We start from the raw sequence: 55,476 nt of genomic DNA, 5'->3' as shown, positions 1-55,476 counted from the left end.
GATGCTTTTTAGGGGGATGAGCGGAAATTCGCTCATTCATCTTTCAGGAACATGTCCCTGGCCAACCCATGGCGCTGCATCTTTTCGTTGAAGGTGCGCCGTGGCAGCTGCAACTCCGCCAGCACCGCCTTGATATCACCTTTATGCCGGGTCAATGCGGCCTTCAGGCAATGGGCCTCGAACGCCTCCTGCTGCGCGGCCAGCGATTGCCCGGCTTCGATGCCTTCCGGTTCCGGTTCGCCAAGGCCCAGCACCTGGCGTTCGGCGACGTTGGCCAGTTCGCGCACATTGCCCGGCCAGTCATGGCTGAGCAGGCGCCCCAGTTGCGCGCCGCTCAGCGGTTCCACGCTGCGACCCAGGCGCTCGGCGGCGCTTTGGGCAAAGTGATCGAACAGCAGCGGGATGTCTTCGCGGCGCTCGCGCAGAGGCGGCAGGCGCAGTTGTGCAACGTTCAGCCGATAGGCCAGGTCTTCGCGAAAGCGCCCGGCGCGGGCTTCTTCCAGCAGGTCCGGCTTGGTGGCGGCAATGATGCGTAAATCCACATGAATGCTTTGATTGGAGCCCAGGCGTTCCAGCTTCTGATCCTGCAATACCCGTAACAGCTTCACTTGCTGGGCCAGGGGCATGCTTTCGATTTCATCGAGGAACAGCGTACCGCCATGGGCGTACTCCAGTTTGCCGATGCGCTTGCCCTGGGCACCGGTGAAGGCGCCGCTTTCGTGGCCGAACAGTTCGGCCTCGAACAGTTGCTCGGGAATCGCCGCGCAATTGAGCGCCACAAACGGTTTTTTCGCGCGTGGGCCGAAGTCATGCAGGCAGCGGGCGACCAGCTCCTTGCCGCTGCCGGTCTCGCCACGGATCAGCACGTTGACCGGCAAGGTCGCCAGGTCGAGTACCTGCCGACGCAGGTTCTGCAAGCCCCGGGACACGCCGAGCAGGCTCGACTCCAACTGTGCCCGATGATCGGCCTGTTGGTGCAGGCGGCGGTTTTCCAGGATCAGCCCGCGCTTGTCCAACGCGCGGCGCAGGCTGTTGAGCAAGGCATCGGGGCTGAAGGGTTTTTCCAGAAAGTCGTAGGCGCCGTCGCGCATGGCTTCGACGGCCATCGGTACATCGCCATGCCCGGTCAGCAGGATGACGGGCAGGTCGGCGTCACGGCGTTGCACTTCGGCCAGCAGCTCCAGGCCGCTGAGCCCGGGCATGCGCACGTCGCTCAGGATCACCCCGGGAAAGTCCTTGGGCAGTTGCGCCAGGCAGGCTTCGGCGCGGCTGAACAACTGCACCTCGAACCCCGACAAGCTCAGCCATTGCTCGACGGCCGTACGAATGCTGGCTTCGTCATCGACCACAATCACCGCGTTCAACATAAGTCGGGTGTCTCCAGCGCGATAGGCAAGGTCAGGGTAAATACCGCGCCGTCGCCACGGTTACTGGCGCTCAGGCGTCCGCCCAATTCGTGCACGATAGCGTAGGAAACCGCCAGGCCCAAGCCGAGCCCGTCGCCCACCGGCTTGGTGGTGAAGAACGGGTCGAACACGCTGTTGAGGTGCTCTTCGGCAATCCCGCCGCCGCTGTCGCTGACCGTGAGTTGCCACAGTTGCTGATCGGCGTGCAGGCGGATTTCCAGGCGCTTGCGGGGTTTGTCGGCCATGGCGTCGAGGGCGTTGCGCAGCAGGTTGATCAGCACCTGTTCGAGGCGGATCGCATCGCCGCGTACCCAGGCGGGGCGGGTCAGGTCGAGCACGGTGCCGATGGCTTCATCACGCAGGCGCGCGTCGAGCAGGTGCAGGGACTGGTCGACCACGGTGGCCAGGTCGAGGCGTTCGCGCAGGCCGCTGGGGCTTTTGCGCGCAAAGGTCTTGAGATGGCCTGTGAGGGCGGCCATGCGTGTGAGCATATCGTCCAGCGGGGTCAGGGCCTTGTAGGCGTCGTCCACCCGACCGTGGTCCAGCAGCAACCGCAGGGTCGCCAACTGCATGCGCTGGGCGGTCAGCGGCTGATTGATCTCATGGGCGAGGGCGGCGGACATCTGCCCCAGCGCCGCTAACTTCGCCGATTGCACCAGGCCATCCTGGGCAGTGCGCAGGGCCTGGGTGCGCTCTTCCACAAGCTGTTCGAGTTCTTCGCGGCTGCGCTGGCGCAAACGGGCCAGGCGCCAGCGTTGGCTGAGGAACAGCACCAGGAACACCAGCGCCAGCCAGGAGCCGGCGGCGGCAAGGCCGGCGTTGCGCTGGTCCTCAAAGGCGAACTGGGGTTTGCGCAACAGGTGCAGGGTCCAGCCCTCGGCTTTCAGCGGCAGGGACTCCCAGATGTAATTGGCGTTGCCTTCGGGGCCGTTGACGCGCATCAGGTGGCTGTTTTCGTCGAAGCGTTGCAACGTCTGGGTGTCCAGCGGCTGCAGTTGTTTCTTGTCGTATTGGCGGGTGGCCTTGAGTTCGACCAGGTCGCTGGCCGACAACGGGTGCAGGTTGCGATAACGCCAGCCCGGTTGGTTGGCGATAAACACGATGCCGCGCGCGTCGCTGACCAGCAACAGGTCATCACCCTGGGCCCATTCGCGCTCCAGCTCAGGGAATTCCAGTTTCACCACCATGGCGCCAAGGAACTGCTCGTGTTCATCCAGCACGGCGCTGGAGAGGAAATACCCCGGGATCCCGGTGGTCACGCCGACTGCGTAAAAGCGCCCGGTGCCCTGGCTCTTGGTCTGGCTGAAATACGGCCGAAACCCGTAGTTGTGCCCGACATAACTGCTCGGCAAGTTCCAGTTGCTGGCGGCCACGGCCAGGCCTGTGCGGTCCATCAGTTCCAGGGTGGAGGACTGCGCCGCACCGTTGATGCGTTCGAGCTTGCGGTTGAGCAGGTCCTGGGTGCCGGCGTCCAACGGGCCTTTGAGCGCGTTGATCATCTCCGAGTCCAGCGCCAGCACGGCGGGCAGGGCGCGGTAGCGTTCGATCAGGGTGTGCAGGGAATTGGCGTACAGCGCCAGTTGCTGGTTGGCGCGTGCCGCATCGTCCACCAACGCCTGGCGTTCGGCATGGCGTGTGGCCAAGGCAGCGGCCAGCAACGCACCGGCGATGATCAGCAGGGAATAGCAGGTCAGGCGCAGGGGACGAGGGATCACGATCATACGGTGATGGGCAGGCACGGTAAGGGGAGTGCACCATAGCATGAGCGGCTTGGGTCTTGTGGTGAGGGGCTGTCGTGGCTGAAGGGGAGAGTGGGTTTATTGTGGTGAGCGGGGCAAGCCCGCTCACCACAATAAACCCGCTTGCCATAGGTGAATCAGCAGGCAATAAAAAAGCGACCGGGCCATGGGCCGCAGTCGCCTTTATCCTTGCGGGAAAGTGCTTACTGCACTTCTACCGCCAGGCTTTCACTGATCTTTTTCTGCCAGATGGCCGGACCGGTGATGTGGACGGATTCGCCCTTGCTGTCCACCGCAACGGTGACCGGCATGTCTTTCACGTCGAACTCGTAGATCGCTTCCATACCCAGTTCGGCGAAGGCCACCACACGCGACTTCTTGATGGCCTGCGCCACCAGATAAGCAGCGCCGCCCACGGCCATCAGGTACACGGCCTTGTGGTCCTTGATCGCTTCGATCGCGGTAGGGCCACGCTCGGATTTGCCGATCATGCCCAGCAGGCCGGTTTGCTCGAGGATCTGACGGGTGAACTTGTCCATCCGCGTCGCGGTGGTCGGGCCAGCCGGGCCAACCACTTCTTCGCGCACCGGATCAACCGGGCCGACGTAGTAGATAAAGCGACCCTTGAGGTCCACCGGCAGGTTTTCGCCCTTGTTCAGCATCTCGACCATGCGCTTGTGCGCGGCGTCGCGACCGGTGAGCATCTTGCCGTTGAGCAGCACGGTTTCGCCCGGCTTCCAGCTCTGCACTTCTTCCGGGGTCAGGGTGTCGAGGTTGACGCGACGGGCCGATGGACCGGCTTCCCAGACGATTTCCGGGTAGGCGTCCAGCGGTGGCGCTTCCAGCGACGCCGGGCCCGAACCGTCGAGCACGAAGTGCGCGTGACGGGTGGCGGCGCAGTTGGGGATCATGCACACCGGCAGCGAAGCGGCGTGGGTCGGGTAGTCCATGATCTTCACGTCGAGCACGGTGGTCAGGCCACCCAGGCCCTGGGCGCCGATGCCCAGTTGGTTGACCTTCTCGAACAGCTCCAGGCGCATCTCTTCGATACGGTTCTGCGGGCCGCGCTTTTTCAGCTCGTGGATGTCGATGGATTCCATCAACACTTCCTTGGCCATCACCGCGGCTTTTTCGGCGGTGCCGCCGATGCCGATGCCGAGCATGCCCGGTGGGCACCAGCCGGCGCCCATGGTCGGAACGGTCTTGAGCACCCAGTCGACGATCGAGTCGGACGGGTTGAGCATGGCCATTTTCGACTTGTTCTCGGAACCGCCGCCCTTGGCCGCCACATCCACTTCCACGGTGTTACCCGGGACGATGGAGTAGTGGATCACGGCCGGGGTGTTGTCCTTGGTGTTCTTGCGTGCGCCGGCCGGGTCGGCCAGGATCGATGCGCGCAGGACGTTTTCCGGCAGGTTGTAGGCGCGACGCACGCCTTCGTTGATCATGTCGTCCAGGCCCATGGTGGCGCCATCCCAACGTACGTCCATGCCCACGCGCACGAACACGGTGACGATACCGGTGTCCTGGCAGATCGGGCGATGGCCGGTGGCGCACATGCGCGAGTTGATCAGGATCTGCGCGATGGAGTCACGGGCTGCCGGCGATTCTTCGCGCAGGTAGGCCTCGTGCATCGCCTGGATGAAATCAACGGGGTGGTAGTAGGAAATGAATTGCAGGGCGTCGGCAACGCTCTGAATCAGGTCGTCTTGCTTGATCACGGTCATGAGTCGCGCTCCTCTATAAGGGAACATTCAATAAAGGTGGGCTCAGTGGGGTGCATCGGTCGGCTGAGTCCACCTTTCCAAGGCACGCCAAGTGGTGCAGGCGCGACGCTAAAAAGGCGCGGCAGTATAACCCGGCACGGTGGCCGATACACCCGACTATGGTCAAACTGTCGCAGGCATGATTCCCTGTGCGCACCCCTTGTGATTGAGTCCTTCCATGCCTGAACTGTACGTCGGCGAACGCCATTGGTCGGTAGCCACCGGCAGCAACCTGCTGGATGCCTTGAACCAGGCGGGTGTGGCCGTGCCCTACAGTTGCCGTGCCGGCAGTTGCCATGCGTGCCTGGTGCGGTGCCAGGGCGAGGTCGAGGACCGTCAGCCCGCTGCCTTGAGCCCGGCACAACGCCAGGAGGGCTGGCGCCTGGCGTGCCAGTGCCAGGTGATCGGCGATCTGCAGGTCGAGGCGTTCGACCCGCTGCGGGACGGCCTGCCGGCCCAGGTGGTGGGGGCCGATTGGTTGAATGCCTCGGTGCTGCGCCTGCGGCTGCAACCGGAGCGTGGACTGCGGTATCGCGCCGGGCAGCACCTGGTGTTGTGGGCCGGGCAGGTGGCACGGCCTTATTCCCTGGCCAGCCTGCCTCAGGAGGATGCATTCCTGGAGTTTCATATCGATTGCCGCCAGCCCGGCGCATTCAGCGATGCCGCGCGAGCCTTGTCGGTGGGTGATCGCCTGCGCCTGGGAGAATTGCGTGGCGGCGCGCTGCAATACGATCCCGACTGGCAATCCCGGCCGCTGTGGCTGCTGGCTTCCGGTACCGGCCTGGGGCCGCTGTGGGGTGTGCTGCGCGAGGCGTTGCGCCAGGATCACCAGGGCGCCATCCGTATGATTCACCTGGCCCATGATGCCGACGGTCATTACCTGGCCGGACCCCTGGCCGAACTGGCTGCGCATCATCCGAACCTGACGTTGGAGCTGTGGACTGCGGCCGAGTCGGCCCAGGCATTGGCGCAACTGCGGCTTGTTTCCCGGCAAACCCTGGCCTTACTCTGCGGGCATCCTGTCAGCGTCGAGGCCTTCTCCAAGCGCCTGTTCCTGGCGGGACTGCCGCGCAATCAACTGCTGGCCGATGTGTTCCTGCCCCGTGGTTGAGTGCTGAATTCCACTGCCGTGAGACTCGCCATGACCGACGCCATCCTGCTGCAACGCGAGCGCGGGCTGCTGACTCTGCAGCTCAATCGCCCGGACAAGAAAAACGCCCTGACCCGAGCCATGTACAGCCAATTGGCCGAGGCGTTGGAGCAGGCCGATGCGGACCCGCAGGTCAATGCCGTGCTGATCCAGGGCAGCAGCGAGTGTTTTACTGCCGGCAACGATATAGGCGATTTTCTCGAGCAACCGCCCGGTGACCTCGACAGCCCACCATTTCACTTTATGAAAAGCCTGCTCAACTGCCGCAAGCCGGTGATCGCAGCCGTAGCGGGTGCGGCGGTGGGGATCGGCACGACCCTGCTGCTGCATTGCGACCTGGTGTACATCAGCCGCGATGCCCGGTTGCGCATGCCGTTCGTCAATTTGGGGCTGTGTCCGGAGTTTGGGTCGAGCCTGATCCTCCCGCGTTTACTGGGGCACGCGAAGGCGGCTGAACTGCTGTTGCTGGGTGAGGGCTTCAGCGGCGAACAAGCGGCCGCGTGGGGGATTGCCACCGAAGCGTTGGGCAGTGGCGAAGCGGCATTGGCCAAGGCGCGGGAAATGGCCGAGCGCTTTGAAACCCTGGCGCCGGGAGCGGTGCAGGTCTGCAAGCAGTTGATGAAGAGCGTGGACCGTGAGCAGTTGCGGCAAGTGATCGAGGAAGAGGGGGCGTTGTTTGTGCAGCGCTTGAAGTCGCCGGAAGCGATTGCGGCGTTGTCGGGGTTTATGGACAGGCGCTAACCCCATGTGGGTGCGACGATTCGACATGCTCCCTGCCACACGGAAAGCAAAAAGCCCCGCCATTCACATGGCAGGGCTTTTGTTTTTCAGCCTGTCACTCAGACCATTGGGTCGCCAACGTGCAGGATCTTCATGCCGTTGGTGCCGCCGATGGTGTGGTAGCTGTCGCCTTTGGTCAGGATGACCCAGTCGCCTTTCTCCACTACGCCGCGCTTGATCAGCTCGTCGATGGCCGCCTGGCTGACTTCATGGGGCGGCAACGACGCCGGGTCGAACGGTACGGTGTACACGCCACGGAACAGGGCCGCACGGGCCTGGGTTTCGCGGTGCGGGGAGAACGCGTAGATCGGCACCGAAGAACGGATACGCGACATGATCAATGGCGTATAGCCACTTTCGGTCAAGGCAATGATCGCTTTCACGCCCGGGAAGTGGTTGGCGGTGTACATGGCGGCCAGGGCAATGCTCTGGTCGCAGCTTTCGAACACTTTGCCGATGCGGTGGCTGGAGGTCTTGCTGGTCGGGTGCTTTTCGGCACCGACGCAGATACGCGCCATGGCCTGCACGGCTTCCAGTGGGTACGGGCCGGCGGCACTTTCGGCCGAGAGCATCACGGCGTCGGTGTAGTCGAGCACGGCGTTGGCCACGTCGGACACTTCGGCGCGGGTCGGCATCGGGTTCTGGATCATCGACTCCATCATCTGGGTCGCGACGATCACCGCTTTGTTGTGGCGGCGTGCGTGCAGGATGATCTTCTTCTGGATACCGATCAGTTCGGCGTCACCGATTTCCACACCCAGGTCGCCACGGGCAACCATCACCGCGTCGGACGCCTTGATCAGGCCGTCGAGGGTTTCATCATCGGCCACGGCTTCGGCGCGCTCGATCTTCGCCACCAGCCAGGCGGTACCGCCGGCTTCGTCGCGCAGTTTACGGGCGTATTCCATGTCGGCAGCGTCGCGCGGGAAGGATACGGCGAGGTAGTCCACTTCCATTTCAGCGGCGAGCTTGATGTCGGCCTTGTCTTTTTCAGTCAGGGCTGGGGCGGTCAAGCCACCGCCGCGACGGTTGATGCCTTTGTGATCGGACAGCGGACCGCCGATGATCACGGTGCAATTCAGTTCGGTCGGGGTCGCGGTGTCAACGCGCATCACCACGCGACCGTCGTCCAGCAGCAGCTCGTCACCGACGCCGCAATCCTTGACCAGGTCCGGGTAGTCGATACCCACGACGTCCTGGGTGCCTTCGGTCAGCGGGTGGCTGGTGGAGAAGGTGAATTTGTCACCGATCTTCAGCTCGATACGCTTGTTGGCGAATTTGGCGATACGGATTTTCGGGCCTTGCAGGTCACCCAGCAGTGCGACGAAGCGGCCATGTTTGGCGGCCAGGTCACGCACCAGCTTGGCGCGAGCCTTGTGCTCGTCCGGGGTGCCGTGGGAGAAGTTCAGACGGGCAACGTCCAAACCAGCCAGAATCAGCTGTTCGAGGACTTCCGGCGAGTTGCTTGCCGGGCCAAGGGTGGCGACGATTTTGGTACGACGGACGGACATGCACAGACTCCTGAGTTCAAGCGCTGAGGAAGGCTACTATGCTCTTTGGTTGTAGTCATTGTTCGTTTGCACTACTTATCGACGATTCGCTTGTTTTCGCGCCGGTTGAATAGATGAACATCCTTGAAGATTTTTGACGAGGGGTCGATACACTGCACAAGACAGGAGAACCTTCATGCGAATTTTGCTCATTGCTGCCCTTGCCGTCAGTGTTGTCGGCTGCACCCGTTGGTCGATGGACCACCATTTGAACAATGCCTACCGTGCATACAAGGTCGGGGATTGCGAGCGCGTCACCTTGGAGCTATCCCAGGTCGACCGCGAGAGCCGTACACGGCGTTATGTACAACCGGAAGTTTCGATGTTGCGCGGGCAATGCCTGGAACGCCAGAAACTGTTCGTCGACGCCGTGCAAACCTATCAATTCATCATTAACCAGTACCCGTCGAGCGAGTACGCCTACCGTGCCCGCGCGAGGCTGGATACCTTGCAGCAACTGGGCCATTACCCCGGTGCGAGCGTGACACAGCCGCGCCCCGCCTCTTTGTAATGGCATTCGTCATTTAATAACTGGCCCGTTGCCAGTCTTGGGCTATTCTTTCAACGTTCGTTTGTACAAGTTTCTATTCGAACGGATGCAGGGCCCGGATTCGGCAGCTGTCGAGTGACAAAATGTTGTCCGTTGTCACACCGAGATCCAGGGAGAGCGAGCAATTGCGCTCGTTCCGAATCACTGGCACGGCCAGAGTCATGGCCACTGGATGGCGATCTCACCATGTTTACCGACCGACGGATCGAGCGGCATCAACTACCGTATTTCCTGCAAGTGTTTAACCGTGTCACCGACAAACCCATAGGTTTTTTGGGTAACGTCTCTGACGACGGGCTGATGTTGGTCAGCCAGTTACCCATGATGGTCGATGTGGACTTCGAGTTGCGCTTGAAGATACCCGGGGCTGACGACACGTTCCATGTCATTGACATCACCGCGACCTGCCTGTGGAGCCATGAAGATATCAACCCGCAGCACTATGATTCCGGGTTCAGCGTGCTTGAAGCCCCCGAGGAATATGGGCAACTGATCAACGTGCTGTTGCAGTACTTCAGTTTTGATTCCTTGGAGGCTTCGGCCTAGAAGCGGCGCGCTGTCGACGCGGCCGGGGTGCTGCTGTCCCTGCCGCAGTCGTGCGCTTTTTTAGAATACTCCGGCTTTCTTCCAACCCAGGTAGCGTGTCACCAGGGCCGCGCCCATTTCTGATGGCAACGTATCCAACGCCGACAGGCCGTGGGCGTTCATGCGGTCATGCAATTCATCCCGAGTATTGAGGTAGTCGACAGTGCCGCTGTAGGCCAGGGCTTCGGGCAAGGTTTGTACGGGGGATTGGCGCAGTCGATCGAGTACTTCCTCACGCATACTCGCCACCAGCACCCGATGTTGACGACTGATGCGCTTGACGGCGGAGAGTAGGGCTTCGTCGTCCTCATCCCGCAGGTTGCTGACAATAATGACCAATGCCCGACGTTTCTGCCGGGCCAGCAGTTGGCTGGCCGCTGCCTGGTAGTCGGCGGTTCGGCGGCTGGTGTCCAGGTCATAGACCGTATTGAGCAACAGATTCAATTGGCTGCTGCCCTTGACCGGTGCCAGGTAGCGTGGCTGGTCAGTGGCAAAGGTGCACAACCCCACCGCATCGCCCTGGCGCAGGGCCACATAACTGAGCAGCAGGCAGGCATTGAGGGCGTGGTCGAAATGGGACAGCTCGTCATCCTGGCTGCGCATGCGTCGGCCGCAATCGAGCATGAACACGATCTGCTGGTCGCGCTCGTCCTGATACTCCCGGGCGATGGGGGTACGTTGCCGAGCGGTCGCTTTCCAATCGATTTGTCGCAGGCTGTCGCCCTCACGAAACTCGCGCAGCTGATGAAACTCCAGTCCCAATCCTCGTCGTTGCCGTTGACGTACCCCCAGTTGGCTCAGCCAGTTATCCACACCCAGCAGTTGTGCCCCGTACAGGCGGGCGAAGTCCGGATAGACGCGGGTGGCATCCTCGGTTTCGATAAAGCGCCGTGCAGACCAGAGCCCCAAGGGACTGGGCAGGTGGATTTCGCAGCGACTGAACGCGAAATGCCCACGCCGCAAGGGGCGCAGACGATAACCCAGCTCACTGCGTTCACCAGGGTGCAGTTCGATGGACTGGGGCAGGTTTTCCACGCCCAGCCCGTCGGGGACGTGATCGAACACCTGCACTGTCAGCGCCTGTGGGTAGTCATGTTCCAGGGACAGGCGGACTTCGCCCCAGCGCCCCAGCGCCAGGCTGCCGGGCATCTGCCGGTGCACGCGTGGTGAGGGTCGGCGGCGCAGTCGCAGTGCGTCGAGCATGGCCAGCAGCAACAGCGCCAGGAGCAAGCCCCATGTTATTGAGTGCAAGGTCTCGGGTACCTTGAACTGCAAGGCGGCCGCAGCGCCCAGCAGGATACTCAAGCCCAGCAGTACGCTGAGCCAGGCTAATAACAGACGGGTCGGTTTCATGGACGGGTCATTGCCGGGGGGCCGGAATCTGGTCCAGCAGCTGCTTGAGCACCTGGTCGACCTCCAGCCCGTCTATATCCAGTTCTGGCGCAAGGCGTACCCGATGACGCAGTACCGCCAGGGCACAGTCCTTGATGTCATCCGGTGTGACGAACTCGCCTGCGCGTAACAAGGCCCGTGCGCGGGCGCCGCGTACCAGGGCGATGGAGGCTCGCGGGCCGGCGCCTATGGCCAGTCCCGGCCAACTGCGGGTTGCTCGCGCCAGGCGCACGGCATAGTCGAGCACGTGTTCATCCAGGGGCAGTTCACTGGCGATCCGTTGCAGCTGCAGCACGTCCTCGGCCTCCAGCACGGTGCGCAACGGTTGCACGTCCAGCATGTCGGCCCGTGATGAGCGTGTCACTTCGCGCACCATATCCAGTTCCTGCTGCGCATCGGGGTAGTCCATGCGTACCTTGAGCATGAAACGGTCCAGTTCGGCTTCCGGCAGGGGGTAGGTGCCTTCCTGTTCGATGGGATTTTGCGTGGCAAGTACCATGAACGGCTGGCCAATGGGCAGCGCCTCGCCTTCGAGGGTGACTTGCCGTTCCTGCATGGCTTCGAGCAGGGCTGCCTGGGTCTTGGCCGGAGCGCGGTTGATTTCGTCGGCCAGCAACAAGTGGGTGAATACGGGCCCCTTGCGCAGCTTGAACTGTTCGGTGTGCAGGTCGTACACCGCGTGGCCGGTGACATCGCTCGGCATCAGGTCCGGTGTGAACTGGATCCGCGCGAATTCGCCGTCAAAGCAACGGGCCAGGGCACGTACCAGCAAGGTCTTGCCCAGCCCGGGGACACCCTCGAGCAATACGTGGCCGCCGGCGATCAGCGCGGTGAGTACATCATCGATTACCTGATCCTGCCCGATCACCGCCTTGCGCAGTTCAATGCGCAGGGCCTGGGCCTGCTGGCTGGCGCGTTGCAGAGAGTCGCCGGGCAGGGTGTTAGCGCTGGGAAATTCGCTCATAGGGCATTCCTGAGGGTTTGCAGGCACGCCACCTGCCGGCTGAAATCGGCACTGGAAAGCCGTTTCGTCGGGAGTGGGCCGAGGGCCTGGCTGATGACGTGGGAGGGTTGGCGCGTCAGGTGGGCAAGTACTCGCCCCTGTTCCGTATTGTCGAGATGTTCAAAGCCAGGATGACGCCGCCGTGCGGCGCGCAGGATGTCGCGCTGCAAGGCCTGCAACAGTGTGCCTTGGCCGCTGCGACGCAGCAGGAAGTCGGCGCTGGCTTTCAGATGCTCCTGCAATTGCCGGCGTGCCTTGGGGGCGGGCGCCTGGATTGGGCCCTGGCGCATACCTGCCTGCCAGAGTGCCAGGGCAATCAGGGCAATGAGCGCCACCAACGCCTGGGGGAAATAACGCAGCAGCAGGGTGAACAGGTCATCTACGTCGCCGTTGAACAACAAGGTTACGGCAGTGCCCTGGGTCAGATGCCACAGCAGCCAGGCATTGTCGTGTTTGCCAATGTCCGGCGTTTTCCACAGCTCGCTGTCGGTGATCACCGTTACGCGGCCTTGCCCGAGGTCGAGTTGCATCAAGTGGCTCGACCGCGCGCTATTGGCTGAAAATTGTGCCAGGTGCTTGGGGTCGATGAGATTGAAGTCGGTGTCGAAACTGAAATAGACCGGGGCTGTGTCGTTGTCGACATACAGTTTGGTCAGGTCCGGTGCTTTATTTTTGCGGGTCGGGGCCGGGGCGGGGGCGTCGGGTTCATCGCTGAGGACTTGGTGGATAGGCAGGCGATCGAGCAGCAGGTCGCCGCTCTTGCCGGTTTCGTCGTCCCACAGGGCCTCGGCGACTACCAGTAGATGGCCGCCGGACCTGGCCCAGTCCAGGAGTTGCCCTGCCTGGCGTGGCGACATGTTGCCGCGTTCGCCCAGCAACAGCAGGCTGTTGCCCTTGGCGGGCAGGCTCGCCAGGCGTTCCAGGCCATTGGCGCGCTCCATGGCCAAGCCTTGCAGGCGCAGAAAGTGTTCGGCTGCCAGGTAAGGATTGGCCTGGGCTTCCGGGGAGGGGCCGCGGTCCACCACTTCTTCATAGGGGATCGCTTTGCTCCATGCGTAAAAACCGCCCGCTCCAAGCAGGCACGCCAACAGCAGCCCCACCCACAGTAATGGCCGGTTCATCGGACGCCTCCCGCACTGAACAGGGCACGCCAATCGTTGCACAATGTCTGCTGGACTGAGACCGGGGGCAGGTGATGGCCATAGGCGAGGTTTTGCCAGTGCCGCGTCAATTCATCACTGAAGGCCAGCAACTGCGGATGCTGCAATTGGTGAACCCGTTGCAGGATCTGGCCTTCGGTGTCAGCACTTTTAAGGGGCAGGTTGAAGTCATGCAGCAACCTGCTCAGCAGGCCACGATACAAAAGGCCGAGGGCCTCCCGTGGCTGGGTAGACCAGAGTTGCTCGGCGGCGCTGGCGATATCCTCGGGCAGGGTCTCGGCGCCCAGTTCCAGGCCGAACAATTGCGCGGGTGGTGGTTTCGCTGCTTTGGGTGTACGTGCCCCGCGCAGGCTGACAAAGGTGTGCAACCAGTCCCGATAACGCCAGGCCAGCAGGGCCACACCACCGATCAGCAGGCTCCATAACAGCACTTCCAGGCCTTGGGCGACAGGCTTGAACGTGTTGCTGTTGAGGTTGTCCAGCAGCGCTTGCAGCCACGCCGGAAGTTTGCCGTCACTGTGTGCCTTGTTTTTAACGACGGGCTTTTCTTCGCCAAAGCGATAGCGGGTGACGGTTTCCGGATTTTTGAAGGGCGGCTTGTCCAGCAGCGACTTGATGGACTGGCTTGCGCTTTGGGGAGGTAGTGGCTTGGCGTCATCCGCCATGGCGGGCAGGTTGAATGGCAGCAAGGTCAGCCCGATCACCAGCACTAACAGTGGCGCCACACTGCTCAGACGCTGGCGCAGGCGGCGGAATACCAGCTCCAGGTCCCACGCCTCCAGCAGGGTGCGGCGATTGAGATAAAGGCTGAAACCACAGGCAACATAGATGGGCTCCCAAAACACCAGGATCAAGGCGTAGAAGGCGTTGCTCAAGTGTTCCAGCCAGACCCCCTCGGAGCCCGTCGCCAGCGCCAGCCGTTGCCAATCCCAATCCAGTTCAAGCTGTTGCGGAATGAATAGATAGAACAGCGCCATGCAGCCGAACAACAGGCCGATTTCCAGGTGCACCCCAACGGTGGTCAACCAGCGCGCGGCTCCTGCATTGCGCTGCAGCAGCACGCCCAGGCGTTTCTGGCGCGCCTGGCCGTCCAGGCCTTCGAGCTGGCTGACCGGCATTACAAAACTGCGGCTGAGGCTAAGTCGGCGCCAGGTCAGGCTGGCCAGCAGTTGGTGGTTAAGCAGTCTTGGCCATTCGCGCACGGCCTGCTTAAGGCTGGGTGTTTCGCCGAACAGGGCTTTGGAGAGGATATATAAAGGCAAGCGGTCGAACGCCGGTTTGAGCCACCAGAACAGGAACATGGCTGTGGACGGGTATTTCCATAGCAACGCGGTAAGCAGGGCAAAAACCGGCAGGGTCACCAGCGCCCAACTGCTCATCAATAGCAGGCGATGTTCCCGGGCCATTAATACCCCAAGGTCCATGGCCTCCCATGCGGTACGCGGGCGAATCGCCACGCTGGCATTACTCAGGCGCATGGCGAGTCCGTCCGGCAAGGGTCAGGTAAGCCGCCACCAGCAGCCAGAGTGCAGCACCCACCAGGTATTTGATCCAAGGGGCGATCTGGGTGGTGGAAGACCAGTAGGCCTCGATAAATGCTGCGATCAGCAGGAACACCATGACACCGCACAGCAATTGCACACTCTTGCGCGCTGCGAGCCGCAGGGATTCGCCACGGGTCAGTTGCCCCGGGGCGATCAACGCCCAGCCCAGTTGCAAGCCTGCGGCACCGGCGAGTGCTATGGCCGTCAACTCAAAGGCCCCATGGCCGATGACAAATGACCAGAAGGTCTGCCCATAGCCGATTTCGGTCAGGTGCCCGGAAACCGCGCCGATGATCAGCCCGTTGAATATCAGGAAAAACACACTGCCCAGGCCGAACAGCAAGCCGGCGGCAAATGTCTGAAAGGCGATACCGATGTTGTGCATGACGTAGTAGCCAAACATCATCCAGTCTTCGCTCGACGCACGTTCGGCGGCGCGCCCCAGCCGGCTGGCCTCGGGGTCATACATGCCCTGCATCTCTGCCACCTGCTGGGGGCTGACAATGCTGTAGATCAGGTCGGGGAACAGGTAGACCAGCAGGGCAATGCCCAGCAGGCTGCCAAAGAACAGCAGGCTGGCAATCAACACGAAACGCCACTGTTCTCGCACCAGACGCGGAAAATCGGCCAGGACGAAACTCAGCACGTTCGCGGCCAATTGGCTGCGGTGGCGATACAGTTGTTGATGGCCGCGCAATGCCAGTTGTTGCAGGGGATCCACCAGGTAACTGCTGTAGCCGCGCTCCTGGGCGAGGGCCAGGAGCTGACATAGACGCCGGTATTGATGAGGGAAATCGGCCATATCACTGGCCTTGGCCTTGCCGTGTTCCAACTGCTTCAGTTGTTCGGCAAAAGCTTGCCATTGGTGTTGGTAACGGCTTTCGAAAAGACTCTGCTTCATGTCGGCCCCAGCAGGCCGCGGGCCACACCGTTGAGTTGCTCCACGGCGCGGGCCGGGGACACCTGCAGCGGCGTCGCGAGGATCGAGGCGAGTTCGTGTACCCGTTCAGGGGACAGTTCGCCCTGGCGTTCGGCGAAGCCAAGAATCGCTCGCTGTTCACTCAGGTCCAGGGCAAACGACAAGCGCAGGGCTGCAGCTTGGGGCACCTGGGGACGTGCCAGAGGCTGTTCGCGGTAGACCACCAAGGTGCCAGCGGCCAGGTCGCCAAGGCGTTTGAAATGAGGATGTTGCAGGCAACTGATTGCGCCGAGAAAGTAGCCGAAAGGCAGCATGTCGACAAACCGCAGGAGGTTGCGGATCAGCGACGCCGACCAGCCTATGGGGGTACCGTCGTCCTGCACGACCCGCAAGCCCATGACCTGTTTGCCCGGTGAGCAGCCCTGGTTGAGTACCTCGAACAGCACCATGTACCACCAACTGACCAGGAACAGCAGAAGCGACCCCAGGCCAACACCTATATTGCCGAGCAACGCCAATGGCACCAGCAGCACGCCCATGATCACTGCACGTGCGCCGAGGTCGAAGGCAAATGCCAGCGCCCGTGGCACCAGGCCGGCTGGGCGCAGCGGCAGGTCGATGCCCTCCGGGGTCTCGATCTGGTAGAGGGTGTCCAATGGGGCTGATGGCATCGCGATCCTTGGCAGTGCAGAGCGGCTGGAGACACGGATGCTAACAGTGTCGGTGATGGAAGCAACTACTCAAGGTTTTGCTGGATGTTTGTACAGTAGAATTGGTGCTGGCCCCGAACACGGCTGAACGCCTAGACTTCGTCGATCTTCAGCACAGGAATAGCCCGTGACCTCCATTTTCTGGTACGACTATGAAACCACCGGCATCAACCCGCGCAGCGATCGCCCACTGCAGGTTGCCGGCATTCGTACGGACCTCGATCTCAACGAGGTCGGCCCGCCGGTCAATCTTTACTGCAAGCCCAGCGACGACATCCTGCCCCATCCCGCCGCCTGTGCCATTACCGGCATCACCCCTGTAACACTGGCGGAAAAAGGCCTGGCCGAGGCCGATTTCATGACCCGTGTACATGCCGAACTGGCGGCCCCGGGGACGTGCGGCGCAGGCTACAACACCTTGCGGTTTGACGATGAAATGACGCGCTACAGCCTGTATCGCAATTTTTTCGACCCCTACGCGCGGGAGTGGCAGGGCGGTAACAGCCGCTGGGACCTGATCGACGTGGTTCGCACTGCCTACGCCCTGCGCCCGGAAGGCATCGAGTGGCCCCAGCAGGACGGGCGCGTGACCCTCAAGCTCGAGCGCCTGACCGCCGCCAACGGGATTGACCACGGCCAGGCCCACGATGCGTTATCCGACGTGCGTGCCACCATCGCCCTGGCTCGCCTGGTGCGCGAGAAGCAGCCCAAGCTGTACGACTGGCTGTTTCAACTGCGCAGCAAGCAACGGGTGATGGACCAGGTGCGCTTGCTGCAACCCATGGTGCATATCTCCGGACGTTTTTCTGCCGAGCGTCATTACCTGGGGGTCGTGCTGCCCCTGGCCTGGCACCCGCGCAACCGCAATGCGCTGATTGTCTGCGACCTTGGGCTTGATCCCCAGGGGCTGCTGGACCTGGATGCCGCTGCCTTGCGCCAACGCCTGTACACCCGTCGTGAGGACCTTGCCGAGGGCGAGCTGCCGGTGCCGCTCAAGTTGGTGCATATCAACCGTTGCCCCGTGGTCGCGCCCTTGAACGTACTGCGGGCCGAGGATCGTGAACGCCTGCAATTGGATATGGATATTTGCCAGGCGCGGGCGCTGCGGCTAACTGACGCACAGGCACTTTGGCGCGATAAGTTGGCAGTCATTTACGCCGAGGAAGATTTTGCACCGAGTTCAGACCCGGAACAGCAGCTTTACGAGGGTTTTATCGGGGATCGTGATCGACGCTTATGCGAGCAAGTCCGGGCGGCTGAGCCTGCGCAATTAGCCAGCCAGCAGTGGCCTTTTGATGATCACCGTTTGCCTGAATTATTGTTTCGCTACCGGGCGCGTAACTTCCCCGATACGCTGAACAGCGAGGAGCTACAACGCTGGAAACTTTTCTGTCAGCAACGTTTGGCAAATCCTGAATTCGGCGCGCCGAATACCTTGGAGGCATTTAATCACGCTCGGCAGGAGTTGGCCGTTAGTGCGACGCCGTTTCAGCAGCAGGTGCTGGAGCAATGGCAGAGATATGCTGACTCTTTAGCCGCTCGTGTGAATCGGTAGTAGCGGTTTGTAGAAAAGACGGTCAATAAAAAACGCCAGCAAGCTGGCGTTTTTAATGGGTCGCGTATCAAGCGCAGACCGGGTGAGGCTTAGCCCAGCAGGGTAGCCCAGCCTTCAACCACGTCACCGCCCCACTTGGCTTTCCACTCTTTCAGGGTTTTGTGGTTACCGCCTTTGGTTTCAATCACTTCGCCGTTGTGCGGGTTCTTGTATTGCTTGACCTTGCGAGCACGCTTGGTACCGGTAGTTTTCACGGCGCCACGGGGTGCTTTAACTTTCGACTCTGGATCCAGCAGCGCGATGATGTCACGCAGGGATTTGGAGTATTCACCCATGAGGGTGCGCAGTTTGCCTTCGAATTCCAGCTCGGTTTTCAGTTTGTCATCTTGGGACAGGTTCTTCAAACGAGCTTGCAGCTCTTTGATAGCTTCTTCGGTGGCACGGTATTCGTTGATCAGAGACATGTGGACTACCTTATGTAGAACGCTGATTGACAGGGATAGTGGTCCAATAATAGTCAGGCGGTTTCCCCAAGTAAACATTTAAGCGCGTATTCAGGTGAATTACTTTGAATGTTTGTGAAGACGCTATGCAATCGAGTTAATTAGTAGGGGGCTACCCCGAAAATAATCTCCTTGAAATTTGCATAATTGCTGCAGCGTGCGCTGTTCATTCATATAGCGATGGTAAAACCATGCGCTATTAAGGGACGTGGCCAGGGCAACGGATCAGAATAAGGCTCATCGAATACTGCAGTTTTTCTGCACAATCGCTAGAATGGCGGCCTTTGCGAAGTTCTGGAGTTCCCCCCTAATGCGCACTTTTCGGCTGGTGATTGCTTGCCCGGACCGGGTCGGCATCGTTGCCAAAGTCAGTAACTTTCTGGCCTCCCACAACGGCTGGATCACCGAGGCGAGCCATCACTCGGACAACCTCAGCGGTTGGTTCTTCATGCGTCACGAAATCCGTGCCGACACGCTGCCCTTTGGTCTTGAAGCGTTCCGCGAGGCATTTGCGCCCATCGCAGAAGAGTTTTCGATGACCTGGCACATCACCGACACCGAGCAGAAAAAGCGCGTGGTGTTGATGGCCAGCCGCGAATCCCACTGCCTGGCCGACTTGCTGCACCGCTGGCACAGCGACGAGCTGGACTGCGAGATCGCGTGCGTGATCTCCAACCATGACGACCTGCGCAGCATGGTCGAGTGGCATGGCATTCCCTATTACCATGTGCCGGTCAACCCGCAGGACAAGGAGCCGGCATTCGCCGAGGTCTCTCGCCTGGTCAAGCAGCATGAGGCCGACGTGGTTGTGCTGGCGCGCTACATGCAAATCCTGCCGCCTGAGCTGTGCCGCGAATACGCAGGCAAGGTGATCAACATTCACCACAGCTTCCTGCCTTCGTTCGTGGGGGCCAAGCCTTACCACCAGGCTTCCCTGCGTGGCGTGAAGTTGATTGGCGCAACCTGCCATTACGTCACTGAAGAGCTGGATGCCGGTCCGATCATCGAGCAGGACGTGGTGCGTGTCAGCCACAGTGACAGCATTGAGGACATGGTGCGGTTTGGCCGTGATGTCGAGAAGATGGTGCTGGCCCGTGGCCTGCGCTATCACTTGGAAGACCGCGTGCTGGTGCACGGCAACAAGACGGTCGTATTCTGATTCAAGCGTCTTGGTTGAACAAAGAAGGGCCTGGGCGTTAAATCGCTGCAGGCCCTTTTTCATTCCCCGCACTTTTCAGGACCAGGCCATGACCGACCCACTTGATAAAGCCACGTCCAAGGCGCCTGCTACGTTGGGTGAGGGCTGCCTGAGTCGTTACGACCCGGAGGCGCTGGAGCCGGAAGACGGTACGGACTTTCCGGGAGCAGCCGAGCTGTGGGAGCAATTGCACGAGGCCGATGAATTGCCCGTTTCCCCTGGCCGAGGTGCTTGAGCGACCACCTGTTCAGCCAGCCAGGCAGCCTTGGTCAGCGGTGTTCGCCCTGCGTTGAGTAGGCGTTGTACGGTTTCAAGCCAATAGCAGCGAGAGAATGCGTGGCGCATGTCCACCGGGTGCACGCCCAGGCGAATCACCGGGGCGGCGTGCCAGCGCTGTTCGCGACGATCGCTGATGACTCTGGACACCCCCCGGCGCCATGCACTGCGCGCACTCCAGGTCAGGCCCGGGGCGTCGATCGGCGTGAAATCGGGCAGTCGATACAGATGCTGCGGGCTGCTGGTGTAGCTCAGCGGTAGTTGGCGCAGGGCCTCGCGAGTGCCCTGGCTCATTAACCAGGCGGGTGCGACGAAGCCGTGCAACGGCCAGTCATGACGCCGGAATACTTCAATGCCATCCTGAAGACGATCAAGAGCCTGGGCTTGAGACAGTTGATAGAACTCAGCCTCATGGGTGTAGAGGCGGCGCATTAACCAGTCTTTGGGTGTGCGCGGTGCCGGTTGATCATCGCAATGGTAGTAACCGTGCAAGGCAAGTTCATCGCCCTTGATCACGCGGCGATCCAGCAGGCGTTGAAAATCGCCGTGGGCAGTCAAGGCGTCGCGATGATGGAAGTCCGGCACCACCAACCATGTGATTGGTACGGCACCCAGGGCATCGACGGCTTCGACAAAGGGCCGATAGTCGGCCCAGTTGTGCGGCGCCACATCGTGCAGCACCAGTAATACCGAGCGCTCATGCATGGGAAGGCATCGGCTTGTGACTGCCCAGTACCGCGTGGTAGTGGCCGAGCAGGCTGTCGACCACCTTATACCAGGCGTAATGTTGTTCTACATGACGCCGAGCCTGAGCGCCCAGGCGCCTGCTGCCGAGGTTGAACAGCTCGCGCACCGTATCGGCCATCGCCCTTGGATTGTTTGGCGCGCACAGCAGGCCGCAGCGTTCGTCGACTATCTCCGTGAACGCGCCAGCCGCCACCGCGATTACCGGTATGCCGCAAGCCATGGCTTCGAGGATGACCAGGCCAAAGGTTTCCTGGTCGCCGCCATGCAGCAAGGCATCGGCACTGGCCATCAGCCGGGCGACATGCTGTGCCGGGCGAAACCCCTCGATGACGGTGACGTTGGCCGGCACGCTGGTCGGCATGCCGGAGCCCACCAGCACCAAGTGATAGCCGTCCCCCAGCCGTTTCATGCAGCGAAGCAGGATCGGCAGGTTTTTTTCCTTGGAACCGCGCCCCGCAAAGATCAGCAGGCGGGTGTCTGCGCCGATCCCCAGCTCGGCGCGCAGGCCTGGGTCGCGGGCGTCAGGGGTAAAGGTTTGCAGGTCGACGCCCAGTGGTTGGACGAACACATTCTTCACGCCGAGCCCCATGAGCTTGTCGGCCATTACCTGGCTGGGCGCCAGTACCCGGTCGAAACTTCCATAGAGTTTGCTGACATAGGCTTCAACGTTCGGGGCAAACCAAGACCCCATGCGGTTGCTCACCAGTAACGGTAAGTCGGAGTGGTAAAAGCCGATCACCGGCACATCCAGCTGGCGCCGGGCATCCAGCGCGGCCCAGGCGGTGAGATAGGGATCACCTACCTCGATCAGATCGGGCTGTAAATCGTGCAGGACATTTCGCCAGGGGGAGAGGCGAAGGGGGAAGCGGTAGCCTTTGCCGAAGGGCAGCGCGGGAGCCGGTACCTTGAAGATGCCATCCTGATTGCTCCATTGCGCGCCGGGAATCAACAGGCTATGGCGAATGCCGGGCTTGAGCCCCAGGCGTCGGTGCTTGGCGTCCAGGTAAGTGCGCACGCCGCCGCTTGTCGGGGCGTAGAACATGGTTATGTCAGCGATATGCACGATGAACATCCCTCCGATCCATTGCTCTCCTAACGTGGACCTGAGCTAAGGATAGATGTTCGGTTGGCGTTCATCGTGAAAACAGTGCAGGAGCCTGACCGGCTCCTGCGGTAGTTCAGATCCGGAAGCTGCCCACCAGCTGTTTCAACCGTGCCGCCTGCTGTTCCAGGTCGGCGCAGGCGCGCAGCGTCGATTGCAGGTTTTCCACGCCTTCCTGATTGAGGGTGTTGATCTCGGTGATGTCCATGTTGATCGACTCCACGACCGAGGTCTGCTCTTCGGTCGCGGTGGCCACCGACTGGTTCATGCCGTCGATCTCGCCAATGCGCTGGGTCACGCTGTTCAAGCGTTCGCCGGCCAGGTTGGCGATTTCCACGCTGTCATGACTGTGGCGCTGGCTGTCGCTCATGGTGCTGACCGAGTCACGGGCACCGATTTGCAGTTCCTCGATCATCTTTTGTACCTGCTGTGCCGACTCCTGGGTGCGATGGGCCAGGTTGCGCACTTCATCGGCGACCACCGCAAACCCGCGCCCGGCTTCCCCGGCGCGTGCGGCTTCGATGGCGGCATTCAGTGCCAGCAGGTTGGTTTGCTGGGAAATACTGGTGATTACCTCAAGAATCTGGCCGATATTCACCGTCTTGCTGTTAAGTGCTTCGATATTGCTGCTTGAGGCACTGATCATTGCAGACAGCTGAGTCATCGCCTTGATATTGCGTTCAACTACCTGTTGACCGTCTTCGGCCAATTGCCGTGCGTCACTGGCCTGGTTGGAGGCTTGTGCGGCGTTACGCGCGATTTCCTGTGCGGCGGCGCCCAGTTCGTTGATCGCGGCGGCAACGCTGTTGGTGCGGTTGGCCTGTTCGTCGGAATTGACCATCGACGAGTTGGACGCACTGACAACCCGCAGTGCGACTTCATTCACCTGTTGGGTGGCCGAGGACACTTCGCGGATGGACGTATGAATCCGCTCCACGAAGCGGTTGAATGCAGTGCCCAGGGTGCCGAACTCATCGTGATTCTGGATGGTCAGGCGGCGAGTCAGGTCACCTTCGCCGTCGGCGATGTCTTGCATGGCACGGGTCATGAGGTGCAGCGGTTGCAACAGCACGCGAATCAGCATGCCCAACAAGGCAATGATGATCACCACCGCAATGAGCGTGGCGATCACCGCCGAGGTGCGAAATTCGCTGAGCATGGCGAAGGATTTGTCTTTATCCACCGAAATGCCCAGGTACCAGTTCACCGACGGCAGGCCCTTGATTGGTGTGAAGGTCACGATGTTGTCCTTGCCATTGGCTTGGACTTCACTGAAGTCGCCGCTGATCTTCGGCGTGTTTTTTGGATACATGTCGGCCAGGGTTTTCATCACCAGGCTTTTGTCCGGGTGTACCAGCACCTTGCCGTCGGCGCTGACCAGGAACGCGTAGCCCATGCCGCCGAAGTTCAGCGCGCCGATGTTATCCACCAGGGTTTGCAGGCTCAGGTCGCCGCCCACCACGCCAATGCTCTGGCCGCCTTTAGCGCTGGGGGTGGCGATGGAGATGATCAACTGCCCCGTAGCGGCATCGATATACGGTTCGGTCAGCGTCGAGCCGTTGCTGCTTTGGGCGCCCTTGTACCAAGGCCGAACGCGTGGGTCGAAGCCATCTGGCATCTTCGTGTCGGGGCGGATGGTGAAGGCCCCTTTGCTATCGCCCACGTAGGTAGCCATGAAGGACGACGTCAGGGCTTTCTGTTCCAGCAGGCTGGCAACGGTCGAAGGCTCAGGGTTGATGGCGATGTTTTGCGCCGCGTTTTCCACCAGCGCAATGCGCCCGGTGAGCCAGGTCTGAATGTTGCTGGCGGTGACATCGCCCATTTCATGCAGGTAATTGTTAAGGTCGTCGCGAATGGCATTGCGTTGCAGGTAGTCGTTGTAGAGGGTGAACAGTGCGAAGGCCGCGATGACGATAAGGGAGGCTGCAAGCAGGATTTTATGGCTGAAACGCAGATTTTTATTCATAGCTTGAAGGGTCCGCTAAGGTCTTAATATCCGAAGCGCGTCCTTGTGGAACACGCGGGAGGGTAGCGTCAAAAAAGGTTGATATTTCCGTTGGTCCCTGTAGGAACTATCTGAGCGTTTTTTAGACTTTGTAGGTCTCACATCTGTCTTATCGACCTGGCGACATTAAAGATTAACCATGGGTGACGAAATGCCTGACTCCACGCAACTCCTTATCGGTGCCGGTCTTGACGGCCAGCCCATTGCCCAGGCCATGCGCCTGGCCAACCGTCACGGTTTGATCGCCGGCGCCACGGGCACAGGCAAGACGGTCACGTTGCAACGTCTGGCCGAAGCGTTCAGTGATGCGGGCGTCGCGGTATTTGCCGCAGATATCAAAGGTGACCTCTGTGGCCTGGGTGCCGCCGCCAACCCTCAGGGCAAAGTCGCAGAGCGCATCGCCGGCATGCCGTTCCTTAATTACACGGCCAAGGCGTATCCCGTCACGCTGTGGGATATCCACGGGCAGTCCGGTCATCCATTGCGCACCACCATCAGCGAAATGGGGCCGTTGTTGCTCGGCAGTTTGCTGGAGCTCACGGACAGCCAGCAGTCGGCCCTTTACGCGGCGTTCAAGGTGGCTGATCGCGAAGGCCTGTTGCTGCTGGATCTCAAGGACCTCAAGGCCCTGCTCAACCACCTGCGTTATCACCCGGAGTTGCTCGGCGAGGATGCGGCGCTGATGACCACCGGCTCCAGCCAGGCGCTGTTGCGGCGTCTGGCAGTATTGGAGCAGCAGGGCGCCGAGGCGTTGTTTGGCGAGCCGGCCCTGCAGCTTGAAGACATCTTGCAGCCCACCCGCGAGGGACGCGGGCGTATCCATCTGCTGGACGCCAGCCGCCTGGTGCATGAAGCGCCGAAGGTGTACGCGACCTTCCTGTTGTGGTTGTTGGCGGAATTGTTCGAGCAACTGCCCGAGCGCGGCGACGCCGACAAACCGTTGCTCGCGCTGTTTTTCGACGAGGCGCATTTGTTGTTTGCCGACACGCCCAAGGCTTTGCAAGAGCGCTTGGAACAAGTGGTGCGGCTGATCCGTTCCAAGGGCGTGGGGGTGTATTTCGTCACCCAATCGCCGGGCGACCTGCCGGACTCCGTGCTGGCGCAACTGGGTTTGCGCATCCAGCATGGCCTGCGGGCGTTCACCACGAAAGAACAGAAATCCTTGCGAGCGGTTGCAGACGGGTTCCGGCCGAACCCGGCGTTTGATGCGTTATCGGTGTTGACCGAGCTGGGCACGGGTGAGGCATTGGTGGGCACCTTGCAGGAAAAAGGTACGCCGGAAGTCGTCCAACGCGTACTGGTCGCGCCGCCGCAATCGCGAATCGGGCCGCTCAGTTCGGCTGAACGCGCTGCATTGGTGGCCAGTTCGCCCTTGCAGGGGCGCTATGACAAGCCGATTGATCGCGAGTCGGCCTATGAAGTGTTGATGGCGCGCAAGGCGCTTGGACCGACCGAAGAGGCCAGGCAGGCCGACGAGGAGCCCAGTTTCACTGACAAGGCCGGGGCGTTTCTGGGAACCACCGCAGGCAAGGCGCTGAAATCCGCGATGCAGCAGGCCGCCAATCAGATGGGGCGCCAACTGGTGCGTGGTTTGCTGGGGTCTTTGCTGGGCGGCAGTAAGCGCAAGTAGCGGTTCAAGGTTTGGGCTTGCCATGGGCGGCCAGCCGCTCAAGTGCCGCGCGCAAGCCTGGATCGCTGATGCCGTCGGCCGTGGCCTGAATCGTCTCGGCCGCCGTCTCCGACAAGTCCATCGTGTGGCCCGCCGCGCCTTGCTGCACGGTCGGCGGCTGCACCTTGAACTGGATGCGCGTCAAGCTGGCGAACTCATCGAATGCCATCAATTGACGCTGCAGGCGTTTTTGCTGATAGCGCAGGCGGGTCGCCCAGTGACCATCTGTGACAATCAGCAGCAGGTTGCCTTCACGCCAGGACGCCACGTGGCAATGCTCACGGGCGGCCGGTTGAAGTTGGCTTTCGAGCAGGCGTTGCAAATGGCCCAAGCGTTGCGCATGGCCAAAGATGGCTTTCAACGGCTTGGCTTCGCGAAGCAACACGCTGGGCGCGCGGGCTGTAAGAGGGCGAAATGCCATGATTGGACACCTTAAGTAACAGAGCGGCCATCTTAGCAGAAAGCGTCTACGCGGCCCCGGGCAATGCATTGCCGGGGCTTTATCCACAAAATCAATGAGCTCCACGGGTTGAAGTTCGCGCAAAAGCCCTTATTTTAAACAAGCCCTCTCACAGCCCCTTGCCCGCCTCGGGGAACAACGCCACTTTCCTCACCCACGATTCCGGGTAGAATGCGCGTTCGCATGCGGCCGTGAGGGCTGCTCGGGCCACTCACGGTGCGCCCTCCATCCCTATGTGTGGAAGAACCTGCCGATATGTTTGCGCCTTTGTTAAAGAAACTTTTTGGAAGCAAGAATGAGCGCGAAGTCAAACGCATGCTCAAGACGGTGCAGCTGGTCAATGCCTTCGAAGAGCAGATGGTTGCCCTTTCGGACGAGCAATTGCGCGCCAAGACCGAAGAGTTCAAGGCCCGCATAGCCAAAGGTGAAACCCTCGACAAGCTGCTTCCCGAAGCCTTTGCGGTTGCCCGTGAAGCCGGTAAGCGTGTCATGGGCATGCGCCACTTCGACGTCCAGTTGATCGGCGGCATGACCTTGCATGAAGGCATGATTGCCGAAATGCGTACCGGTGAAGGCAAGACCCTGGTAGCAACCCTGGGTGTTTACCTCAACGCACTGTCCGGCAAGGGCGTGCACGTTGTGACGGTGAACGACTACCTGGCTCGCCGGGACGCCAACTGGATGCGCCCGCTGTATGAGTTCCTCGGCCTGACCGTAGGCGTGGTAACGCCGTTCCAGCCGCCGGAAGAGAAGCGCGCCGCCTACGCCGCCGACATCACCTACGGTACCAACAACGAATTCGGTTTCGACTACCTGCGCGACAACATGGCGTTCAGCATGGAAGAAAAATTCCAGCGCGAACTCAACTTTGCCGTGATCGACGAAGTCGACTCCATCCTCATCGATGAAGCCCGTACCCCGCTGATCATCTCCGGCCAGGCCGAAGACAGCTCGCGCCTTTACACCGAGATCAACAAGTTGATCCCGCGCCTTGAGCAGCACATCGAGGAAGTGGAAGGCGTGGTGACCAAAGAAGGTCACTTCACCATCGACGAGAAGACCCGCCAGGTCGAACTCAACGAAGCCGGTCACCAGTTCGTCGAAGACATGCTGACCCAGATCGGCCTGCTGGCCGAAGGCGAGAGCCTGTACTCGGCCCATAACCTGGGCCTGCTGACCCACGTGTATGCCGGCCTGCGTGCCCACAAGCTGTTCCATCGCAACGTCGAATACATCGTGCAGGATGGCCAGGTCGTACTGGTCGACGAACACACCGGCCGTACCATGCCGGGCCGTCGTCTGTCCGAAGGCCTGCACCAGGCCATCGAAGCCAAGGAAATGCTCAACATCCAGGCCGAAAGCCAGACGTTGGCGTCCACCACCTTCCAGAACTACTTCCGCCTGTACAACAAGCTGTCCGGCATGACCGGTACCGCCGACACCGAAGCGTTCGAATTCCACCAGATCTACGGCCTGTCGGTGGTGGTCATCCCGCCGAACAAGCCGCTGGCCCGTAAAGATTTCAACGACCTGGTGTTCCTGACCGCCGAAGAGAAATACGCGGCGATCATCAACGATATCAAGGACGGCATGGCCCAGGGTCGTCCGATCCTGGTAGGTACCGCCACCATCGAGACTTCCGAGCACGTGTCCAACCTGCTCAACAAGGAAGGTATCGAGCACAAGGTCCTCAACGCCAAGTTCCACGAAAAAGAAGCCGAGATCATCGCCCAGGCCGGTCGCCCGGGTGCGCTGACCATCGCCACCAACATGGCCGGTCGTGGTACCGACATCCTGCTGGGCGGCAACTGGGAAGTGGAAGTGGCTTCGCTGGACGATCCGACCCCTGAGCAGATCGCCCAGATCAAGGCTGACTGGCAGAAACGCCACCAGGCCGTGCTGGAATCCGGTGGCTTGCAGGTGATCGCATCCGAGCGCCACGAATCCCGTCGTATCGACAACCAGCTGCGCGGTCGTGCCGGCCGCCAGGGTGACGCCGGTTCCAGCCGTTTCTACCTGTCCCTGGAAGACAGCCTGATGCGCATCTTCGCCTCGGATCGGGTGAAGAACTTCATGAAGGCCCTGGGCATGCAGTCCGGTGAAGCGATCGAGCACCGCATGGTGACCAACGCCATCGAGAAGGCCCAGCGCAAGGTAGAAGGCCGTAACTTCGACATTCGTAAGCAACTGCTCGAGTTCGATGACGTCAACAACGAACAGCGTAAAGTGATCTATCACATGCGTAACACGTTGCTGGCCGCCGACAATATTGGCGAAACCATCGCCGATTTCCGTCAGGACGTGCTCAACGCCACTGTCAGCGCACATATCCCGCCACAATCGCTGCCTGAACAGTGGGATGTCGCCGGTCTGGAAGCTGCGTTGAAGAGCGACTTCGGTGTCGACTTGCCGGTCCAGCAATGGCTCGACGAAGACGACCACCTGTACGAGGAAACCCTGCGCGAGAAGCTCATGACCGAGCTGCTGGCCGCGTACAACGAGAAAGAAGAGCAGGCGAGTGCCGAAGCACTGCGCACCTTCGAGAAGCAAATCGTACTGCGCGTGCTGGACGACCTGTGGAAAGACCACCTGTCGACCATGGATCACCTGCGTCACGGCATCCACCTGCGTGGCTATGCCCAGAAGAACCCGAAGCAGGAGTACAAGCGCGAGTCGTTCACGCTGTTCTCCGAGTTGCTGGATTCGATCAAGCGCGATTCGATTCGCGTGCTGTCCCACGTTCAGGTGCGTCGCGAAGACCCGATCGAGGAAGAAGCGCGCCTGCGCCAGGAGGCCGAGGCACTGGCTGCGCGCATGCAGTTCCAGCACGACGAGGCACCCGGTCTGGAAGCGCCTGAAGTATTGGGTGAAGAGGTCGATGTGGCCCTGGCCCAGACCCCGGTTCGTAACGAGCAGAAGCTGGGCCGCAACGAACTGTGCTGGTGCGGTTCGGGCAAGAAGTACAAACACTGCCACGGCGAAATCAACTAAGATTTTTGCCTGACGCTGCTACACCCCGCGCCGCGACCGGCCCCTGCCGTCGCGGCGTTTTGCCATTAATTTCACCGTCGATCACGACGGCACAGACATCACCTATTTTTAAGGAGCGCATTCATGGCTGTTGGTCTTGGTCCTTTGCCCACATTGCACCCGGTTGCCGGTTTTGAGCTCGGTATCGCTTCGGCCGGCATCAAGCGCCCAGGGCGCAAGGATGTGGTGGTGATGCGCTGTGCCGAAGGCTCGACCGTTGCGGGCGTGTTCACCCTCAACGCCTTCTGCGCCGCGCCGGTGATCCTGGCCAAGCAGCGTGTTGCCGGCTCGATTCGTTACCTGCTGACCAACACCGGCAATGCCAACGCCGGTACCGGCGAGCCGGGGCTGGTCGCCGCTGCGCGCACCTGTGCCAAGCTGGCCCAACTGGCCGGCGTGGACGCCAGCCAAGTGCTGCCATACTCCACCGGCGTCATCGGTGAGCCGTTGCCGGTCGAAAAAATCGAAGGCGCCCTGCAAGCCGCGCTGGACGACCTGTCCGTGGATAACTGGGCGGCAGCCGCCACCGGCATCATGACCACCGACACCCTGCCAAAAGGCGCGAGCCGCCAGTTCGTGCACGACGGTGTGACGGTTACCGTGACCGGTATCAGCAAGGGCGCGGGCATGATTCGCCCGAACATGGCCACCATGCTTGGCTATATCGCCACCGACGCCAAGGTTTCCCGCGATGTGCTGCACAGCCTGATCCTGGACGGCGCCAACAAGTCGTTCAACCGCATCACCATTGATGGCGATACGTCCACCAATGACTGCTGCATGCTGATCGCCACCGGCCAGGCCAACCTGCCGGAAATCACCGAGGCCAGCGGCCCGCTGTTCGCGGCGCTGAAGCAGGCAGTGTTCGACGTGTGCATGGACGTGGCCCAGGCCATCGTGCGTGACGGTGAAGGCGCGACCAAGTTCGTGACCGTTGAAGTCAACGGCGGCGCCAACCACCAGGAGTGCCTGGATGTCGGCTACACCGTGGCCCACTCGCCGCTGATCAAGACCGCGCTGTTCGCCTCCGACCCGAACTGGGGCCGTATTCTGGCTGCCGTCGGCCGTGCCGGCGTGCCGGACCTGGACGTGAGCAAGATCGACGTGTTCCTGGGTGACGTATGCATCGCCAGCCGTGGCGCCCGTGCCGAGACCTACACCGAAGCCCAGGGTTCGGCGGTGATGCAGCAGGAAGAAATCACCATCCGCATCGAGCTTGGTCGCGGTGAGTGCAGCGAAACCATCTGGACCACCGACCTGTCCCACGAGTACGTGAAGATCAATGCGGAATACCGCACCTGATAGAAGAGGATAAGCGCGGTGAAACGAGTGCATGTAGCAGCAGCGGTGATCCGCGGTGTCGACGGCAGGATCCTGCTGGCGCGCCGTGCCGATACCCAGCATCAGGGCGGCCTGTGGGAGTTTCCCGGTGGCAAGGTGGAGGCCGATGAGTCGGTCGCCACGGCCCTGTCCCGTGAGTTGCAGGAAGAGCTGGGTATCCAGGTCACCACGGCGCGACCGCTGATCAAGGTGCAACATGACTACCCGGACAAGCAGGTGTTGCTGGATGTCTGGGAAGTCTCGGCCTTTACCGGCGAGCCCCACGGTGCCGAGGGACAACCGCTGGAATGGGTGGCCCCGCGCGATCTGCCCCACTATGAGTTCCCGGCGGCCAATGCGCCGATCGTGGCGGCTGCGCGCTTGCCGGCCGACTACCTGATCACGCCGGGCGAGCTGGAAACGCCCACGCTCTTGCGCGGGATCCAGAAGGCTATTGCCGGTGGCATCAAGCTGATCCAGCTGCGGGCGCCCAACGGTTACGACCCCAAGTACCGCGACCTTGCGGTAGATGCGGTGGGCCTGTGCGCCGGTAAGGCGCAGTTGATGCTCAAGGGACCGTTTGAATGGCTCGGGGACTTCCCGGCGGCCGGCTGGCATATGACCTCGGCCCAACTGCGCAAATATGCGAGCAAGGGCCGGCCGTTGCCGAAGGATCGCTGGTTGGCGGCGTCATGCCATAACGCGGAAGAACTGGCGTTGGCGGAGTTGATGGACGTGGATTTTGTCACGCTGTCGCCGGTGCAGCCGACCCAGACCCATCCCGATGCGCAGCCGTTGGGCTGGGAGCAGGCGGCAGAGTTGATCCGTGGGTTCAGCAAACCGGTGTTTCTGTTGGGTGGGGTTGAGCCTGCGCAGCGGGAGCAGGCGTGGGAAGCCGGCGCTCAAGGTGTCGCAGGAATTCGGGCGTTCTGGCCTGAGGTTTGATGCTGTTCTGAAGGGCCCTATCGGGAGCAAGCCCCCTCCCACATTCGACCGGGTTCCAACTTTGGAATGTGATCAAAGTGTGGGAGGGGGCTACACCCCGATGAGGCCCTATCAGTCACCGAATCATCATCAGTGTGGCTTCGCCGCCGCCTGCCACAACACTTCTGCAACACCCTGGCGCTTGGCAATCACCCGCGCCGCCACAAACAGCAAATCCGACAGCCGATTGATATACGCCAACCCCACCCCTTCCAACGGCTCGACCGCATTCAAATGCTGACAGCGCCGCTCGGCACTGCGCGCCAGGCTGCGGCACACATGGGCCTGGGCAATCAGCGCTGAACCACCGGGCAAGATGAAATTCTCCAGGGGCCCGAGTTCTTCGTTCCAGCGATCGATCGCCGCTTCCAGCCGATCCACTTCCGCCGCGTTCAATGCCTTGTACTCCGGCATTGCCAACTCCCCACCCAGATCGAACAATCGATGCTGGCAAGGCGTAAGCACCTCGATCACGTTCTGTAAGCCTGGATGCTGCCCGCCGAGGGCTTCGAGATACGCCAGCAGTAACCCCAACTGGCTATTCAGCGTATCGACCTCGCCGATGGCTTCCACCCGGGGATGGTCCTTGGGCACGCGGCGGCCGTCGCCGAGGCCGGTTTCGCCTTTATCGCCGGTGCGGGTGTAAATCTTCGACAGGCGAAAGCCCATGGTCAGTGCTCCAGTTGGGTGAGTTCGTAAGGTGGCAGTTGGCCCGCCAGGGGCAGGCGCAAGGTGAAGCAGGTGCCTTGGCCGAGGGTGGAATGCACCTCCATCTGGCCCTTGTGGTTGTTGGTGATGATGAAGTACGACACCGACAGCCCAAGCCCGGTGCCCTGGCCGATTTCCTTGGTGGTAAAGAACGGCTCGAAGGTGCGTTTACGCACGTTTTCGCTCATGCCGATGCCATTGTCTTCCACCTGGATTTCCGCCCACGGCGGGTTAAGGCGCGTGCGCAGGATGATGCGCCCCGGTTCGCTGTCGTCCTCGCGCAGGTGAATGGCCTGGGCGGCGTTTTTCAGCAGGTTGAGCAGCACCTGTTCCAGTTCGTTGGCCGTGCCGGGCACGGGGCCCAGTTGCGGGTCGAACTGACGGATGATTGCCTGGCCCTTGAAATCGAAGCCAATGGCCAGGTCAAAGTCGTTACCGGCGATTTCTACCGCCTGGTCGATCAGCGCCGGCAGGTCGCAAGGCGCCATCTGCCGGTTGCTGCGGCGGCTGAAGCTGAGCATGTGGGTGACGATTTTCGCCGCCCGTGCCCCCGCCTGCTGGATACCGTCGAGCAGTTGCGGCACTTCGCGGCTTTGCAGGTAGCGGTTAACGGTGTCCAGCTCAACCCCCACCTGTTCGGCGTGTTCCAGGTTCTTGGGCAAGTCGGGGGACAGGCGCCGGCGAATGTTCTGCACGTTATGCAGGATCGCCCCCAGCGGGTTGTTGATCTCGTGGGCCATGCCGGCGGCGAGTCCGCCGACGGAGAGCATTTTTTCCGACTGCACCATCATCTCTTCCAGTGACAGGCGCTGGGTGATGTCGTCGATACGGATCACTACACCGCGCCCGGCACCGCCCATCAGCGGGTAGAAGGTCAGGGCGTAATGCTTGGGTTCGTCGTCCTTGATCCAGGTGACGCGCTCGATGCGTTCCACCGTGTGTTGTTCCACCGTGGCCTTGATCTGCGGCAGGTACGGCTTGAGCGGCTGGAAGGCGAGGTAGATCGGTTGATTCAGCGCTTCATCCAGGCGCGTGCCGGACAGGGCCGTGGCCTCCTGATTCCATTGGGTGACGTAGAGCTGTTCGTCCAGGGCGATCAGTGCCGAAGGCATCGAGTCGATGATGCTGTTCAGGTAGTTCTGGAAACCGGTGAGCTTTTTCTCGATCTTGCTGCGCACCTGGACTTCCAGCTCCAGCTTGCGGTTGGTGTGGCGTGTCTCTTCGGCCAGGCCTTGTGCCTGGTCGTAGGCCGCTTGTGAGTCATCCCGCGCGCGCTTGAGCTGCTGCTCCCGGGCTTCGATGCGCGACAGCATGGTGTTGAAGGCTTCGGCGAGGCTGCCGATTTCATCGCGGTTGCCCCGGCCGGCACGCAGGGCGTAGTTCTCTTCGCGGGTGACCTGGCGTGACAGCTCTTCGAGTTCATGGATCGGCCGGGTGATCAGGCGTTTGATCTGCCGGGCGATGATCAACCACAGCAGCACACTGAAAATCAGGATGCCCAGGCTCGCCGTCAATGTGCCGGTATAGAAGGCCACCGGCAGCTCACTGCTGGCCACCAGCAGCAGGTGGCCGGACGGTTGGCCGGGACGGGGCAGGGTGATGACCTGGTTACTGCGAAATTCGGTCACGCGCCAGGCTTCGATATGCCGGTAGTTGTCCGGCAGGTGCAGGCGATCGCCGTGTTGCATCTGCGCCAGGCGATTGCCTTCGCCGTCGTACAGGGCGGCGGCGCGCAGGGGCGAATAGCTGGTCAGTTCATTGAGCAGCGCATCGGCCTTGGCCGGGGATTCAAGGGCTTCGGCGGCTAGAGCCGGGTTGGATACCAGCCGGCCGATGGCCTGCAAGGCCTGGGGCGCCATGCTTTCCTGGGAGATCCAGTAGGCGGCGCTGATAAAGGTCAGGTTGGCCACCAGCAGGACGGTGGTCAGCAGCACCAGCAGGGCGGCCAGCAGTTTCTGCCCGACCGGTAGGTTTTCTAGACGCTGGCGCAGCGGCATCAGGGTTTTCCCAGGTGATAGACAGGCGGGCAGGGTAGCGCGTGCCTCAGTCGCGGGGCAATCCGCGTGCAAGTAACTGCTCGACCAGGCGCACTTGCAGTTGTTGCACATGGGGCAGGCTCAATTGGTGACGGGCGGCCGCCTGGCAAGCATAGCCCAACAAGTAGCTGATTTCGGTGCGGCGGGCGTTGGCCACGTCCTGGTACATGGAGGAATAATTGGCGGCCGTGGCCTGGATAACCCGTTCCACTTCCTGGTGCAGATCCCGCGCGGCGGCGGGTTGGCCGCAGCATTCCAACAGTTCGCCAAGCTCGGCACACAGGGTCGCGACTTCACATTGATGGCTCTGCAGTTCGCCATTGCGGCACTGGTAAAGCACCGTCAGCGGGTTGATCGCGCAATTGAGCGCCAGTTTGCGCCACAGGCGCGTCAGGATGTCGGTACTCCATTCGTGGGGGATGCCCGCAGCGTGCAGGTCATCCAGCCACAGCGGCGGAGTAGGGTGGCTCGCGTCCCCCAGCCAGGTGTAGCCATGGCCGGCGAACACCACGCGCCAGTCACCGTCGCGAAACGCGCCTTCGGTGCTGGAGGCAAAAATGCAGCGCGCCTGGGGCAGTTGCGCGGCCACCGCGTCTTGGCTGCCGAGGCCGTTCTGCAGCAGGATCAGCTCGGCGTCCGGTGCGAGGCGGTGTTGCAGTTGTGCGACAGCGCCCTGGGCGTCGTAGGCCTTGCACGCTACCAGCAGGCGATGAATCGGCTCGGGGCTGTAGGGCGTTTCAGCGAACACCGGGTAGGTATGGGCGACGCCGTGTTCCACCAGGGTCAAGCCGGGTGAAGCCCGGTAGCTGGCCAGGCGCGTGGCATCGCGCAGGATCAACCTGACGGGTAAGCCGGCACGAGCCAGGCGGGTGGCCCACAGTGTGCCCAGGCTGCCCGCGCCAAGAATATGCCAGGTGGTCGACATCAGTTTCTGCTCCGTAGGGTCGCTCACAGTGAACGGGACGAAAGAACCGCTATAATGCCCCGGCATTTTAGCTCTGGCGCGCTCCATCTCTACTGAGCCCGCCCCTTATATTGGAGAAATCACATGCCTTCGTTCGACGTGGTATCTGAACTGGACAAACACGAAGTCACCAACGCCGTCGAGAACGCCGTCAAGGAGCTGGACCGCCGCTATGACTTGAAAGGCAAGGGCAGCTTCGAATTCAAGGAAAAGGAACTGACCGTCAACCTGACCGCTGAAGCCGATTTCCAGCTGGAAGCGATGATCGAGATCCTCAAGCTGTCGTTGGTCAAGCGCAAGATCGACGCGCAGTGCCTTGAAATCAAGGACGCCTACGCCTCCGGCAAGCTGATGAAGCAGGAAGCCGTACTCAAGGAAGGTATCGACAAGGAGCTGGCAAAGAAGATCGTTGCCCATATCAAGGATGCCAAGCTGAAAGTCCAGGCGGCCATCCAGGGTGAGCAGGTTCGTGTCACCGGCAAGAAGCGTGATGACCTGCAGGATGCCATTGCCGCCCTGCGCGCCAAGACCTTCGACATGCCGCTGCAGTTCAATAACTTCCGCGACTGATGGCACATTGGGGAACCTGCGGGCGTTTTCGGCGTCCCACGCCCCAGAGCCAGCGCCTGCTCTTGAGCCCTACGGGGCTCATTTGCGTTTTCAGGCAGTCAATAAGCCGCACATTCGCCATACAGGAGAAGCTACATGGATTTAAACGCTGAAATGGATCACTTGATCAAGACCTCACAGTCATGGATCCCGATGATCATGGAATACGGCAGCCGGGTGTTGCTGGCGGTGATCACCCTGGCCATTGGCTGGTGGCTGATCAACGTATTGACCCACCGCGTGGGCCGCCTGCTGGCCATGCGTAACGCGGACCTGGCGCTGCAGCACTTCATCACCAGCCTGGCGAACATCGCGCTGAAAGTCATGCTGATTGTCAGTGTGGCCTCGATGATCGGCGTGGCGACCACGTCGTTCGTCGCCGCCATCGGTGCCGCTACCCTGGCCATCGGCCTGGCGTTGCAAGGCAGCCTGGCGAACTTTGCCGGTGGTGTGCTGATTCTGTTGTTCCGCCCGTTCCGCATTGGTGACTGGATCGAGGCCCAGGGCACCTCCGGGACCGTCGATAGCATCCAAATCTTCCACACCGTGCTGCGTACCGGTGACAACAAGACCGTCATCGTGCCCAACGGCATCCTGTCCAACGGCATCATCACCAACACCAACCGTCAGCCGACCCGCAAGGTGGTCTTTGATGTGGGTGTGGACTACGAGGCGGATCTGCAAAAGGCTCGTGAAGTGCTGCTGGAGCTGTCAAAAGATCCGCGTGTACTGACGGATCCTGCTGCGGTGGCCGTGGTGTCGACCTTGGGCGATAGCTCGATCACTGTTTCCCTGCGCTGCTGGACCAATACCCCGGATTATTGGGATGTAGTGTTCATGTTGAATGAACTGGCGCGTGATCGTTTAAAGGCTGCGGGGATTGATATTCCATTTCCGCAGCGCGTTATTCGAGTGATGCAGGAAGCAGCTTCGAAGTAAGTGAAAGAAGCGCGTTTAACTTGGCCGAAAGGTCAGGTTAAACGTGTCACTTGAATCTCGTTAGTTAGCTTGCTAGTTATTTACTGAAATAAAACTGCAATGAAAAAGCCGCTCCCTTGTAAACAGGGGAGCGGCTTTTTTGTTTAAGGCCGGGGCCTTAAGTCATCGTTGTAATTGAACCGGCAATTACAAGATGTTCAGCGGGTATTGCGCGATCAGACGCAGTTCGTCAAGGGAACCCGAGTAAACCTGATCAGATGAGCGATAGGTCGCCTGACGTACGCGCAGGCTCAGGTCTTTGGCTGGACCGCTCTGGATCACGTATTTGGCTTCGATGTCGCGTTCCCACTCTTTACCATTGTTAGTGGTCGAGGTGTTGGCGCCGGTACCTTTCACATAACGAGTCATGAAGCTCAGGCCTGGGATGCCAAAGGTCGCCATGTTCAGGTCATAGCGAGCCTGGTAGGACTTCTCGTCTTCAGCGTTGAAGTCGGAGCGGGCGATGGAGTTGGCCAGGAAAATCGTGCCGCCGCCGTCTACGCCGTAGCCGTACTGGCCGTCGCCGCTGACCTTCTGTGCTGCCAGGGTGAAGGTGTGAGCGCCAATGGTGTACGCGCCTTGCAGGCTGAACGCACGGTTGTCGAGCTTGGTGGTGCTGTCTTTGTCAGCACGGACCAGGCCGGCGCCGTCGCTCTTGGTGTCGTAGATGTTGAAGTCGACAGCCACGGACTGGTCATCGCTGAGCGCGTGGGTCCAGTTGACGTTGGCGTAGATCTTCTTCCAGTAGTCTTCCACTTTCGAGTAGTAGAGGCTGGTGGTGAACTCTGGGGTCCAGGAGTACACGCCGCCCACGAAGTTGGCGTCTCGCAGGCCACGGCTCGAGCCTGGTTCGGAGCTGGCGATACTGTCGCGGTAGGTTTGATCCTGGGCAACGATCGAGGTGAAGTGACCGGCTTCCAGTTTCAGATCTTTGATTTCGTTGCTGGTGATGGAGATGCCTTGCGGCAGTTCCGGCAGCAAACGGCTGTCATCGGAAGCGAACACTGGAGCGGTGGTGTACTGATCACCGATCTTCAGGACCGTATTGGACATACGGAACTTGATGGCTGCGCCGCCTTTGGAGTAGTCATCCTGCGAACGGCCGTCGGAACCCTCTGGGAACAGACCGGTGCCGGCACGGCCTTTGCCGCTGTCCAGCTTGACGCCCAGCAGGCCGATCACGTCGACACCGACACCGATGGTGCCTTGGGTGTAACCCGAGCTGAAGAGGCCGTGGAAGCCAAGGCCTGTTTCTTCGATACGGCTTTGTTCTGCACCGTGGTTACGGCGGTCACGGCTGAAATACAGGGCCCGCGTCAGAATGCTGGCTGTACTGTCCTCGATAAAGCCCTTGGAATCGTCCTGGGCGGACGCCATTGCGAACTGCGAGGTGCCTGCTGAAACAGCCAGGGCGATCATGCTCCACTTCATCACGCGCATCGTGATTTGCTCCTTTGGTTTTAGGAAGAGTACTGCCGTCCCACCTGTATTTTTATCTGGGCGGCTCTTTCTTTTTTGTGTCGGCGCAAAGTTATATCACGCAGACTCTATTGACGATACTTACCCATCTTTCCTTTCAGCTTCTTTACGAGGCTGTCGTAAATTGCTAGTTCCATGTCGCAAATTCACAGTCCGAATGTAACGGGACTGACAACTTCAATGCTGTTTTCAAACGTCTTTCAGAGTTTGTCGTCTTCCTTGGTATGCATTGAAACGCCACTGTTTTTTATCGCGAAACACTCACTTCCCTGCAGGTGCCGTTGTCGACGATAGGGGGGTGAATGCAACAAGCGCGCCCAAACTGGTAACTGAATGTCATTTTTTCGTGAAAAACGTTACGACGGTGTAAAAACCGCATAAGTACGGGCTTTTTACGCCGTTTGGTTTGGGCTTGACGCCCGTGTGTTACCGCTGTTGGGGGGGCAAAAAAAACGTTGCCCGAGGAAAACGTTACCGGTCCACCCCCATGAGTGGGTAGTTGGCGGATCTCTTTGAGGCACAAGTGGGTCATTTTGGTGCATCCCGGTGAGGCCCGAGTTAGCGTAGCTCAATTATTCGCCTGCATCGAAAGGGTGCGGTTTTTTTCTCCGGATGCGCCGGGGCTCTCCCGTATTCGCCGTGAAGCCGCCTGCATTCAAAGGTATGCTGGGCGCCGGAACTTGACCTGCCAAACGGAGTGCCCGTGGTGTTCGCCTTAGACCAACGCCTGCAACAAGACACACTGGTGATCGGGGACTTCCCGTTGTGCCGCCTGCTGCTGTCCAATGACTCGAATTACCCCTGGTTCATCCTGGTGCCACGCATCAACGGTATCAGCGAAGTGTTTCAGCTGGATGTCGCAGATCAACAGATCCTCTGGAAGGAAACTACGTTGCTGGCGCAGTTACTCAACGAAGGCCTGGGCGCCGACAAGATGAATATCGGTGCGCTGGGCAATGTCGTCAGCCAATTGCACGTGCATGTGATCGTACGTAAGCGTGATGACGCCGCGTGGCCTGCGCCGGTTTGGGGCAAGCATCCGGCCCAGCCGTACACTGAAGAACAAGTGGCGGCCATTCGTGTGCGCCTGCACGCGTTGCTGCCTGCCGACTTTATCTTTACCCAGGGTTGAACCATGGACTTGCAAGACCGCGTTACCGATCTGGAGAGCCGCCTGGCCTTTCAGGACGACACCATCGAGACCCTCAATGACATCCTGGTCGTCCAGCAGCGCGCGGTTGAACGCCTGCAGCTGCAGATGACCGCGCTGCTCAAGCGTCAGGAAGAAATGGGCGGCCAGTTCGAGACGTCCGAAGAAGAGGCGCCGCCACCGCACTATTAATCCGAGTGCAATAAAAAACCGCGACCCAGCCAAGGCTGGATCGCGGTTTTTTTGCTGCGACGGCTGGAATCAGCGACGCGGCAGGGCTGCGATCACGTCTTCGGCTTGCAGGCCTTTGTCGCGATTCATCACGGAGAACTCCACGCGCTGGCCTTCCACCAGGACGCGATGACCTTCGCCACGGATAGCCCGGAAGTGGACGAAGATGTCGTCGCCCGAATCGCGGGAAATAAAGCCGAAGCCTTTGGAGGTGTTGAACCACTTGACGGTACCGGTATCCCGATTGGTCATGTCGTAGTTTTGCGACGCGGCCGCCGGGGACGAACGGTAGAAGCTGATGGCCAGGTGAAGAACGATAGCGACCACAGCAATCACCAGGCTGAGCAGGATGGCCGGATGGCCGCCCACTTCAGGCATAGGTGCCAGGAGGGTGAGGGTTTGTACGACAACGGTCAGTACCAGCAGCGCGCTGACCAGGTTTTGCAGTTGATGACGTGTGCCTTTGTTCCAGTAAGGGATTACGGGAGCGAGCGTCAGGTTAAGAAGGCCGAACAAGGCCAGGTACAGAGCGTCGTGTTGTTGCAGGTAGGGCAGGCTTTCAGGCTGCAGGCTCGGGATAAAGGACAGCAGCAACGCTGCAACGCCCGTTAGCAGGTGGACGATTTTCAACATTTTGATTAACTCACGTTAAGACGGATCACAAGGAAGAGCTGACTGGCACGGTTCGCTTCTGAACAATGGGAGGCGTTGGGCACGTGCGCGGGTATCAGCCTATGCCGCTTGCCGTGGAAATTAACGACGGCGACACGCTGCCTATTTAACAGCAAAGGCCGTGCCTACTCAAATCGAGCATTTTCCGTGGTTGAAAGGGGCGTGGCATTTCTGCGTGAAACGCTTGTCCTAGACATGTGCAGGGGTTTCTGGCGGCCTTAAAGAAAATTTCCGACATGCCCAAAGGCTTGTACTGCACGGGCTGACAGGTCGTGCAGGGGCGATTTGCCGCATGTCGCCCGAGGGTGTCGGGCTGCGTCTCTGCGGCGCTCTTGCTAGAGTAGTCGTGCACCTGATCAATGAATGCTTGTCAATTGAAGGGGATAAACATGGCAATCGATATCGGTATCAGTGAAGAAGATCGTAAATCCATCGTCGATGGGCTTTCACGGCTGCTTTCCGATACCTATGTACTGTACCTGAAGACCCACAACTTCCATTGGAACGTCACGGGCCCCATGTTCCGTACGCTGCACCTGATGTTCGAAGAGCAGTACAACGAACTGGCGCTGGCGGTGGACGCCATAGCCGAGCGTATCCGTGCCCTGGGTTTCCCGGCACCGGGCGCCTATTCGATCTACGCCCGCCTTTCCTCCATCAAGGAAGAAGAGGGTGTTCCCAGCGCAGAAGAGATGATCAAGCAACTGGTGGCGGGCCAGGAGGCGGTCACGCGTACCGCACGTGGTATTTTCCCGTTGCTCGACAAGGTCAGCGATGAGCCGACCGCGGACCTGCTGACCCAGCGCATGCAGGTTCACGAGAAAACCGCGTGGATGCTGCGTTCCCTGCTCGAAAGCCAGTAAACGACAGCCACAGTGGCGCCGTTGTGGCGCCACTTGCTTGTTTCCACGCATTTCCTGGCGTTGTCCTACGCCTATCAACGCCCCGTCTTCTGGCTGCCTGCCTCGTCCTGCTGTCTTATAGGGCCACTGTCCAATGGGAGAACCCATGGGCTGTTGTTTGGCAATGGAGTGTCAGGTGTATGTCACGTGGAGTGGATGTGGGAGTGATGGAAACCGGTGGTTTCCACAAGATAAGCGTCGACCCCTTCGCCAAGGGGTTCGATATGGGGCTGGCCAAGCCATTGTCCCGATCGGTAAGGCTCAACGGATTTTCTACTTGTCTTCGGCTTGAGCAGATCTATTGGAATATCCTCACGGAAATAGCCAGGATCAATGCCTGCTCTGTCAGTGCATTGCTGTCCTATGTCGATCGGGAAGTGCACTTGCGGTATGGAGGAGTGAAGAACTTCAGTGGGTTGGTCAGGGTAGTGTGTGTGGTTCATCTGTTAAAGGGCCGTGCTGCCTCGCCAAGCCATGAGTAATCGGCAGGCCTCGGGGCCGGTCCGCTGTCGAGGTGGGCCTGCCCCGGGCAGAAAGCCGGCTGCGCTGCCTTGATTTACCAGATATAATCCCGCGCTTTGCTGCTGCCGGGGCTTTCTCCCTCTGCTCTTTATCAGGAGCGGGCGCGGCACAGTAACGATCGACCGCCGAGACATCGCCATGCCCATGTATGACTATCAATGTGCTTCCTGTGGACATCAGTTGGAAGCCATCCAGAAGATCAGCGCAGCGCCGCTGGTCGATTGCCCGGCCTGCCAGGCACCCGAGCTCAAGAAGATGTTGTCCATGCCGGGCTTCCGCCTGAGCGGCAGCGGCTGGTACGAGACCGATTTCAAGACCGGTTCGAAGAAGAACCTGGCGGGCGGCGACAAAGCAGACTGAGTTGAACTCCATGCGCAGGCTCCTGCATTATCCGTCCCCTGCTTTAATGTACGGTGACGAGGCAGGCCTCCACCGAATTTCGAATTACGAGAAGTGAAACCACTACCATGATGCGCAGCCACTATTGCGGCCAACTGAACGAGACCCTGGATGGTCAGGAAATCACCCTTTGCGGATGGGTTCACCGTCGCCGCGACCACGGCGGGGTGATCTTCCTCGATATCCGTGATCGTGATGGCCTGGCCCAGGTGGTATTCGATCCGGATCGCGCCGAAAGCTTCGCCGCCGCTGACCGTGTGCGCAGCGAGTACGTCGTGAAGATCACCGGCAAGGTTCGCCTGCGTCCGGCCGGTGCCGTGAACGCGAACATGGCGTCCGGTGCGATCGAAGTGCTGGGCTACGAGCTGGAAGTACTGAACGAATCGGAAACCCCGCCGTTCCCGTTGAACGAATACTCCGACGTCGGCGAAGAAACCCGCCTGCGCTACCGCTTCCTGGATCTGCGTCGTCCGGAAATGGCCGAGAAGCTGCGCCTGCGTTCGCGCATGACCACCAGCATCCGCCGCTTCCTCGACGAGAACGGCTTCCTTGACGTCGAAACGCCTATCCTGACCCGGGCCACCCCGGAAGGCGCGCGTGACTACCTGGTGCCTAGCCGTACCCACGCCGGCAGTTTCTTCGCCTTGCCGCAGTCGCCGCAGCTGTTCAAGCAGCTGCTGATGGTGGCCGGTTTCGACCGTTACTACCAGATCGCCAAGTGCTTCCGCGACGAAGACCTGCGCGCCGACCGCCAGCCGGAATTCACCCAGATCGACATCGAGACCAGCTTCCTCGATGAAAAAGAGATCATGGGCATCACCGAGCAGATGATCCGCAACCTGTTCAAGGAAGTGCTGGACCTGGAGTTCGGCGAATTCCCGCACATGACCTTCGAAGAAGCCATGCGCCGCTACGGTTCGGACAAGCCAGACCTGCGTAACCCGCTGGAACTGGTGGACGTGGCCGACCAGCTCACCGAAGTTGATTTCAAGGTGTTCAGCGGCCCCGCCAACGACCCGAAATGCCGCATCGCCGCCCTGCGCGTGCCTGGCGGCGCGAGCATGCCGCGCAAGCAGATCGACGACTACACCAAGTTCGTCGGCATCTACGGTGCCAAGGGCCTGGCGTATATCAAGGTCAACGAGCGCGCCAAGGGTGTTGAAGGCCTGCAGTCGCCAATCGTGAAGAACATCCCGGAAGCCAACCTCAATGTGATCCTGGATCGCGTGGGCGCGGTCGACGGCGACATCGTGTTCTTCGGCGCCGACAAAGCCAAGATCGTCAGCGAAGCCCTGGGCGCGCTGCGGATCAAGCTGGGCCACGACCTGGACCTGCTGACCTGCAAGTGGGCACCGATGTGGGTCGTCGACTTCCCGATGTTCGAAGAGAACGATGACGGCAGCTTCAGCGCCTTGCACCACCCGTTCACCGCGCCGAAGTGCTCGCCCGAAGAGCTGGAAGCCAACCCGGCAGGCGCGCTGTCCCGCGCGTATGACATGGTGTTGAACGGTACTGAGCTGGGTGGCGGTTCGATCCGTATCCACCGCAAAGAGATGCAACAAGCGGTCTTCCGCCTGCTGGGCATCAACGAAGCGGAACAGGAAGAGAAGTTCGGCTTCCTGCTCGACGCCTTGAAATACGGTGCGCCGCCCCACGGTGGCCTGGCTTTCGGCCTCGACCGCCTGGTGATGCTGATGACCGGTGCCCAGTCGATCCGTGAAGTGATCGCATTCCCGAAAACCCAGAGTGCTGCGGACGTCATGACCCAGGCTCCGGGCGTAGTAGATGCCAAGGCATTGCGCGAGCTGCATATCCGCCTGCGCGAGACGCCGAAGGCTGAGTAAGGCTGCTGCGTGAAAGCGCACTGAGGTTTACGCAGTCTAAAAAGGCGCATCTTCGGATGCGCCTTTGCGTTACAAGGGGTGTATCCCACCCGGGGTGGGGTTGATAAGGTTTCTAGAGAATTTCGGAGTTGTGTTATGGCTGGCCATTCCAAGTGGGCGAACATCAAGCACCGCAAAGAGCGTCAGGATGCCAAGAAAGGCAAGATTTTTACCAAGTGGATCCGTGAGCTGACGGTCGCTGCCCGCCAGGGCGGGGGTGACCCGGGCTCCAACCCGCGTCTGCGCCTGGCCCTGGACAAGGCCCTCGGCGCCAATATGAGTCGTGACATTATCGACCGTGCCGTGGCCCGTGGGGCCGGCGCTGCCGACACCGACGACATGGTCGAGTTGACCTACGAAGGCTACGGCCCGGGTGGCGTGGCGGTGATGGTCGAATGCATGACCGATAACCGCAACCGTACTGCCGCCGCCGTGCGTCATGCGTTCAGCAAGTGTGGCGGCAACCTGGGGACTGACGGTTCGGTGGCCTACCTGTTCGAACGCAAGGGGCAGATCTCCTTCGCGCCGGGTGTGGATGAAGATGCGCTGATGGAAGCGGCGATGGAGGCGGATGCCGACGACGTGGTGACCAATGAAGATGGCTCCATCGACGTGTTTACCTCGTTCGCCGGCTTCTACGCCGTGCGTAATGCCCTGGAAGCGGCCGGTTTCAAAGGCTCCGACGCCGAGATCGTGATGCTGCCGACCACCAGTGCCGAGCTGGACCTGGACGGTGCGCAGAAAGTGCTGAAGATGCTCGATATGCTCGAAGACCTGGATGATGTACAGAACGTGTATTCCAACGCCGACATCCCGGAATCCGTGGCCGAACAGCTAGGCTGAAGAATGACGTAGATCCAAATGTGGGAGGGGGCTTGCTCCCGATGGCGGTGTATCAGTCAGCCTATGTCTAACTGGACGATCGCCATCGGGAGCAAGCCCCCTCCCACATTAGAACTACGATGTATCAAAAAATGTGTTTATCCGACCTGCAGGCGTTATGACTTTAATCCTAGGTATCGACCCCGGTTCGCGCATCACCGGTTTTGGTGTGGTGCAACACACCCCGCGCGGCTGCGTCTACGTCGCTTCGGGCTGTATCCGTACCGGCGCAGGCGAGTTGGCTGAGCGCCTGCAGATCGTCTATCGCGGCGTGCGTGAAGTGATCCAGACCTACGGACCGGTCACCATGGGCATCGAAAAAGTGTTCATGGCAAAAAACGCCGACTCAGCCCTTAAACTCGGACAAGCCCGTGGCGCCGCCATCGTGGCAGGGGCCGAAGAGGGCATGGAAATCGCCGAATACACCGCGACCCAGGTCAAGCAGGCCGTGGTCGGCACCGGTGCGGCCAATAAAGAGCAGGTGCAGATGATGGTCATGCACATGCTCAAGCTCACCTCAAAGCCGCAGATCGATGCCTCCGACGCCCTGGCCATTGCCATTTGCCATGCACACACGCGCTCCAGCCTGCTGCCTCACGGCCTGGGCATGGCACGCAGTCGTGGCGGGCGCCTGCGTCTCTGATAGCATCAGCGCAATCGTTATTTCCGGTCAGGCCTCGCTCTGACCCCAAGCTTTAAGGATCTGAACCGTGATTGGACGCTTGCGCGGCACCCTGGCTGAGAAACAGCCGCCGCACCTGATTCTGGATGTAAACGGGCTGGGGTATGAGCTGGAAGTGCCCATGACCACCCTGTACCGCCTGCCGTCGGTCGGTGAACCTATAACGCTGCATACCCATCTGGTGGTGCGCGAAGACGCGCAACTACTCTATGGTTTCATTGGCAAGCGCGACCGCGACTTCTTCCGCGAACTGATTCGCCTTAATGGCGTGGGGCCTAAATTGGCCCTGGCGTTGATGTCGAGCCTGGAAGTGGATGAGCTGGTACGAGCCGTTTCGGCCCAGGACACCTCAGCGCTGACCAAGGTACCGGGCGTGGGCAAGAAAACCGCCGAGCGCCTGTTGGTCGAACTCAAGGACCGCTTCAAGGCCTGGGAAGTGGTGCCGAGCATGTTCGCCCTGGTGCCGAACCAGCCGGATATGCCGGCGGGCCAGGTCGCGAGTGCTGAAAGCGACGCCGTCAGTGCGCTGATCTCCCTGGGCTACAAACCCCAGGAGGCCAGCAAGGCCGTCTCGGCCATCAAGGACAAGAACCTGAGCAGCGAAGACATGATCCGCCGAGCCCTGAAGGGAATGATTTAAGTGATTGAAGCTGATCGTCTGATCGCGGCCACCGGGCCTCGTGACCGTGAAGAAGTCCAGGACCGCGCCATCCGGCCCTTGAGCCTTGCCGACTACATCGGCCAGCCCACCGTGCGCGAGCAGATGGAGTTGTTTATCCAGGCCGCGCGCGGGCGCAGTGAGTCCTTGGACCATACCTTGATCTTCGGCCCGCCGGGGCTGGGTAAAACCACCCTGGCCAACATCATTGCCCAGGAAATGGGCGTGTCGATCAAGTCCACCTCCGGCCCGGTGCTGGAGCGGCCAGGTGATTTGGCGGCGTTGCTCACCAACCTCGAGCCCCATGACGTGCTGTTCATCGACGAGATCCACCGGCTCTCGCCTATCGTCGAGGAAGTGCTGTACCCGGCGATGGAAGATTTCCAGCTCGACATCATGATCGGCGAAGGCCCGGCGGCCCGCTCGATCAAGCTCGACTTGCCACCGTTCACGCTGGTGGGCGCGACGACCCGTGCGGGCATGCTGACCAACCCGCTGCGAGACCGTTTCGGCATCGTTCAACGTCTGGAGTTTTATAGCACTACCGATCTGGCGACCATTGTCAGCCGTTCGGCCAGTATTCTCGGCCTGCCCCTGGACCCGGAGGGCGCGTTTGAAATCGCTCGTCGGGCCCGGGGCACGCCACGGATTGCCAACCGCTTGTTGCGTCGTGTGCGTGACTTTGCCGAAGTACGGGCCAAGGGGCATATCACCAAGGCCGTGGCGGACCTGGCCTTGAACCTGCTGGATGTGGACGAGCACGGCTTCGATCATCAGGATCGACGCCTGCTCTTGACCATGATCGAGAAGTTCGACGGCGGCCCGGTGGGTGTCGACAGCCTGGCGGCGGCCATCAGTGAAGAGCGCCATACCATCGAAGATGTGCTGGAGCCGTACCTGATCCAGCAGGGCTATATCATGCGTACGCCAAGGGGGCGGGTGGTGACGCGCCATGCCTATCTGCACTTCGGGTTAAACATTCCGTCACGATTGGGGGAGATGCCCGTGGTAGACGAATTCCTTGATGCAGTGGACGATTAAAAGCTTCACGCCAGTCGATTTATTCGATGTTTGTGCTGTCCTAGTGGCTGGCGTCGTCATTCAGTCACTGGATATGTTTTTCGAGAATGAAAAAACAGTTGCCCCACCGGATTGGCAACCTGAGGAGTAAGCACTAGAGTATGCGCGCGCAAAACGGGGATCAGTCGTTCGCACATCGCTGTCGCGTTTATTACGAGGACACCGATGCCGGCGGCATCGTGTATTACGTCAATTATCTCAAGTTCATGGAGCGGGCTCGTACCGAGCGGCTACGGGAGCTGGGCTTTGCCCAATCCCAGCTGGCAGGGGAGGACCTGTTATTCGTCGTGCATTCCAGCGAGGCGCGTTACCACGCACCGGCGCGACTGGACGACGAGCTGCTGGTCAGCGCTGAAGTAATCGAATTGAACCGTGCCAGCCTGCGTTTCAAGCAGCAGGTCAGGCGGGCAACGGATGCAACGCTGCTCTGTGAGGGGCAGTTCCTGGTGGCGTGTGTGCGCACCAATAGTTTGAAACCTCGGGCCATTCCCGAAACTCTACGTGCGGCCTTTGCCGCCGTGAGCGGCGCGGGTAAACAATCAAAGCAGGAGATTTAGCGTGGAACCTACCGTCGTCGACCATTCCTCCATGTGGAGCCTGGTCAGCAATGCCAGTGTTGTGGTTCAACTGGTGATGCTGATCCTGGTAGCCGCATCGGTTACCTCTTGGGTCATGATTTTTCAGCGCAGCAACCTGCTGCGTGCCGGTCGACGTGCCCTGGAGAGCTTTGAAGAGCGCTTCTGGTCCGGTATCGACCTGTCCAAGCTGTATCGCCAGGCCGGCAGCAACCCGGACCCGGACTCGGGCGTCGAGCAGATCTTCCGTGCCGGCTTCAAGGAGTTCTCCCGTCTGCGCCAACAACCGGGTGTTGATCCGGAAGCGGTGATGGAAGGCGTGGCCCGCGCCATGCGCGTCGCCATCTCCCGCGAAGAAGAGAAGCTTGAGCAAAGCCTGCCGTTCCTTGCCACCGTAGGCTCCGTCAGCCCGTATATCGGCCTGTTCGGTACCGTTTGGGGGATCATGAACTCCTTCCGCGGCCTGGCCCAGGCCCAGCAAGCTACCTTGGCCACTGTGGCCCCGGGTATTGCCGAAGCCCTGATCGCCACCGCGATCGGCCTGTTCGCCGCTATCCCCGCAGTAATTGCCTACAACCGCTTTGCTGCAACCAGCGAAACGTTGATCAGCCGTTACTACACCTTCGCCGATGAGTTCCAGGCGATCCTGCACCGTAAAGTGCACACCAGCGAAGAATAAGCAGGTAATTCCCAATGGCTTTAATCGCTCGAGCTCGCAAAAAGCGCAAGCCGGTCGCCGAGATGAACGTAGTACCCTACATCGACGTGATGCTGGTGCTGCTGGTGATCTTCATGGTGACCGCGCCGATGCTCAACCAGGGCGTGAAGGTTGATCTGCCCAAGGTTTCCAGTGAAGCCTTGCCGCAGGACAACAACACTCAGGTCCTGACCATTTCGATCAAGGCTGACAAGACCTATTACTGGAACCTTGGCAGCGAAGTCGACACCCAGAAGCAACAGGACAAGGCCTTGACCCTGCCGGCGATGACCGATGCGGTGACCAAGATCATTCGCTCCGGCAACGAAGGCGGCAAGCACACCCAGGTGTTCATCCGCGGCGACAAGTCGGTCGACTACGGTTCCGTCATGGGCGCCATGGGCGGGCTGCAGAAGGCCGGCGTCGGTAACGTTGGCTTGATTACCGAGGCGCCCTGATGCACCAACAGCGAGAGCCGTCCGCCTCGGAAAGCTTCTTCTGGCCTAGCGTCTGGGCAATTGCCCTGCACGTCCTGGTCTTTGGCATGCTGTTCGTCAGCTTTGCCATGACTCCGGACCTGCCGCCAGCCAAGCCGATCGTGCAGGCGACCCTGTATCAGCTGAAATCGAAAAGCCAGGCCACCACCCAGACCAATCAGAAGATTGCGGGTGAGGCCCAGAAGTCGGCTGCGCGCCAGACTGAAGTCGAACAGATGGAACAGAAGAAGGTCGAGCAGGAAGCGGTGAAGGCTGCTGCGGAACAAAAGAAAGAAGAGGCGGCTCAAAAGGCCGAGGAATCGAAAAAAGCTGACGAAGCCAAGAAGGCCGACGAGGCGAAAAAGGCTGATGAAGCCAAGAAAGCCGAGAAAGCTGCCGAAGCTAAAAAAGCTGAAGAGAAACAATTGGCTGATATAGCCAAGAAGAAATCTGAAGAAGAAGCCAAGAAGGCTGCCGAAGAAGAGGCCAAGAAAAAGGCCGCTGAAGACGCCAAGAAGAAAATAGTCGAAGACGCGAAGAAGAAAGCCGCCGAAGACGCCAAGAAAAAAGCTGAAGCAGACGAGGCGAAGAAGAAAATCGCCGACGACGCGAAGAAGAAAGCTGCCGCCGATGCCAGCAAGAAAAAGGCCCAGGAAGCAGCGCGTAAATCCGCCGAAGAGAAAAAGGCCCAGGCCTTGGCAGATTTGCTCTCCGACACGCCGCAGCGTCAGCAAGCCTTGGCCGATGAGCGTGGTGATGAAGTCGCGGGCAGTTTCGACGACCTGATTCGGGCGCGGGCAGCAGAAGGCTGGACACGTCCACCTTCGGCACGCAAAGGCATGACAGTAGTGCTGCAGATCGGCATGTTGCCGGACGGTACGGTGACTTCGGTCAGCGTGGCCAAGTCCAGTGGTGACGGTTCGTTCGACAGTTCGGCGGTTGCCGCGGTCAAGAATATTGGCCGGTTGACCGAGATGCAGGGAATGAAACCAAGCGACTTCGCTCCCTATCGTTCATTCAAGATGACATTCACACCTGAGGATCTAGCCTTGTGAGAAACCTTCTTCGAGGAATGCTTGTCGTTATTTGCTGTATGGCAGGGATAGCGGCGGCGGATGAAAAGAACATCCTGGTCACCAGCGGCAGCGATCGGGCCACCCCGATCGCGGTAGTGCCGTTTGGCTGGCAGGGCGGCAGCGTGCTGCCGGACGACATGGCCCAGATCGTCAGCGACGACCTGCGCAATTCCGGTTACTACGCACCGATTCCGAAAGGCAACATGATCAGCCAGCCGACCCAGGCCAGCGAAGTCATCTTCCGTGATTGGAAAGCGGTGGGCGCGCAGTACCTGATGGTCGGCAGCATCACGCCGGCCGGCGGTCGCCTGCAGATCCAGTACACCTTGTTCAACGTGGCCACTGAGCAGCAGGTCCTGACCGGCAGCGTATCGGGTACCGCCGAACAACTGCGCGACATGGCCCACTACATCTCGGACCAGTCGTTTGAAAAACTCACCGGTATCAAGGGGGCGTTCTCGACACGCCTGCTTTATGTAACGGCCGAGCGTTTCTCCGTAGACAACACTCGCTACACCCTGCAGCGTTCGGACTACGACGGTGCGCGGGCAGTGACCTTGCTGCAATCCCGTGAGCCAATCCTGTCGCCGCGCTTCGCGCCGGACGGCAAGCGTATTGCCTACGTGTCTTTCGAACAGAAGCGTCCGCGTATCTTCGTCCAGCACATCGATACTGGCCGTCGTGAGCAGATCACCAACTTTGAAGGCCTCAACGGTGCACCGGCCTGGTCGCCGGATGGTTCGCGCCTGGCATTCGTACTGTCCAAGGACGGCAACCCGGACATCTACGTGATGAACATGGCTTCGCGCCAGATCAGCCGCGTGACCAGCGGTCCTGGTATCAACACCGAACCGTTCTGGGGCAAGGATGGTTCGACCATCTACTTCACCTCGGACCGCGGCGGCAAGCCACAGATCTACAAGACCAGCGTTGGCGGTGGGGGCGCGGAACGCGTGACCTTTATCGGTAACTACAACGCCAATCCTAAGCTTTCGGCTGATGAAAAGACGTTGGTGATGATTCACCGTCAGGATGGTTTCACTAATTTCCGGGTTGCGGCCCAGGATTTGCAGCGTGGAACGGTAAAAATCCTCACAGATACCAACCTTGATGAGTCAGCTACTGTTGCGCCCAACGGCACCATGGTAATCTACGCCACCCGCCAGCAGGGCCGGGGAGTCTTGATGCTCGTGTCCATTAATGGACGCGTAAGGCTCCCGCTTCCTACCGCACAAGGCGAAGTCAGAGAACCGTCCTGGTCCCCTTACCTGAACTGACGCGGCGCTACAAAAAGAAGTACTTAACACACTGGGGTTCATTAGGAGTTTCACGATGGAAATGCTGAAGTTTGGTAAGTTTGCTGCTCTGGCTCTGGCTCTGTCCGTAGCCGTTGGTTGCTCGTCTAAAGGCGGCGACAATGCCGGTGAAGGCGCAGCTGTTGATCCAAACGCTGGTTACGGCGCTAACACTGGTGCAGTTGACGGCTCCCTGAGCGAAGAAGCTGCTCTGCGCGCTATCACCACTTTCTACTTCGAATACGACAGTTCGGACCTGAAACCAGAAGCCATGCGCGCTCTGGACGTTCACGCGAAGGACCTGAAAGCTAACGGCGCTCGCGTTGTTCTGGAAGGTAACACTGACGAACGTGGTACTCGTGAGTACAACATGGCACTGGGCGAGCGTCGTGCGAAAGCCGTTCAGCGCTACCTGGTACTGCAAGGTGTTGCTCCAGGCCAACTGGAACTGGTTTCCTACGGTAAAGAGCGTCCAGTTGCTACTGGCCACGACGAGCAGTCCTGGGCTCAAAACCGTCGCGTCGAACTGCGTAAGTAATTCGTCATGCGAACGTGCCGTCGTGCTCTAACTGTATTGGCTCTCAGCCTCGCCCCGCTTGCGGTGTGGGCTGCGGTTCCTGTGGAAGATAGCAACTCTGGCTATAACAATAGCGGGAGCAGTTATCCGCCAGCGGGTTATGGCACGAATGGCGCCTATGCTGGGGGGGCGGCTACGTCCGCTCCCTCGGCACAGGGCGAACTGTTCAACCAGCTGCAACGCATGCAGGATCAATTGGCGCAGCAACAAGGCACCATTGAAGTTCTGCAAAATGAGGTGCGTCAGCTGAAGCAGGAAGGCCTGGAGCGTTACCAGGATCTTGATCGACGTATAGGAGCCGGTGTTACACCTGCCGCTACTCCTGATAATTCTTCTGCCGGTGGCGCGCCCAGCGCGGCTATCGGTGGTGCAGCAGCAGGGGCCGCCGCTGCGAGCCAAGCCCCTGCCGCCAGCAGTGAACCGGGTGATCCGGCGAAGGAAAAGCTGTATTACGATGCAGCCTTCGACCTGATCAAGGCCAAGGATTTCGATAAGGCCAGCAAAGCCTTTACCGCCTTCCTGGGCCGCTACCCAAACAGCCAGTACGCGGGCAACGCCCAATACTGGTTGGGCGAGGTGAATCTGGCAAAGGGTGATCTGCAGGGGGCGGGCCAGGCATTTGCCAAGGTCAGCCAGCTGTACCCCAAGCACGCCAAGGTGCCCGACTCGCTGTATAAACTCGCTGACGTAGAACGCCGCCTGGGTCATACCGACAAGGTCAAAGGCATTCTGCAGCAGGTCGTAGCCCAATATCCGGGTACCTCCGCTGCACAGTTGGCCCAACGGGATCTGCAACGCTTGTAAGCGATGCAGCCGTTTAGAAGAAACCCGCGCCTGGCGCGGGTTTTTTCGTTAGAATCCACGCCCTTTTATGACACACGCTTCCTGGGGCCTACGCGTTGGCGGGGTTCCTTGAAGTGCCTGACGGAGGCGGACAGCCTGTTTAGCTGTTACGCCCGTGGCGACTATGCAAGACACATTACGCATCACCGAAGTTTTTTACTCGTTACAGGGTGAAACGCGAACCGCTGGCCTGCCCACGGTTTTTGTGCGCCTGACCGGTTGCCCCTTGCGTTGCCAATACTGTGACAGCGCCTACGCCTTCAGTGGCGGCACTGTGCGCACCCTCGAAGACATCCTGGAGCAGGTTGCCGGCTACCGGCCCCGCTACGTCTGTGTAACGGGTGGCGAGCCCCTGGCCCAGCCCAACGCCATCCCCTTGCTCAAACAGCTGTGTGATGCCGGTTACGAGGTCTCCCTGGAAACCAGTGGGGCCCTGGATATTTCCGCTGTAGACCCGCGTGTCAGCCGAGTGGTTGACCTCAAGACGCCGGGCTCCAAGGAAGTGCACCGCAACCGCTACGAGAACATCGAACTGCTGACGCCCAACGATCAGGTCAAGTTCGTGATTTGTTCCCGTGAAGACTACGACTGGGCCAATTCCAAGCTGATCCAGTACGGCCTTGACCGCCGTGCCGGTGAGGTATTGTTCTCTCCCAGCCACCACGACCTGAACGCGCGCGATCTGGCCGACTGGGTGGTTGCCGATAACCTGCCCGTACGCCTGCAATTGCAGCTGCATAAATACCTGTGGAACGACGAACCGGGGCGCTGAGATGACTGATCAAAAGCGCGCGGTCATCCTGCTGTCAGGTGGCCTCGATTCCGCAACGCTAGTGGCCATGGTTCGCGCCGAAGGTTACAGCTGTTACACCATGAGCTTCGACTACGGTCAGCGCCACCGCGCCGAGCTGGATGCAGCCGCCCGTGTGGCCCGAGACTTGGGCGTGGTCGAACACAAGGTGATTGGCCTGAACCTCGACGGCATGGGTGGCTCGGCCTTGACCGACAGCACTATCGACGTCCCAGAGGCCCCCACCCAAGGCATCCCGGTTACCTACGTACCGGCACGCAACACCGTGTTCCTGTCCCTGGCCCTGGGCTGGGCGGAGGTTCTGAGTGCCCGTGACATCTTCATCGGGGTTAACGCGCTTGATTACAACGGCTACCCGGACTGCCGCCCCGAATACGTCGAGTCGTTCGAGCGTATGGCCAATTTGGCGACAAAAGCCGGGGTAGAAGGGCAGGGTTTCCGGATCCAGGCACCGCTGCAAAACCTGAGCAAGGCCGCTATCGTGAAGGCTGGCGTAGGACTCGGTGTCGATTACTCGCTGACAGTTTCCTGCTATCAGGCAGACGATGACGGCCGTGCCTGTGGGAAATGCGACAGCTGCCGGCTGCGTGTAGAGGGCTTCCAAATGGCCGGAATTACGGACCCGACGCGTTATTTCTGATTTATTTCAAATAAGGTGTTGAATAATCCTTAGAAATCAGTATTATACGCGCCACCACACAGCGGGTCGTTAGCTCAGTTGGTAGAGCAGTTGGCTTTTAACCAATTGGTCGTAGGTTCGAATCCCACACGACCCACCATTTTTGGCGGTTTAGAAAATCCGGAAGGCCCACGCAAGTGAGGATTTCCGGGTTTTTTTTTGCCTGCGATTTGGTGCTTACCTGCCGGTGCGCAATGCACCCAAGCTATACCAGCATTTGGCAAACCTCCCTGTTGACTCTCCTGTTACGGGCACACCCTATCCTGCCCGCTCGACTTTTCAGGATGAAGTGATGATGAGCAAGCGAGTACTGGTGATTCTGGGGCACCCCTCAACCGACAGTTTCTGTGGGGCATTGACCGACACCTATGTGAAGGCGGCCACAGAGGCCGGGCACGATGTGCGTCTGTTACGCCTGGATGCACTGCGGTTTGATCCAGTGCTGCACGATGGCTACAAACAGGTTCAGTTGCTGGAGCCCGATCTGCTCAAGGCCCAGGCCGATATCACGTGGGCTGAGCACCTGGCGTTTGTCTATCCCATCTGGTGGGGCGGAATTCCGGCCCTGATGAAAGGCTTCTTCGATCGAATATTCCTTCCCGGATTTGCCTTCAAGTATCGCGAAGGCAAAGCCTTTCCCGACAAGCTTTTGAAGGGGCGCACGGCCCACCTGCTGGTCACGATGGATACCCCGCCGTGGTACTACAAGTGGGTCTACTGCATGCCGGGCCTGCACCAGATGCGCAAGACTACCCTGGAGTTCTGCGGCATCAAACCATTGAAGACCCTCACGTTCGGGCCGATCCTCGGTTCCGGCGACTCCCAGCGCGAAGCCTGGCTCAAGCAAGCCCAGGCTATTGCTTGCCGCTGACATAGCCGTTGCACAGCATCGCCTTGCAGCAGGCGATGCCGGCTTTATCCCTGCCAATTACACTGCCTTTTGCCACCTTCGGGTTTCCGACCCCGTAGACATGTGTGAAGATGCGGCGCGCCAAAGTACGCGCCTCTTCTGCGCCATAAAAAAGGACTTTTACATGTATATCGGCAAAGCTGCCCAGTTGTCGGGCACGACAGTCAAGACGATCCGCCACTATGAAGACATTGGTTTGCTGCCGCCGCCGGTGCGCGAAGGGAAGTATCGGGTCTATAGCCAGCAAAGCGTCGAGCTGCTGACGTTTATCAAATGCGCTCAGCAGTTGGGCTTCAAGCTCAAGGAAATGCAGGCGATCCTTCAGGATCACCGGGGCCAGGAGCTGCCGTGGGATTTGGCCAACCAGGCGATTGCGGATAAAAAGCTCGAGCTGAAAGCCCAGATCGAAGGGCTGCAAAACATCTACGACGGTCTTGAGCAGTTCGAAAGCAACCTCAAGGACGCCCGGTACCAATGCCAGTTTGAGCCTCTTTCCAAAACGGTCTGAACGAACTTGCTGCATGAACACTGCCCGCTGACGGCTATGTGCTTGAGGTGATGTCTGAAGGCGGGGGAGACCCAAGGTACCATTGCGGTTT

General features: G+C 60.2%; 53 protein-coding genes, 1 tRNA gene and 2 pseudogenes. 35 read left to right on the top strand and 21 right to left on the bottom strand.

Annotated elements, in window-relative coordinates; genetic code table 11:
- Positions 1-32 precede the first annotated feature (32 nt).
- The 3 genes from PspCFBP13509_RS21925 to PspCFBP13509_RS21915 form a co-directional block, all read right to left on the bottom strand.
- A complete protein-coding gene (locus tag PspCFBP13509_RS21925) occupies positions 33-1,367 on the bottom strand; it encodes a sigma-54-dependent transcriptional regulator (RefSeq protein ID WP_065925870.1) in 1,335 nt (444 codons plus the stop codon).
- Positions 1,361-3,127 carry an ATP-binding protein gene (locus PspCFBP13509_RS21920; RefSeq protein ID WP_074847551.1) on the bottom strand — a complete coding sequence of 589 codons (1,767 nt, stop codon included), beginning with the start codon at positions 3,125-3,127 and terminating at the stop codon, positions 1,361-1,363. Before PspCFBP13509_RS21920 ends, PspCFBP13509_RS21925 begins: the two co-directional genes overlap by 7 nt.
- Before the next feature lie 221 nt (positions 3,128-3,348).
- Complete coding sequence (locus tag PspCFBP13509_RS21915) at positions 3,349-4,872, bottom strand: fumarate hydratase (RefSeq protein WP_065925872.1); 1,524 nt, start codon at positions 4,870-4,872, stop codon at positions 3,349-3,351.
- Between the two features lie 217 nt (positions 4,873-5,089).
- Between PspCFBP13509_RS21915 and PspCFBP13509_RS21910 the strand changes: the two genes are divergently transcribed.
- Both PspCFBP13509_RS21910 and PspCFBP13509_RS21905 read left to right on the top strand, forming a co-directional pair.
- A complete protein-coding gene (locus PspCFBP13509_RS21910; protein WP_065925873.1) occupies positions 5,090-6,022 on the top strand; it encodes an iron-sulfur-binding ferredoxin reductase in 933 nt (310 codons plus the stop codon).
- 30 nt (positions 6,023-6,052) lie between these two features.
- The gene (locus tag PspCFBP13509_RS21905; RefSeq protein ID WP_065925874.1) at positions 6,053-6,802 is read left to right on the top strand and encodes an enoyl-CoA hydratase-related protein; all 750 of its coding nucleotides are present in this window, start codon (positions 6,053-6,055) and stop codon (positions 6,800-6,802) included.
- Between the two features lie 98 nt (positions 6,803-6,900).
- Here PspCFBP13509_RS21905 and pyk read toward each other — a convergent pair whose 3' ends face one another.
- A complete protein-coding gene (gene pyk / locus PspCFBP13509_RS21900; RefSeq protein WP_065939184.1) occupies positions 6,901-8,352 on the bottom strand; it encodes a pyruvate kinase in 1,452 nt (483 codons plus the stop codon).
- A 175-nt stretch (positions 8,353-8,527) separates the two neighbouring features.
- Between pyk and PspCFBP13509_RS21895 the strand changes: the two genes are divergently transcribed.
- Positions 8,528-8,902 carry a tetratricopeptide repeat protein gene (locus tag PspCFBP13509_RS21895; RefSeq protein ID WP_137212679.1) on the top strand — a complete coding sequence of 125 codons (375 nt, stop codon included), beginning with the start codon at positions 8,528-8,530 and terminating at the stop codon, positions 8,900-8,902.
- A 225-nt stretch (positions 8,903-9,127) separates the two neighbouring features.
- The gene (locus PspCFBP13509_RS21890; protein ID WP_065925875.1) at positions 9,128-9,487 is read left to right on the top strand and encodes a PilZ domain-containing protein; all 360 of its coding nucleotides are present in this window, start codon (positions 9,128-9,130) and stop codon (positions 9,485-9,487) included.
- Between the two features lie 60 nt (positions 9,488-9,547).
- Here the strand turns inward: PspCFBP13509_RS21890 and PspCFBP13509_RS21885 are convergent, their stop codons facing one another.
- Genes PspCFBP13509_RS21885 through PspCFBP13509_RS21860 form a run of 6 tightly spaced genes read right to left on the bottom strand, consistent with a single transcriptional unit; the run spans position 9,548 to position 16,215 of the window.
- Complete coding sequence (locus PspCFBP13509_RS21885; protein WP_074847549.1) at positions 9,548-10,879, bottom strand: DUF58 domain-containing protein; 1,332 nt, start codon at positions 10,877-10,879, stop codon at positions 9,548-9,550.
- A gap of 7 nt (positions 10,880-10,886) precedes the next feature.
- Positions 10,887-11,882, bottom strand: coding sequence for an AAA family ATPase (locus PspCFBP13509_RS21880; protein WP_065947890.1), 996 nt, complete (start codon positions 11,880-11,882; stop codon positions 10,887-10,889).
- Positions 11,879-13,042 (bottom strand): DUF4350 domain-containing protein, encoded by a 1,164-nt coding sequence (locus PspCFBP13509_RS21875; RefSeq protein WP_137212678.1) that lies wholly within the window; start codon positions 13,040-13,042, stop codon positions 11,879-11,881. The genes PspCFBP13509_RS21880 and PspCFBP13509_RS21875 overlap by 4 nt, the downstream gene beginning before the upstream one ends.
- Positions 13,039-14,559 carry a DUF4129 domain-containing protein gene (locus PspCFBP13509_RS21870; RefSeq protein WP_137212677.1) on the bottom strand — a complete coding sequence of 507 codons (1,521 nt, stop codon included), beginning with the start codon at positions 14,557-14,559 and terminating at the stop codon, positions 13,039-13,041. Before PspCFBP13509_RS21870 ends, PspCFBP13509_RS21875 begins: the two co-directional genes overlap by 4 nt.
- Positions 14,546-15,526, bottom strand: coding sequence for a stage II sporulation protein M (locus tag PspCFBP13509_RS21865; RefSeq protein ID WP_065925880.1), 981 nt, complete (start codon positions 15,524-15,526; stop codon positions 14,546-14,548). The genes PspCFBP13509_RS21870 and PspCFBP13509_RS21865 overlap by 14 nt, the downstream gene beginning before the upstream one ends.
- Positions 15,523-16,215 carry an RDD family protein gene (locus tag PspCFBP13509_RS21860; protein WP_065947888.1) on the bottom strand — a complete coding sequence of 231 codons (693 nt, stop codon included), beginning with the start codon at positions 16,213-16,215 and terminating at the stop codon, positions 15,523-15,525. Before PspCFBP13509_RS21860 ends, PspCFBP13509_RS21865 begins: the two co-directional genes overlap by 4 nt.
- A 166-nt stretch (positions 16,216-16,381) precedes the next feature.
- On the opposite strand from PspCFBP13509_RS21860, the gene sbcB reads away from it, so the two are divergent.
- The gene (gene sbcB / locus PspCFBP13509_RS21855; RefSeq protein WP_065947887.1) at positions 16,382-17,809 is read left to right on the top strand and encodes an exodeoxyribonuclease I; all 1,428 of its coding nucleotides are present in this window, start codon (positions 16,382-16,384) and stop codon (positions 17,807-17,809) included.
- Positions 17,810-17,898: 89 nt separating this feature from the next.
- Here the strand turns inward: sbcB and mvaT are convergent, their stop codons facing one another.
- Complete coding sequence (gene mvaT / locus PspCFBP13509_RS21850) at positions 17,899-18,273, bottom strand: histone-like nucleoid-structuring protein MvaT (protein ID WP_003175830.1); 375 nt, start codon at positions 18,271-18,273, stop codon at positions 17,899-17,901.
- A 349-nt stretch (positions 18,274-18,622) separates the two neighbouring features.
- Between mvaT and purU the strand changes: the two genes are divergently transcribed.
- Positions 18,623-19,471 carry a formyltetrahydrofolate deformylase gene (purU, locus tag PspCFBP13509_RS21845; RefSeq protein WP_015885632.1) on the top strand — a complete coding sequence of 283 codons (849 nt, stop codon included), beginning with the start codon at positions 18,623-18,625 and terminating at the stop codon, positions 19,469-19,471.
- An 88-nt stretch (positions 19,472-19,559) separates the two neighbouring features.
- A complete protein-coding gene (locus PspCFBP13509_RS31800) occupies positions 19,560-19,745 on the top strand; it encodes a hypothetical protein (RefSeq protein WP_074847545.1) in 186 nt (61 codons plus the stop codon).
- An 8-nt stretch (positions 19,746-19,753) separates the two neighbouring features.
- Here the strand turns inward: PspCFBP13509_RS31800 and PspCFBP13509_RS21835 are convergent.
- The 4 genes and pseudogenes from PspCFBP13509_RS21835 to PspCFBP13509_RS32240 form a co-directional block, all read right to left on the bottom strand.
- Positions 19,754-20,491: pseudogene (locus PspCFBP13509_RS21835) on the bottom strand (DUF2334 domain-containing protein); the annotation flags it as partial.
- Entirely contained in the window at positions 20,484-21,605 is a 1,122-nt protein-coding gene (locus PspCFBP13509_RS21830) for a glycosyltransferase family 4 protein (protein WP_137212675.1), read from the bottom strand. The pseudogene PspCFBP13509_RS21835 and the gene PspCFBP13509_RS21830, both read right to left, overlap by 8 nt.
- A 106-nt stretch (positions 21,606-21,711) precedes the next feature.
- Entirely contained in the window at positions 21,712-22,476 is a 765-nt protein-coding gene (locus PspCFBP13509_RS32245) for a methyl-accepting chemotaxis protein (RefSeq protein ID WP_370671262.1), read from the bottom strand.
- 93 nt (positions 22,477-22,569) lie between these two features.
- Positions 22,570-23,601: pseudogene (locus PspCFBP13509_RS32240) on the bottom strand (HAMP domain-containing protein); the annotation flags it as partial.
- 190 nt (positions 23,602-23,791) lie between these two features.
- Between PspCFBP13509_RS32240 and PspCFBP13509_RS21820 the strand changes: the two are divergent.
- Entirely contained in the window at positions 23,792-25,270 is a 1,479-nt protein-coding gene (locus PspCFBP13509_RS21820; protein ID WP_065925936.1) for a helicase HerA-like domain-containing protein, read from the top strand.
- Between the two features lie 4 nt (positions 25,271-25,274).
- Here PspCFBP13509_RS21820 and PspCFBP13509_RS21815 read toward each other — a convergent pair whose 3' ends face one another.
- Positions 25,275-25,730, bottom strand: coding sequence for a DUF721 domain-containing protein (locus PspCFBP13509_RS21815; protein WP_027605525.1), 456 nt, complete (start codon positions 25,728-25,730; stop codon positions 25,275-25,277).
- A gap of 294 nt (positions 25,731-26,024) precedes the next feature.
- On the opposite strand from PspCFBP13509_RS21815, the gene secA reads away from it, so the two are divergent.
- The 3 genes from secA to PspCFBP13509_RS21800 all read left to right on the top strand — a co-directional run bounded on the left by secA (position 26,025) and on the right by PspCFBP13509_RS21800 (position 31,064).
- The gene (secA, locus tag PspCFBP13509_RS21810; RefSeq protein ID WP_027605526.1) at positions 26,025-28,760 is read left to right on the top strand and encodes a preprotein translocase subunit SecA; all 2,736 of its coding nucleotides are present in this window, start codon (positions 26,025-26,027) and stop codon (positions 28,758-28,760) included.
- 123 nt (positions 28,761-28,883) lie between these two features.
- Positions 28,884-30,101, top strand: a complete 1,218-nt coding sequence (gene argJ, locus PspCFBP13509_RS21805; RefSeq protein WP_137212674.1) for a bifunctional glutamate N-acetyltransferase/amino-acid acetyltransferase ArgJ — start codon at positions 28,884-28,886, stop codon at positions 30,099-30,101.
- 18 nt (positions 30,102-30,119) lie between these two features.
- Positions 30,120-31,064: a Nudix family hydrolase gene (locus tag PspCFBP13509_RS21800; protein ID WP_065925886.1), complete on the top strand. Its 945-nt coding sequence runs from the start codon at positions 30,120-30,122 to the stop codon at positions 31,062-31,064.
- A gap of 129 nt (positions 31,065-31,193) precedes the next feature.
- On the opposite strand, the gene PspCFBP13509_RS21795 is transcribed toward PspCFBP13509_RS21800, so the two are convergent.
- The 3 genes from PspCFBP13509_RS21795 to PspCFBP13509_RS21785 are packed head-to-tail and all read right to left on the bottom strand — an operon-like array spanning position 31,194 to position 34,772.
- Positions 31,194-31,772 carry a cob(I)yrinic acid a,c-diamide adenosyltransferase gene (locus PspCFBP13509_RS21795; RefSeq protein ID WP_065925887.1) on the bottom strand — a complete coding sequence of 193 codons (579 nt, stop codon included), beginning with the start codon at positions 31,770-31,772 and terminating at the stop codon, positions 31,194-31,196.
- A 2-nt stretch (positions 31,773-31,774) separates the two neighbouring features.
- A complete protein-coding gene (locus tag PspCFBP13509_RS21790) occupies positions 31,775-33,808 on the bottom strand; it encodes a sensor histidine kinase (protein ID WP_065925888.1) in 2,034 nt (677 codons plus the stop codon).
- A 46-nt stretch (positions 33,809-33,854) separates the two neighbouring features.
- The gene (locus tag PspCFBP13509_RS21785; protein WP_065925889.1) at positions 33,855-34,772 is read right to left on the bottom strand and encodes a putative 2-dehydropantoate 2-reductase; all 918 of its coding nucleotides are present in this window, start codon (positions 34,770-34,772) and stop codon (positions 33,855-33,857) included.
- Between the two features lie 123 nt (positions 34,773-34,895).
- On the opposite strand from PspCFBP13509_RS21785, the gene PspCFBP13509_RS21780 reads away from it, so the two are divergent.
- Together PspCFBP13509_RS21780 and PspCFBP13509_RS21775 are read left to right on the top strand one after the other, a co-directional pair.
- The gene (locus PspCFBP13509_RS21780; protein ID WP_053135814.1) at positions 34,896-35,381 is read left to right on the top strand and encodes a YajQ family cyclic di-GMP-binding protein; all 486 of its coding nucleotides are present in this window, start codon (positions 34,896-34,898) and stop codon (positions 35,379-35,381) included.
- 135 nt (positions 35,382-35,516) lie between these two features.
- Complete coding sequence (locus PspCFBP13509_RS21775; RefSeq protein ID WP_137212673.1) at positions 35,517-36,359, top strand: mechanosensitive ion channel family protein; 843 nt, start codon at positions 35,517-35,519, stop codon at positions 36,357-36,359.
- Between the two features lie 186 nt (positions 36,360-36,545).
- Here PspCFBP13509_RS21775 and PspCFBP13509_RS21770 read toward each other — a convergent pair whose 3' ends face one another.
- The gene (locus tag PspCFBP13509_RS21770; protein WP_027605533.1) at positions 36,546-37,838 is read right to left on the bottom strand and encodes an OprD family porin; all 1,293 of its coding nucleotides are present in this window, start codon (positions 37,836-37,838) and stop codon (positions 36,546-36,548) included.
- A gap of 745 nt (positions 37,839-38,583) precedes the next feature.
- On the opposite strand from PspCFBP13509_RS21770, the gene PspCFBP13509_RS21765 reads away from it, so the two are divergent.
- The gene (locus PspCFBP13509_RS21765) at positions 38,584-39,009 is read left to right on the top strand and encodes an HIT domain-containing protein (protein WP_065925937.1); all 426 of its coding nucleotides are present in this window, start codon (positions 38,584-38,586) and stop codon (positions 39,007-39,009) included.
- Between the two features lie 3 nt (positions 39,010-39,012).
- Positions 39,013-39,219 carry a SlyX family protein gene (locus tag PspCFBP13509_RS21760; RefSeq protein WP_065925891.1) on the top strand — a complete coding sequence of 69 codons (207 nt, stop codon included), beginning with the start codon at positions 39,013-39,015 and terminating at the stop codon, positions 39,217-39,219.
- 69 nt (positions 39,220-39,288) lie between these two features.
- On the opposite strand, the gene PspCFBP13509_RS31990 is transcribed toward PspCFBP13509_RS21760, so the two are convergent.
- A complete protein-coding gene (locus PspCFBP13509_RS31990; protein WP_005790922.1) occupies positions 39,289-39,891 on the bottom strand; it encodes a cold-shock protein in 603 nt (200 codons plus the stop codon).
- A 428-nt stretch (positions 39,892-40,319) separates the two neighbouring features.
- Here PspCFBP13509_RS31990 and PspCFBP13509_RS21750 point away from each other — a divergent pair, with 428 nt between their 5' ends.
- The 20 genes from PspCFBP13509_RS21750 to PspCFBP13509_RS21655 all read left to right on the top strand — a co-directional run bounded on the left by PspCFBP13509_RS21750 (position 40,320) and on the right by PspCFBP13509_RS21655 (position 55,385).
- Entirely contained in the window at positions 40,320-40,793 is a 474-nt protein-coding gene (locus PspCFBP13509_RS21750) for a Dps family protein (protein WP_065925892.1), read from the top strand.
- A 179-nt stretch (positions 40,794-40,972) separates the two neighbouring features.
- Positions 40,973-41,314: a ribbon-helix-helix domain-containing protein gene (locus PspCFBP13509_RS21745; protein ID WP_137212672.1), complete on the top strand. Its 342-nt coding sequence runs from the start codon at positions 40,973-40,975 to the stop codon at positions 41,312-41,314.
- Between the two features lie 178 nt (positions 41,315-41,492).
- Complete coding sequence (locus PspCFBP13509_RS21740; protein ID WP_010208103.1) at positions 41,493-41,714, top strand: FmdB family zinc ribbon protein; 222 nt, start codon at positions 41,493-41,495, stop codon at positions 41,712-41,714.
- A 107-nt stretch (positions 41,715-41,821) separates the two neighbouring features.
- On the top strand, positions 41,822-43,597 hold the full coding sequence (gene aspS, locus PspCFBP13509_RS21735) for an aspartate--tRNA ligase (RefSeq protein WP_027605538.1): 1,776 nt from the start codon (positions 41,822-41,824) through the stop codon (positions 43,595-43,597).
- A 135-nt stretch (positions 43,598-43,732) separates the two neighbouring features.
- Positions 43,733-44,479 carry a YebC/PmpR family DNA-binding transcriptional regulator gene (locus PspCFBP13509_RS21730; protein WP_027605539.1) on the top strand — a complete coding sequence of 249 codons (747 nt, stop codon included), beginning with the start codon at positions 43,733-43,735 and terminating at the stop codon, positions 44,477-44,479.
- Between the two features lie 157 nt (positions 44,480-44,636).
- The gene (gene ruvC / locus PspCFBP13509_RS21725; RefSeq protein ID WP_065925894.1) at positions 44,637-45,161 is read left to right on the top strand and encodes a crossover junction endodeoxyribonuclease RuvC; all 525 of its coding nucleotides are present in this window, start codon (positions 44,637-44,639) and stop codon (positions 45,159-45,161) included.
- 67 nt (positions 45,162-45,228) lie between these two features.
- On the top strand, positions 45,229-45,840 hold the full coding sequence (gene ruvA, locus PspCFBP13509_RS21720; RefSeq protein ID WP_003175802.1) for a Holliday junction branch migration protein RuvA: 612 nt from the start codon (positions 45,229-45,231) through the stop codon (positions 45,838-45,840).
- A complete protein-coding gene (ruvB, locus tag PspCFBP13509_RS21715) occupies positions 45,841-46,899 on the top strand; it encodes a Holliday junction branch migration DNA helicase RuvB (RefSeq protein ID WP_065925895.1) in 1,059 nt (352 codons plus the stop codon).
- A gap of 140 nt (positions 46,900-47,039) precedes the next feature.
- Positions 47,040-47,495, top strand: a complete 456-nt coding sequence (gene ybgC, locus PspCFBP13509_RS21710; RefSeq protein WP_032890914.1) for a tol-pal system-associated acyl-CoA thioesterase — start codon at positions 47,040-47,042, stop codon at positions 47,493-47,495.
- Between the two features lies 1 nt (position 47,496).
- Positions 47,497-48,192, top strand: coding sequence for a protein TolQ (gene tolQ, locus PspCFBP13509_RS21705; RefSeq protein WP_137212670.1), 696 nt, complete (start codon positions 47,497-47,499; stop codon positions 48,190-48,192).
- Positions 48,193-48,215: 23 nt separating this feature from the next.
- The gene (gene tolR / locus PspCFBP13509_RS21700) at positions 48,216-48,668 is read left to right on the top strand and encodes a protein TolR (protein ID WP_161793227.1); all 453 of its coding nucleotides are present in this window, start codon (positions 48,216-48,218) and stop codon (positions 48,666-48,668) included.
- Complete coding sequence (gene tolA, locus PspCFBP13509_RS21695; RefSeq protein WP_027605542.1) at positions 48,668-49,741, top strand: cell envelope integrity protein TolA; 1,074 nt, start codon at positions 48,668-48,670, stop codon at positions 49,739-49,741. Before tolR ends, tolA begins: the two co-directional genes overlap by 1 nt.
- Positions 49,742-49,758: 17 nt before the next feature.
- A complete protein-coding gene (gene tolB / locus PspCFBP13509_RS21690) occupies positions 49,759-51,039 on the top strand; it encodes a Tol-Pal system beta propeller repeat protein TolB (RefSeq protein WP_043293513.1) in 1,281 nt (426 codons plus the stop codon).
- 55 nt (positions 51,040-51,094) lie between these two features.
- The gene (pal, locus tag PspCFBP13509_RS21685) at positions 51,095-51,595 is read left to right on the top strand and encodes a peptidoglycan-associated lipoprotein Pal (RefSeq protein WP_003209827.1); all 501 of its coding nucleotides are present in this window, start codon (positions 51,095-51,097) and stop codon (positions 51,593-51,595) included.
- 6 nt (positions 51,596-51,601) lie between these two features.
- Positions 51,602-52,438, top strand: a complete 837-nt coding sequence (ybgF, locus tag PspCFBP13509_RS21680; protein ID WP_027605544.1) for a tol-pal system protein YbgF — start codon at positions 51,602-51,604, stop codon at positions 52,436-52,438.
- 163 nt (positions 52,439-52,601) lie between these two features.
- On the top strand, positions 52,602-53,249 hold the full coding sequence (gene queE, locus PspCFBP13509_RS21675; protein ID WP_027605545.1) for a 7-carboxy-7-deazaguanine synthase QueE: 648 nt from the start codon (positions 52,602-52,604) through the stop codon (positions 53,247-53,249).
- A 1-nt stretch (position 53,250) separates the two neighbouring features.
- Positions 53,251-53,928: a 7-cyano-7-deazaguanine synthase QueC gene (queC, locus tag PspCFBP13509_RS21670; RefSeq protein WP_137212669.1), complete on the top strand. Its 678-nt coding sequence runs from the start codon at positions 53,251-53,253 to the stop codon at positions 53,926-53,928.
- A gap of 63 nt (positions 53,929-53,991) precedes the next feature.
- Positions 53,992-54,067: transfer RNA gene (locus PspCFBP13509_RS21665), tRNA-Lys, on the top strand.
- Positions 54,068-54,259: 192 nt separating this feature from the next.
- Positions 54,260-54,838, top strand: coding sequence for an NAD(P)H-dependent oxidoreductase (locus PspCFBP13509_RS21660; protein WP_065925899.1), 579 nt, complete (start codon positions 54,260-54,262; stop codon positions 54,836-54,838).
- A 163-nt stretch (positions 54,839-55,001) separates the two neighbouring features.
- A complete protein-coding gene (locus tag PspCFBP13509_RS21655) occupies positions 55,002-55,385 on the top strand; it encodes a MerR family transcriptional regulator (RefSeq protein WP_065947881.1) in 384 nt (127 codons plus the stop codon).
- The last annotated feature ends 91 nt before the right edge of the window (positions 55,386-55,476 follow it).

Origin of the sequence: Pseudomonas sp. CFBP13509 (genome assembly GCF_005233485.1) — a bacterium.
Classification (GTDB): domain Bacteria; phylum Pseudomonadota; class Gammaproteobacteria; order Pseudomonadales; family Pseudomonadaceae; genus Aquipseudomonas; species Aquipseudomonas marginalis.
The sequence above is the reverse complement of the archived record's forward strand: the minus strand, read 5'-3'. Positions and strand labels throughout refer to the sequence as shown.

Bases quoted from the DNA above. Each gene is read 5' to 3' on its own strand.
- PspCFBP13509_RS21925 (WP_065925870.1), bottom strand. From the start codon at position 1,367: ATGTTGAACGCGGTGATTGTGGTCGATGACGAAGCCAGCATTCGTACG.
- PspCFBP13509_RS21920 (WP_074847551.1), bottom strand. From the start codon at position 3,127: ATGATCGTGATCCCTCGTCCCCTGCGCCTGACCTGCTATTCCCTGCTG.
- PspCFBP13509_RS21915 (WP_065925872.1), bottom strand. From the start codon at position 4,872: ATGACCGTGATCAAGCAAGACGACCTGATTCAGAGCGTTGCCGACGCC.
- PspCFBP13509_RS21910 (WP_065925873.1), top strand. From the start codon at position 5,090: ATGCCTGAACTGTACGTCGGCGAACGCCATTGGTCGGTAGCCACCGGC.
- PspCFBP13509_RS21905 (WP_065925874.1), top strand. From the start codon at position 6,053: ATGACCGACGCCATCCTGCTGCAACGCGAGCGCGGGCTGCTGACTCTG.
- pyk (WP_065939184.1), bottom strand. From the start codon at position 8,352: ATGTCCGTCCGTCGTACCAAAATCGTCGCCACCCTTGGCCCGGCAAGC.
- PspCFBP13509_RS21895 (WP_137212679.1), top strand. From the start codon at position 8,528: ATGCGAATTTTGCTCATTGCTGCCCTTGCCGTCAGTGTTGTCGGCTGC.
- PspCFBP13509_RS21890 (WP_065925875.1), top strand. From the start codon at position 9,128: ATGTTTACCGACCGACGGATCGAGCGGCATCAACTACCGTATTTCCTG.
- PspCFBP13509_RS21885 (WP_074847549.1), bottom strand. From the start codon at position 10,879: ATGAAACCGACCCGTCTGTTATTAGCCTGGCTCAGCGTACTGCTGGGC.
- PspCFBP13509_RS21880 (WP_065947890.1), bottom strand. From the start codon at position 11,882: ATGAGCGAATTTCCCAGCGCTAACACCCTGCCCGGCGACTCTCTGCAA.
- PspCFBP13509_RS21875 (WP_137212678.1), bottom strand. From the start codon at position 13,042: ATGAACCGGCCATTACTGTGGGTGGGGCTGCTGTTGGCGTGCCTGCTT.
- PspCFBP13509_RS21870 (WP_137212677.1), bottom strand. From the start codon at position 14,559: ATGCGCCTGAGTAATGCCAGCGTGGCGATTCGCCCGCGTACCGCATGG.
- PspCFBP13509_RS21865 (WP_065925880.1), bottom strand. From the start codon at position 15,526: ATGAAGCAGAGTCTTTTCGAAAGCCGTTACCAACACCAATGGCAAGCT.
- PspCFBP13509_RS21860 (WP_065947888.1), bottom strand. From the start codon at position 16,215: ATGCCATCAGCCCCATTGGACACCCTCTACCAGATCGAGACCCCGGAG.
- mvaT (WP_003175830.1), bottom strand. From the start codon at position 18,273: ATGTCTCTGATCAACGAATACCGTGCCACCGAAGAAGCTATCAAAGAG.
- purU (WP_015885632.1), top strand. From the start codon at position 18,623: ATGCGCACTTTTCGGCTGGTGATTGCTTGCCCGGACCGGGTCGGCATC.
- PspCFBP13509_RS31800 (WP_074847545.1), top strand. From the start codon at position 19,560: ATGACCGACCCACTTGATAAAGCCACGTCCAAGGCGCCTGCTACGTTG.
- PspCFBP13509_RS21830 (WP_137212675.1), bottom strand. From the start codon at position 21,605: ATGTTCATCGTGCATATCGCTGACATAACCATGTTCTACGCCCCGACA.
- PspCFBP13509_RS32245 (WP_370671262.1), bottom strand. From the start codon at position 22,476: ATGGTCAATTCCGACGAACAGGCCAACCGCACCAACAGCGTTGCCGCC.
- PspCFBP13509_RS21820 (WP_065925936.1), top strand. From the start codon at position 23,792: ATGCCTGACTCCACGCAACTCCTTATCGGTGCCGGTCTTGACGGCCAG.
- PspCFBP13509_RS21815 (WP_027605525.1), bottom strand. From the start codon at position 25,730: ATGGCATTTCGCCCTCTTACAGCCCGCGCGCCCAGCGTGTTGCTTCGC.
- secA (WP_027605526.1), top strand. From the start codon at position 26,025: ATGTTTGCGCCTTTGTTAAAGAAACTTTTTGGAAGCAAGAATGAGCGC.
- argJ (WP_137212674.1), top strand. From the start codon at position 28,884: ATGGCTGTTGGTCTTGGTCCTTTGCCCACATTGCACCCGGTTGCCGGT.
- PspCFBP13509_RS21795 (WP_065925887.1), bottom strand. From the start codon at position 31,772: ATGGGCTTTCGCCTGTCGAAGATTTACACCCGCACCGGCGATAAAGGC.
- PspCFBP13509_RS21790 (WP_065925888.1), bottom strand. From the start codon at position 33,808: ATGCCGCTGCGCCAGCGTCTAGAAAACCTACCGGTCGGGCAGAAACTG.
- PspCFBP13509_RS21785 (WP_065925889.1), bottom strand. From the start codon at position 34,772: ATGTCGACCACCTGGCATATTCTTGGCGCGGGCAGCCTGGGCACACTG.
- PspCFBP13509_RS21780 (WP_053135814.1), top strand. From the start codon at position 34,896: ATGCCTTCGTTCGACGTGGTATCTGAACTGGACAAACACGAAGTCACC.
- PspCFBP13509_RS21775 (WP_137212673.1), top strand. From the start codon at position 35,517: ATGGATTTAAACGCTGAAATGGATCACTTGATCAAGACCTCACAGTCA.
- PspCFBP13509_RS21770 (WP_027605533.1), bottom strand. From the start codon at position 37,838: ATGCGCGTGATGAAGTGGAGCATGATCGCCCTGGCTGTTTCAGCAGGC.
- PspCFBP13509_RS21760 (WP_065925891.1), top strand. From the start codon at position 39,013: ATGGACTTGCAAGACCGCGTTACCGATCTGGAGAGCCGCCTGGCCTTT.
- PspCFBP13509_RS31990 (WP_005790922.1), bottom strand. From the start codon at position 39,891: ATGTTGAAAATCGTCCACCTGCTAACGGGCGTTGCAGCGTTGCTGCTG.
- PspCFBP13509_RS21750 (WP_065925892.1), top strand. From the start codon at position 40,320: ATGGCAATCGATATCGGTATCAGTGAAGAAGATCGTAAATCCATCGTC.
- PspCFBP13509_RS21745 (WP_137212672.1), top strand. From the start codon at position 40,973: ATGTCACGTGGAGTGGATGTGGGAGTGATGGAAACCGGTGGTTTCCAC.
- PspCFBP13509_RS21740 (WP_010208103.1), top strand. From the start codon at position 41,493: ATGCCCATGTATGACTATCAATGTGCTTCCTGTGGACATCAGTTGGAA.
- aspS (WP_027605538.1), top strand. From the start codon at position 41,822: ATGATGCGCAGCCACTATTGCGGCCAACTGAACGAGACCCTGGATGGT.
- PspCFBP13509_RS21730 (WP_027605539.1), top strand. From the start codon at position 43,733: ATGGCTGGCCATTCCAAGTGGGCGAACATCAAGCACCGCAAAGAGCGT.
- ruvC (WP_065925894.1), top strand. From the start codon at position 44,637: ATGACTTTAATCCTAGGTATCGACCCCGGTTCGCGCATCACCGGTTTT.
- ybgC (WP_032890914.1), top strand. From the start codon at position 47,040: ATGCGCGCGCAAAACGGGGATCAGTCGTTCGCACATCGCTGTCGCGTT.
- tolA (WP_027605542.1), top strand. From the start codon at position 48,668: ATGCACCAACAGCGAGAGCCGTCCGCCTCGGAAAGCTTCTTCTGGCCT.
- tolB (WP_043293513.1), top strand. From the start codon at position 49,759: ATGCTTGTCGTTATTTGCTGTATGGCAGGGATAGCGGCGGCGGATGAA.
- pal (WP_003209827.1), top strand. From the start codon at position 51,095: ATGGAAATGCTGAAGTTTGGTAAGTTTGCTGCTCTGGCTCTGGCTCTG.
- ybgF (WP_027605544.1), top strand. From the start codon at position 51,602: ATGCGAACGTGCCGTCGTGCTCTAACTGTATTGGCTCTCAGCCTCGCC.
- queE (WP_027605545.1), top strand. From the start codon at position 52,602: ATGCAAGACACATTACGCATCACCGAAGTTTTTTACTCGTTACAGGGT.
- queC (WP_137212669.1), top strand. From the start codon at position 53,251: ATGACTGATCAAAAGCGCGCGGTCATCCTGCTGTCAGGTGGCCTCGAT.
- PspCFBP13509_RS21660 (WP_065925899.1), top strand. From the start codon at position 54,260: ATGATGAGCAAGCGAGTACTGGTGATTCTGGGGCACCCCTCAACCGAC.
- PspCFBP13509_RS21655 (WP_065947881.1), top strand. From the start codon at position 55,002: ATGTATATCGGCAAAGCTGCCCAGTTGTCGGGCACGACAGTCAAGACG.